Source organism: Nonomuraea zeae (assembly GCF_005889725.1).
GTDB lineage: Bacteria > Actinomycetota > Actinomycetes > Streptosporangiales > Streptosporangiaceae > Nonomuraea > Nonomuraea zeae.
Window position 1 is genome coordinate 1 of the sequence record NZ_VCKX01000022.1, and the last position, 56,434, is coordinate 56,434.

55 protein-coding genes (1 of these 55 cut by a window edge) are annotated in these 56,434 nt (G+C 72.8%); 32 read left to right on the forward strand and 23 right to left on the reverse strand.

The features are described 5' to 3' along the window. Positions 1-1,138: ATP-binding protein (locus ETD85_RS09840; protein ID WP_138689321.1), on the reverse strand; the 1,138-nt coding region annotated here is incomplete at its 3' end. Positions 1,139-1,412: 274 nt separating this feature from the next. Here ETD85_RS09840 and ETD85_RS09845 point away from each other — a divergent pair. Further along, complete coding sequence (locus ETD85_RS09845; RefSeq protein WP_138689322.1) at positions 1,413-2,186, forward strand: glucose 1-dehydrogenase; 774 nt, start codon at positions 1,413-1,415, stop codon at positions 2,184-2,186. Between the two features lie 58 nt (positions 2,187-2,244). On the opposite strand, the gene ETD85_RS66735 is transcribed toward ETD85_RS09845, so the two are convergent. From ETD85_RS66735 to ETD85_RS09895, 10 genes are all read right to left on the reverse strand, one after another. Further along, on the reverse strand, positions 2,245-2,487 hold the full coding sequence (locus tag ETD85_RS66735) for a transporter substrate-binding domain-containing protein (RefSeq protein ID WP_138689323.1): 243 nt from the start codon (positions 2,485-2,487) through the stop codon (positions 2,245-2,247). Beyond that, positions 2,451-3,011: a substrate-binding periplasmic protein gene (locus tag ETD85_RS66740; protein WP_138689324.1), complete on the reverse strand. Its 561-nt coding sequence runs from the start codon at positions 3,009-3,011 to the stop codon at positions 2,451-2,453. The genes ETD85_RS66735 and ETD85_RS66740 overlap by 37 nt, the downstream gene beginning before the upstream one ends. A gap of 167 nt (positions 3,012-3,178) precedes the next feature. Continuing rightward, positions 3,179-3,652, reverse strand: a complete 474-nt coding sequence (locus ETD85_RS09860; RefSeq protein WP_206058211.1) for a signal peptidase II — start codon at positions 3,650-3,652, stop codon at positions 3,179-3,181. A 178-nt stretch (positions 3,653-3,830) separates the two neighbouring features. Further along, positions 3,831-5,549 carry a carbohydrate binding domain-containing protein gene (locus ETD85_RS09865; protein WP_138689325.1) on the reverse strand — a complete coding sequence of 573 codons (1,719 nt, stop codon included), beginning with the start codon at positions 5,547-5,549 and terminating at the stop codon, positions 3,831-3,833. Positions 5,550-5,827: 278 nt separating this feature from the next. Next, complete coding sequence (locus ETD85_RS09870) at positions 5,828-6,049, reverse strand: hypothetical protein (RefSeq protein WP_206058212.1); 222 nt, start codon at positions 6,047-6,049, stop codon at positions 5,828-5,830. Next, positions 6,046-6,480, reverse strand: coding sequence for a hypothetical protein (locus tag ETD85_RS09875; protein ID WP_138689326.1), 435 nt, complete (start codon positions 6,478-6,480; stop codon positions 6,046-6,048). The genes ETD85_RS09870 and ETD85_RS09875 overlap by 4 nt, the downstream gene beginning before the upstream one ends. A gap of 133 nt (positions 6,481-6,613) precedes the next feature. Further along, the gene (locus ETD85_RS09880) at positions 6,614-7,807 is read right to left on the reverse strand and encodes an alpha/beta hydrolase family protein (protein ID WP_138689327.1); all 1,194 of its coding nucleotides are present in this window, start codon (positions 7,805-7,807) and stop codon (positions 6,614-6,616) included. Positions 7,808-7,828: 21 nt separating this feature from the next. Continuing rightward, the gene (locus tag ETD85_RS09885; RefSeq protein ID WP_138689328.1) at positions 7,829-8,884 is read right to left on the reverse strand and encodes a transporter; all 1,056 of its coding nucleotides are present in this window, start codon (positions 8,882-8,884) and stop codon (positions 7,829-7,831) included. Beyond that, positions 8,881-9,768, reverse strand: coding sequence for an ABC transporter ATP-binding protein (locus tag ETD85_RS09890; RefSeq protein ID WP_138689329.1), 888 nt, complete (start codon positions 9,766-9,768; stop codon positions 8,881-8,883). The genes ETD85_RS09885 and ETD85_RS09890 overlap by 4 nt, the downstream gene beginning before the upstream one ends. Beyond that, positions 9,765-10,157, reverse strand: coding sequence for a GntR family transcriptional regulator (locus ETD85_RS09895; RefSeq protein WP_138689330.1), 393 nt, complete (start codon positions 10,155-10,157; stop codon positions 9,765-9,767). Before ETD85_RS09895 ends, ETD85_RS09890 begins: the two co-directional genes overlap by 4 nt. Before the next feature lie 99 nt (positions 10,158-10,256). On the opposite strand from ETD85_RS09895, the gene ETD85_RS09900 reads away from it, so the two are divergent. Then, on the forward strand, positions 10,257-10,841 hold the full coding sequence (locus tag ETD85_RS09900; RefSeq protein WP_138689331.1) for a TetR/AcrR family transcriptional regulator: 585 nt from the start codon (positions 10,257-10,259) through the stop codon (positions 10,839-10,841). A 59-nt stretch (positions 10,842-10,900) separates the two neighbouring features. Continuing rightward, a complete protein-coding gene (locus ETD85_RS09905; RefSeq protein ID WP_138689332.1) occupies positions 10,901-11,311 on the forward strand; it encodes a tautomerase family protein in 411 nt (136 codons plus the stop codon). 38 nt (positions 11,312-11,349) lie between these two features. Here the strand turns inward: ETD85_RS09905 and ETD85_RS09910 are convergent, their stop codons facing one another. The 5 genes from ETD85_RS09910 to ETD85_RS63020 form a co-directional block, all read right to left on the reverse strand. Continuing rightward, positions 11,350-12,582: a cation:proton antiporter domain-containing protein gene (locus tag ETD85_RS09910; RefSeq protein WP_206058213.1), complete on the reverse strand. Its 1,233-nt coding sequence runs from the start codon at positions 12,580-12,582 to the stop codon at positions 11,350-11,352. Further along, positions 12,582-13,760: a methionine adenosyltransferase gene (metK, locus tag ETD85_RS09915; RefSeq protein WP_138689333.1), complete on the reverse strand. Its 1,179-nt coding sequence runs from the start codon at positions 13,758-13,760 to the stop codon at positions 12,582-12,584. The genes ETD85_RS09910 and metK overlap by 1 nt, the downstream gene beginning before the upstream one ends. A 93-nt stretch (positions 13,761-13,853) precedes the next feature. Then, positions 13,854-14,660, reverse strand: coding sequence for an AfsR/SARP family transcriptional regulator (locus ETD85_RS09920; RefSeq protein WP_138689334.1), 807 nt, complete (start codon positions 14,658-14,660; stop codon positions 13,854-13,856). A gap of 38 nt (positions 14,661-14,698) precedes the next feature. Further along, positions 14,699-15,010: a hypothetical protein gene (locus ETD85_RS09925; RefSeq protein ID WP_138689335.1), complete on the reverse strand. Its 312-nt coding sequence runs from the start codon at positions 15,008-15,010 to the stop codon at positions 14,699-14,701. Between the two features lie 38 nt (positions 15,011-15,048). Continuing rightward, on the reverse strand, positions 15,049-15,219 hold the full coding sequence (locus ETD85_RS63020; RefSeq protein WP_170246608.1) for a hypothetical protein: 171 nt from the start codon (positions 15,217-15,219) through the stop codon (positions 15,049-15,051). A 334-nt stretch (positions 15,220-15,553) separates the two neighbouring features. Here ETD85_RS63020 and ETD85_RS09930 point away from each other — a divergent pair, with 334 nt between their 5' ends. Then, a complete protein-coding gene (locus ETD85_RS09930; protein WP_138689336.1) occupies positions 15,554-16,534 on the forward strand; it encodes a helix-turn-helix domain-containing protein in 981 nt (326 codons plus the stop codon). 4 nt (positions 16,535-16,538) lie between these two features. Here ETD85_RS09930 and rfbB read toward each other — a convergent pair whose 3' ends face one another. The 5 genes from rfbB to ETD85_RS09955 are packed head-to-tail and all read right to left on the reverse strand — an operon-like array spanning position 16,539 to position 21,858. After that, on the reverse strand, positions 16,539-17,528 hold the full coding sequence (gene rfbB / locus ETD85_RS09935; RefSeq protein ID WP_138689337.1) for a dTDP-glucose 4,6-dehydratase: 990 nt from the start codon (positions 17,526-17,528) through the stop codon (positions 16,539-16,541). Then, positions 17,525-18,589 (reverse strand): glucose-1-phosphate thymidylyltransferase, encoded by a 1,065-nt coding sequence (locus ETD85_RS09940; protein ID WP_138689338.1) that lies wholly within the window; start codon positions 18,587-18,589, stop codon positions 17,525-17,527. The genes rfbB and ETD85_RS09940 overlap by 4 nt, the downstream gene beginning before the upstream one ends. A gap of 22 nt (positions 18,590-18,611) precedes the next feature. Beyond that, on the reverse strand, positions 18,612-19,358 hold the full coding sequence (locus tag ETD85_RS09945; RefSeq protein ID WP_138689339.1) for a 4'-phosphopantetheinyl transferase family protein: 747 nt from the start codon (positions 19,356-19,358) through the stop codon (positions 18,612-18,614). Next, the gene (locus ETD85_RS09950; protein WP_138689340.1) at positions 19,355-20,536 is read right to left on the reverse strand and encodes a glycosyltransferase; all 1,182 of its coding nucleotides are present in this window, start codon (positions 20,534-20,536) and stop codon (positions 19,355-19,357) included. The genes ETD85_RS09945 and ETD85_RS09950 overlap by 4 nt, the downstream gene beginning before the upstream one ends. After that, positions 20,536-21,858 carry a nucleotide disphospho-sugar-binding domain-containing protein gene (locus tag ETD85_RS09955; RefSeq protein WP_138689341.1) on the reverse strand — a complete coding sequence of 441 codons (1,323 nt, stop codon included), beginning with the start codon at positions 21,856-21,858 and terminating at the stop codon, positions 20,536-20,538. Before ETD85_RS09955 ends, ETD85_RS09950 begins: the two co-directional genes overlap by 1 nt. Positions 21,859-21,937: 79 nt before the next feature. Here ETD85_RS09955 and ETD85_RS09960 point away from each other — a divergent pair, with 79 nt between their 5' ends. From ETD85_RS09960 to ETD85_RS10080, 25 genes are all read left to right on the forward strand, one after another. Beyond that, positions 21,938-24,922 (forward strand): condensation domain-containing protein, encoded by a 2,985-nt coding sequence (locus tag ETD85_RS09960; RefSeq protein ID WP_138689342.1) that lies wholly within the window; start codon positions 21,938-21,940, stop codon positions 24,920-24,922. A 14-nt stretch (positions 24,923-24,936) separates the two neighbouring features. Then, positions 24,937-28,047: an AMP-binding protein gene (locus ETD85_RS09965; protein WP_138689343.1), complete on the forward strand. Its 3,111-nt coding sequence runs from the start codon at positions 24,937-24,939 to the stop codon at positions 28,045-28,047. Then, positions 28,044-28,892 (forward strand): alpha/beta fold hydrolase, encoded by an 849-nt coding sequence (locus tag ETD85_RS09970; RefSeq protein WP_138689344.1) that lies wholly within the window; start codon positions 28,044-28,046, stop codon positions 28,890-28,892. Before ETD85_RS09965 ends, ETD85_RS09970 begins: the two co-directional genes overlap by 4 nt. Positions 28,893-28,970: 78 nt before the next feature. Beyond that, a complete protein-coding gene (locus ETD85_RS09975) occupies positions 28,971-29,294 on the forward strand; it encodes a TcmI family type II polyketide cyclase (RefSeq protein WP_138689345.1) in 324 nt (107 codons plus the stop codon). A 23-nt stretch (positions 29,295-29,317) separates the two neighbouring features. After that, positions 29,318-29,737: a cupin domain-containing protein gene (locus tag ETD85_RS09980; RefSeq protein WP_138689346.1), complete on the forward strand. Its 420-nt coding sequence runs from the start codon at positions 29,318-29,320 to the stop codon at positions 29,735-29,737. Next, positions 29,737-31,008: a beta-ketoacyl-[acyl-carrier-protein] synthase family protein gene (locus tag ETD85_RS09985; RefSeq protein WP_170246614.1), complete on the forward strand. Its 1,272-nt coding sequence runs from the start codon at positions 29,737-29,739 to the stop codon at positions 31,006-31,008. The genes ETD85_RS09980 and ETD85_RS09985 overlap by 1 nt, the downstream gene beginning before the upstream one ends. Further along, positions 31,005-32,222 carry a ketosynthase chain-length factor gene (locus ETD85_RS09990; protein ID WP_138689348.1) on the forward strand — a complete coding sequence of 406 codons (1,218 nt, stop codon included), beginning with the start codon at positions 31,005-31,007 and terminating at the stop codon, positions 32,220-32,222. The genes ETD85_RS09985 and ETD85_RS09990 overlap by 4 nt, the downstream gene beginning before the upstream one ends. A 13-nt stretch (positions 32,223-32,235) precedes the next feature. Then, entirely contained in the window at positions 32,236-32,502 is a 267-nt protein-coding gene (locus ETD85_RS09995) for an acyl carrier protein (protein ID WP_138689349.1), read from the forward strand. Continuing rightward, the gene (locus ETD85_RS10000) at positions 32,499-32,966 is read left to right on the forward strand and encodes an SRPBCC family protein (RefSeq protein WP_138689350.1); all 468 of its coding nucleotides are present in this window, start codon (positions 32,499-32,501) and stop codon (positions 32,964-32,966) included. Before ETD85_RS09995 ends, ETD85_RS10000 begins: the two co-directional genes overlap by 4 nt. After that, positions 32,963-33,424 (forward strand): anthrone oxygenase family protein, encoded by a 462-nt coding sequence (locus tag ETD85_RS10005; protein ID WP_138689351.1) that lies wholly within the window; start codon positions 32,963-32,965, stop codon positions 33,422-33,424. The genes ETD85_RS10000 and ETD85_RS10005 overlap by 4 nt, the downstream gene beginning before the upstream one ends. Positions 33,425-33,439: 15 nt before the next feature. Beyond that, positions 33,440-34,168 (forward strand): SDR family NAD(P)-dependent oxidoreductase, encoded by a 729-nt coding sequence (locus ETD85_RS10010; protein ID WP_138689352.1) that lies wholly within the window; start codon positions 33,440-33,442, stop codon positions 34,166-34,168. Between the two features lies 1 nt (position 34,169). After that, on the forward strand, positions 34,170-34,478 hold the full coding sequence (locus ETD85_RS10015) for an antibiotic biosynthesis monooxygenase family protein (protein WP_138689353.1): 309 nt from the start codon (positions 34,170-34,172) through the stop codon (positions 34,476-34,478). After that, a complete protein-coding gene (locus ETD85_RS10020) occupies positions 34,475-34,795 on the forward strand; it encodes an antibiotic biosynthesis monooxygenase family protein (protein WP_138689354.1) in 321 nt (106 codons plus the stop codon). The genes ETD85_RS10015 and ETD85_RS10020 overlap by 4 nt, the downstream gene beginning before the upstream one ends. Before the next feature lie 3 nt (positions 34,796-34,798). Beyond that, positions 34,799-35,752: an NAD-dependent epimerase/dehydratase family protein gene (locus ETD85_RS10025; RefSeq protein WP_138689355.1), complete on the forward strand. Its 954-nt coding sequence runs from the start codon at positions 34,799-34,801 to the stop codon at positions 35,750-35,752. A gap of 52 nt (positions 35,753-35,804) precedes the next feature. Beyond that, the gene (rfbH, locus tag ETD85_RS10030; RefSeq protein WP_138689356.1) at positions 35,805-37,115 is read left to right on the forward strand and encodes a lipopolysaccharide biosynthesis protein RfbH; all 1,311 of its coding nucleotides are present in this window, start codon (positions 35,805-35,807) and stop codon (positions 37,113-37,115) included. A gap of 198 nt (positions 37,116-37,313) precedes the next feature. Further along, positions 37,314-38,513, forward strand: a complete 1,200-nt coding sequence (locus ETD85_RS10035; RefSeq protein WP_138689357.1) for an aminotransferase class I/II-fold pyridoxal phosphate-dependent enzyme — start codon at positions 37,314-37,316, stop codon at positions 38,511-38,513. Then, complete coding sequence (locus tag ETD85_RS10040) at positions 38,510-40,312, forward strand: AfsR/SARP family transcriptional regulator (protein WP_170246609.1); 1,803 nt, start codon at positions 38,510-38,512, stop codon at positions 40,310-40,312. The genes ETD85_RS10035 and ETD85_RS10040 overlap by 4 nt, the downstream gene beginning before the upstream one ends. Next, positions 40,309-41,511 carry a cytochrome P450 gene (locus tag ETD85_RS10045; RefSeq protein ID WP_206058214.1) on the forward strand — a complete coding sequence of 401 codons (1,203 nt, stop codon included), beginning with the start codon at positions 40,309-40,311 and terminating at the stop codon, positions 41,509-41,511. Before ETD85_RS10040 ends, ETD85_RS10045 begins: the two co-directional genes overlap by 4 nt. An 18-nt stretch (positions 41,512-41,529) precedes the next feature. After that, positions 41,530-41,727: a ferredoxin gene (locus ETD85_RS10050; RefSeq protein ID WP_138689359.1), complete on the forward strand. Its 198-nt coding sequence runs from the start codon at positions 41,530-41,532 to the stop codon at positions 41,725-41,727. A 97-nt stretch (positions 41,728-41,824) separates the two neighbouring features. Continuing rightward, on the forward strand, positions 41,825-44,245 hold the full coding sequence (locus ETD85_RS10055) for a PEP/pyruvate-binding domain-containing protein (protein WP_170246610.1): 2,421 nt from the start codon (positions 41,825-41,827) through the stop codon (positions 44,243-44,245). Beyond that, positions 44,242-45,183, forward strand: a complete 942-nt coding sequence (locus ETD85_RS10060; protein ID WP_138689361.1) for an amidohydrolase family protein — start codon at positions 44,242-44,244, stop codon at positions 45,181-45,183. The genes ETD85_RS10055 and ETD85_RS10060 overlap by 4 nt, the downstream gene beginning before the upstream one ends. Positions 45,184-45,199: 16 nt before the next feature. After that, on the forward strand, positions 45,200-46,408 hold the full coding sequence (locus ETD85_RS10065; RefSeq protein ID WP_138689362.1) for an FAD-dependent oxidoreductase: 1,209 nt from the start codon (positions 45,200-45,202) through the stop codon (positions 46,406-46,408). After that, positions 46,405-47,109: a VC0807 family protein gene (locus ETD85_RS10070; protein ID WP_138689363.1), complete on the forward strand. Its 705-nt coding sequence runs from the start codon at positions 46,405-46,407 to the stop codon at positions 47,107-47,109. Before ETD85_RS10065 ends, ETD85_RS10070 begins: the two co-directional genes overlap by 4 nt. Positions 47,110-47,114: 5 nt before the next feature. After that, a complete protein-coding gene (locus tag ETD85_RS10075) occupies positions 47,115-47,768 on the forward strand; it encodes a VC0807 family protein (RefSeq protein ID WP_206058215.1) in 654 nt (217 codons plus the stop codon). 17 nt (positions 47,769-47,785) lie between these two features. Then, positions 47,786-51,463, forward strand: a complete 3,678-nt coding sequence (locus tag ETD85_RS10080) for an ABC transporter ATP-binding protein (protein ID WP_206058216.1) — start codon at positions 47,786-47,788, stop codon at positions 51,461-51,463. Between the two features lie 130 nt (positions 51,464-51,593). On the opposite strand, the gene ETD85_RS10085 is transcribed toward ETD85_RS10080, so the two are convergent. Beyond that, the gene (locus ETD85_RS10085; protein ID WP_240779063.1) at positions 51,594-52,241 is read right to left on the reverse strand and encodes a dTDP-4-dehydrorhamnose 3,5-epimerase family protein; all 648 of its coding nucleotides are present in this window, start codon (positions 52,239-52,241) and stop codon (positions 51,594-51,596) included. A gap of 210 nt (positions 52,242-52,451) precedes the next feature. Here ETD85_RS10085 and ETD85_RS10090 point away from each other — a divergent pair, with 210 nt between their 5' ends. Genes ETD85_RS10090 through ETD85_RS10100 form a run of 3 tightly spaced genes read left to right on the forward strand, consistent with a single transcriptional unit; the run spans position 52,452 to position 55,775 of the window. Beyond that, positions 52,452-53,879: an NDP-hexose 2,3-dehydratase family protein gene (locus tag ETD85_RS10090; RefSeq protein ID WP_138689365.1), complete on the forward strand. Its 1,428-nt coding sequence runs from the start codon at positions 52,452-52,454 to the stop codon at positions 53,877-53,879. Beyond that, entirely contained in the window at positions 53,876-54,886 is a 1,011-nt protein-coding gene (locus ETD85_RS10095; protein ID WP_206058217.1) for a Gfo/Idh/MocA family protein, read from the forward strand. Before ETD85_RS10090 ends, ETD85_RS10095 begins: the two co-directional genes overlap by 4 nt. Positions 54,887-54,899: 13 nt before the next feature. Then, positions 54,900-55,775 (forward strand): NAD-dependent epimerase/dehydratase family protein, encoded by an 876-nt coding sequence (locus ETD85_RS10100; RefSeq protein WP_170246611.1) that lies wholly within the window; start codon positions 54,900-54,902, stop codon positions 55,773-55,775. A 123-nt stretch (positions 55,776-55,898) separates the two neighbouring features. On the opposite strand, the gene ETD85_RS10105 is transcribed toward ETD85_RS10100, so the two are convergent. Next, positions 55,899-56,434, reverse strand: the 3' end of a protein-coding gene (locus ETD85_RS10105; RefSeq protein ID WP_206058218.1) for an acyl-CoA carboxylase subunit beta. It continues 877 nt past the right edge of the window; only the last 536 of its 1,413 coding nucleotides appear in the window; its start codon lies beyond the right edge, outside the window; its stop codon occupies positions 55,899-55,901.

Here is a 56,434-nt window from a genome sequence, read left to right on the forward strand (position 1 = left end):
GCTGGACGGCGGGGGTGCGGGCGGGCGGCTGTGCCGCCTGCGGCGCCGGGACGTTCTGGCTGATGAGCTGCTGCGGGATCATGACCACCACGCCGGTTCCGCCACGGGAGGACGGGCGGAAGGAGACGATCAGCCCGTGCTTGCGGGCCAGGCAGCCGACGACCGCCAGCCCGAGCCGCGAACCGGACAGCGTCGTGAAGTCCAGCGGCTCGGCGGAGACGGCGCGTTCCGCGCGGGCCAGCGCGGCCGGGCTCATCACCAGGCCGCAGTCCTCGATCGTGATCACGATCCCGGCGCTGACCTCCTCGACGTATACGTGCACCTCTTCGGTGGGCGGGGAGAAGCTGGTGGCGTTGTCCATCAGCTCGGCCAGGGCGTGCATGACGCCCTCGGCCGCGTGGCCCGAGATCGCGAACGTGCTGGCCGAGTGCACCCGGACCCGCTGGTAGGCGCTGATCCTGCCGATCGCCCCGCGCAGGATGCTCTCCATCACGATCGGCTTGGTCCAGCGCCGGCCCGAACGCGCCCCGGTGAGCACGGCGATGCTGTCGGCCAGCCGGCCGGCCTGCGCGGTCGTGTGGTCCAGCTTCAGCAGGTCGCCGAGGGTGATCCGGTCGTGCGTGTCCTCCATCTTGCGCAGGTCGGCCAGCATGCTGGTGGCCAGCGCCTGCACCCGGCCGGCGGCGCTGGCGCACGCGGCGGTGGTGGCGGCCCGCTTGCGCTCTTCCCTGCTCACCTCGTTGACGAAGGTGTGCAGGATCTGCCGCTGGGCCTTGCCGGCCGGCCTCGGGGTCGCCATGAGCACGGACTCCGCCGAGGCTCCCTTGCGGATCAGCTCCACCGTTCCCGGCATGGTCTCCACGGCCAGCCGGGAGAGCTCCTCGTCGTTGGCCGCGAGCCGGCCGCGCAGCCGCCGGTTCTCCTGCCTGCCGTACGCCGCGAGCGTGACCGCGCCGCACACCAGGACGGCCGCGGCGCCGAGGGCCCAGGCCAGGAACACCTGGGTCGTCGCCGGGGCGGTGAGCACGGCCGTCAGCGCGGCTGCCCCGGTGACGACGACCGCGGTCGCCAGTACGACCAGGGGTTCGTCCAGCCGTGGGCCTGCCGCGCGGTGGCGAGTACGTACCGGTACTGACATCAAAAGGCTTCCTCGTCGGCGAGTCGATCACAGTCACCGCGAACGCGACGCGACGGGACCGAACGCGCAGCGACGGCCCTGTTTCGGCCGATCTCACATGATCGCGGAGCGAGTAACACCGGATCTTACGACATTTACTCACTGCGGTCACCTTGTTGCGAAATGTTCTCGCGGGTGCGGCCGGACGGCGTTTCCCGGATGTCGACACGTTGATCAACTGTCCAGTACGGTGCCACTTCCCACCCCCTCAAAGCAGAACCGGGAGTCGCTCTCAATGGCAGGTTCACTTCTTGACGGCAGAACAGCGCTGATCACGGGCGCCGGGTCGGGCATCGGAGCCGCGACGGCATCGGTGTTCGCCAGGCACGGCGCCAAGGTGGTGGTCGCCGACATCAACGAGGAAGGCGGCCGGCGCACGGTCGCCGAAGTGCGGGCCGAGGGTGGCGAGGCCGCATTCACGTGGGTGGACGTCCGGCGGGGCGACGCGGTCAAGGCCATGGTCGATTTCACGGTCGAGCGGTTCGGGCGCCTGGACTGCGCGGTCAACAACGCCGGGGTGGACACCGCGGGCGACGGCCGCTTCCACGAGGTGAGCGAGGAGTCCTGGGACACTTCGTTCGAGGTCAACCTCAAGGGCGTCTGGTGGTGCATGAAGCACGAGCTCGCCCAGATGCTGGAGCAGGGCTCGGGCACGATCGTCAACGTGGCCTCGGTGGCGGGTCTCGTCGGCATCGAGGCGCCCCTCGTCTCGCCGTACATCGCCGCGAAGCACGGCGTGGTGGGGCTGACCAAGGCGGCCGCCCTGGAATACGCCACCTCGGGCATCCGGGTCAACGCCATCTGCCCGGGGGCCGTGCGCACGCAGATGGTGGACGACCTGATCCAGCAGGGGATCATGACGCTGGAGCAGACGGCGGCCTACCACCCGATCGGGCGCTACGCGCTCCCGGCGGAGATCGGTGAGGCGATCGCCTGGCTCAGCTCCGACGCCTCGTCCTTCGTGACCGGCCTGCCGATGGCCGTCGACGGAGCCATGACGGCCCGCTGACCGCCGCCGGGCCGGAACGCCCGCGGCGAGAGCGGGAGCGGCAGGCGCGCGGCATGCGTCAGGGCACGCCCCACTTCCTGGCGAGCTCGGAATAGGAGCCGTCCCGCTTCAGCGCGGCCAGGGCCTGGTCGACGGCGGCCACGAGGCCGGGGTCGGCCTTGCTGAAACCGATGCCGAGCGGCTGCGGCGCGTCGGGGACCTGGGCCACGATCCGAAGGCCGGGAGCCTTCCGCGCGAGCCAGGCGGCCACGGGGAAGACCTTCATCACCGCGGTGATCCGGCCGGCGCCGAGGTCGCGCATGGCGTCCTCGATGCGGTCGAGGGATAGACCCCCACCTTGCCGATCTCGCCTTCGGCCCGCATCCGCAACGCGACGTCATAGTCGGTGGTCGCCGCCTGTACCCCGACCGAGGCGCCCTTCAGATCGCCGATGCCGCGGATCGCCGGGTTCCTCCGGGCGTCGGTGACGAGGCTCAGCGTCGTGGTCAGGTAAGGAGCGGACCAGGAGAGGATCTTCTCGCGGGCCGGTGTGATGGTGATGCCGCCCACGATGCAGTCGTAGCGGCCCTCCTGCGTCTCGCGAAGGATCCGCTCCCAGCGCGTGCCGACGAACTCGGGCCTGCGGCCCAGCCGGGCGGCGATCTCCTTCATCAGGTCGATCTCGAATCCGGCCTCGGCCCCGCCGGAGATGAACTCGAACGGCGGGTTGTCGAAATAGGTGCCGATGCGCAGCACCATGGGCGGCGAGGGCGCGGCGTGAAACAGGGGAGCGCAGGACACGAGCCCCAGCAACGCCAGCCCGACCGCGTATGCCCGCGGGTTCATGGCGCCACCTGCCTGCCTCGGAACGGTGTGGTGAAGCCGTCGCCGGAGGTGCGGCGCAGCCGCGCCAGGCCGGCGCGCCCGTGCGCGTTCAGTGATTGCTTCGTGGCAACAGGTTATCTCCGCAGGTGGGTGTCGCGATGGGCGGCCCTGTGGCGGGCGAGTTCGCCCTAGGAGAGCGAGGGCTCCTCGCCGGTTGGCGTCCCCCTCAGCGGGATGCCACGGAGGCTGAGCAGCACGAGCAGGGCGCAGCCCCCGGTGAGGGCGATGTCGGCGATGTTGCCGACGAACAGGCCGCCGTAGTCGATGAAGTCGACGACATGTCCCTGGGCGAAGGCGGGCGGGCGGAAGAGGCGGTCGAGCAGGTGGGTGGTGGCGCCGCCCAGCAGCGCGCCGAGCACGACGGCCCAGCCGGGCGAGCGCAACCCGCGGTTGGCGTACAGGAGGCCGGCGACCGCGACGGCGGCGGCGAGGGTGAACACCCACGTCATCCCCTCGCCGATCGAGAACGCGGCACCGGGGTTGAACACCAGCCGCAGCTGGATCAGCCCCGGGATCACCGCGATGCGCTCGCCGTCCGAGAGCGCCGAGATCGCCCAGAGCTTGGCGGCCTGGTCGGCGAGCAGCACCGCGGCGGCCAGCACGAGCGTCCACCCACCTGGCCGCAGGCCTCGTCTCGTCCCCTGCGAACCGCGTCCGACCGACACTCGTGCCCCGCAATCTGCGAATTTTTCAGCAAATCTAGCGAACCTGGGCCAGGCCCGTCATGCCCCGGGCGGGAAATCCGGCTGGGCGATCAGGCGCAGGTCGTGCCTCCCTTGTCTAGGCGCCGGTGAGCGCGGCCGGCGCGCACGGATCGGCCGCGCCCGCCCGTACGACGCCGTCCTGGACGGTGGTGCGGCCGGACCCGATGGTGTAGTCGGCGCCGTGGTTGTTGTCCCACGAGCCCGAGCCGTTGTTGAAGGTCACCTGGAACGTGGTCGCGGTGCCGAGGTCGACCGTCTTCTTCTTCCAGCCCGTGCAGGCGGCGTCCATGACGATCCCGGGCACGGCGGTCCAGGCTCCGTTGATGCCGTAGTGGATGTAGGCCGGGTTCCACCCCGTCCGGTAGAAGACCGTCGCCTGGTTGCCGGTCGGCGTGGGGGAGGGCGAGGCGGACGCGCCGGCGCGGACGGCGATCGCGCTCTTGGCCGGGACGGTGACGGTGGCCGTGCCGCCCGCGGCCACGGTCACCGAGCCGCTGCCCGCCACGTTCTGGTACGTCCCGGCGGCCAGGCCCGTGGTGAACGTGCGCGTCACGGCGGTGCCGCCGTTGTTGATCGCGACCCAGCCCTTGTCGCCCCGGCTGAAGGCGATCAGGTTGCCGCCGTCGTCGGCCCAGTTGGCGACCGAGGTGCCCGCCACCGCGTTGTGGAAGCCCACCATGCCGGTCATCTGCCGGTCGAAGCAGGTCCACCTGCCGTTGGCGCAGTCGGTGTCGGTGACGTACCCGCCGCCGGACGAGGGCGGGCCGGCCTCGCTGTCGCTCCAGGTGAAGCCCGCGTACACGCTCGGCGTGCCGTACGGCCAGGCCAGCATGAAGACGTTGGCCAGCCGGTAGGCGTCGCCGCTCTTGTAGCTGAGCGTCGAGCCGTTGCGCTCGGTGTCGTGGTTGTCGATGAACACCACGGCCTTGTCACTGGCCACCGACAGGCCCCAGCTCTGGCCGAAGCTCTGCAGGTACCTGATCTGGCCGGTGAACTGCTCGCGCAGCTTGCGGCCGTAGACGAACTCCTGCACGTCACCGATCCCGGTGTACTGGCTCGGCTGCACCGCCTCGCCCGCGCCGTAGATGACCTCCTGGTCGAAGTACGGCGAGCCGGGCAGCTTGGCCTTGATCGCGGCCAGGTCGGCGGGGCTGATGTGCTTGGCCGCGTCGATGCGGAAGCCGTCGACGCCAAGGCTGATCAGCTTGCTCAGGTACGCGGCGATCTTGGTGCGGACGGCGTCCGAGCCGGTGTCGAGGTCCGACAGCCCGACGAGCTCGCAGCCCTGCACGTTGGCGGCGTCGCCGTAGTTCGTGATCGAGCAGGTGGGCCGGTGGAAGTCGGTGGCCGAGTAGAGGCCGGGGTAGTCGTACTTGCCGAAGGTGTAGCCGCCGTAGCTGGTGCTGCCCTGGCCGGTCATGTGGTTGATGACCGCGTCCACGTGCACCTTGACGCCGGCCGCGTGGCAGGCGCGGACCATGCTCTCGAACGCGGCCTGGTCGCCGAACTTGCTGGTCAGCTCGTAGCGGGCGGGCTGGTAGACGTCCCACCAGACCGAGCCGCCCTTGGTCATCGAGTCCTCGGGCGGCGACACCTGCACCGCGCCGTACCCGGCGGGGCCGAGGACGTCGGTGCACTCCGTGGCCACCGACCGCCAGTTCCAGTTCCACAGGTTGGCGATCACGCCGACGCCGGTCGCGGCGTCGGCGGAGGTGCCGGTGAGCGCGGGGACCGTGATGGCGGCGCTCGCCAGCAGGCTTAACGCGGCCGTAATGATGGATTTGTACGGTTTCATGAGCAGGGGTCTCCAGGATGAGTGACGGGATCCCGTGGGACGGGCCGGGTGAGCCACCACCTGGCCCGTTCGTCTGTGCGGGGGCCTGTGCCGGGAGTCGGGGGTGCCGGGAGCTCGCGCGGCCTCGGCATGGTGAGCGCGTCGTCGATCGGGCGGCGTCGCCCGAGGGCGGTGCCCGTGGCCGTCGGCACCCCATGGGGGCCTCCATGGTGACGTTTCCGGGGTTGCCCCGGAAGCTACTGACTGGCGGCCCGATCTGCAATAGCTTGCAGCAATTTTCAGAAAGAATTGCAGGCGGACGCGAGCTCGACGAGGAGGAATGAACCGGCCTCTACCGTCGCCACGACCGTTACATGGTCACAGACGCTCGCATCGGAGATCCGCGCGTAGTCGCGGACGGCGGCGAACTCGGCCTCCAGGCAGCCGGACAAGAAGCCCAAGACGGTCAGCCGCGTCGGGTACTGGCTCGTCTCGTCGAGCGCGGGCGGCGGGCCGCTCATGACCGCGCCCGGCCTTCCTCCCAGGCGGCGACGGCCCAGAGGGCCGCGCCGCCCAGCACGGCTGACGCGAACGCGCCCTCGGCCTGCCCGAACGGGACGGCCGCCAGCCAGCCGGCGCCGAACGCGGCCGCCGGGACCAGCCGGCGCAGCACCCGCTCGGCGATCGTCCCGCCGGGCACGGCGCTGACCCCGCCCCGGCGCACCACCACCCCGTGCACGCACAGGAACGCCACCACGGCCACCACGCCCGCGATCAGGTAGGAGGCCTGATGGTTCCACGGGCCCTGCAGCAGGATCAGCGCCGTCGCGAAGAGCAGCCCGCGGGCCGGGGCGTACCAGGGCGGAGCCGGCGGCCGGGCCCTGGCCGCGTCGCGCGCATCGCCGGTCTGCCGCGGGGCCTCACGCGCGGCGGAGACGTCGTGGTCGGTCATCGGGCCGCCCTCTCGATCGCGAAAGTACTTCCCACTCGACATCTACTTTTGCCATCCAAAAGTAGATGAGCCGACGGAAGCGATCACTTTCGGGGGACGGAAGGCGGGCGGCCCGTTCGGCGACGACCGGCCGCTAGGCGCAGGTCTTGGTCTCCGGGGCGCAGAACTTGACCTCGGGATAGGACGCGGACGGCTTGTCCAGCAGCGGCTGGGGCTTCTTGCGTAGGTGCAGGTCGAAGAAGGAGGCGACGTACCGGCGGGTGATCTTCATGGCGCGTTCGCCGGGTATGTCGGCGCCGTCCTCGATGCCGAGCTGGTCGACCAGCACGCCGAGGTCGGTGAAGGACGTGTGCTCCGCCCCGGTCACCAGCAGCCAGCGCTTCCACCCGGTCAGCAGCTTCCAGTCACGCTCCCAGGTCGCGGCCGCGTCGCCCTGTCCCGGGGTGTAGGTGGCGGGCTTGCCCAGGAACAGGAACGGCCGCGCCAGCCCGGCCTCCGGGATCTCGACCTCCGTGGTGCCGTCGATGTCGATGCCGGCGCGGATGCGGGAGTCCGCGAGCAGCGCGGCGACGGCGCTCGCCCCTCCTGCGGAGTGGCCGGCCATCGCGATCCTGGACCGGTCGATCAGACCGGCGTGCTTCCACTTCGGCTGCGACCCGGTCAGCTCGTCGAGCACGAAGGAGACGTCGGCCGCCCGGCTCTTCGCGAGCGTCGCCCACCACGCCGGGTTCTTCTTGATCTCGCACGTGACGCAGGTGGTGACCCGCCCGTCGGGGAAGGTGGTCGCGACGTTCTCGTAGGTGTGGTCGATCGCGACGACCGCGTAGCCGCGGCTGGCGAGGTCCTCGCCCAGCGCCGTGAGCTCCGAGCGGGGCTTGCTGTGGCCGGGGGAGAGCACGACGAGGGGCAGGGAGCGCTTGCGGCCGGCCGGCTTGGCGTCGAGGAAGGCATGGGTACGCGTCTTGCTCAGGATGTCGGCCGGCACGCTGGTGATCTCGCCGTCCTTGAGGAGCAGCTCCGACTCCTTGGGCGTCATGTACGGCGCCCGCTTCCGGCCCGGCGCCTTCGCCGGATACCACAGGGAGACCATCAGCTCCCTGGCCTTCACCGAGGGAACCCAGGGGTCGGGGCGCGAGGTGTCCTTGAGATACAAGGACGTGGTGCCGACCGCCTGGGGCCCGGTCGGCTCCGGCAGGTACGGCACGGCCGCCCCGGCCGCCGAGCCTGCCGCCGCGCGGGATTGCGCGGCAGCCGGTACGGCGCAGACGGCGAGGGTGAGCAGGCCGGTCACGACCGCCAGGCCACGACGCACGATCACTCGATGCATGAGGGGTTTCCTTGTTCCTTTTCAGGTCAGCCGGTGGCGGGTCCACCGGAGGCAGAGCCAGGTCAGCAAAGCGGTGAGGAGGAGGAAGATCGCCGTCTCGATCCACTGCAGAGCCCAGAAGCGGCCGGCCGGCTGGTAGGTCACCTGCTGCCGGTAGCCCTGGGCGGCCAGCTTCGTGAAGCACTCCTCGCGGACCGTGGGGTGGAACGCCGGCTCCGCTCCCGGCCGGATCGTCAGCTCCCGTTGCGGCTGGAACATGCAGCCGGCCAGCCAGGAGGGCGGGCGGGTGACGTGCCCCGAGGCGTCGAGGGTCTCGTTGGCCAGCACCCACGCGCCGCGCGGCCCGGCCACGGCCAGGTCGGCCAGGTCGCCCGAGTCGTCGACCCCGAGCTTCGAGACGTTCGCCACCGTGATCGTGACCGTCTCCTGGGCCGCGGGGAGCACGTACGGGCGTACCGCGAAGGGCAGGGCCGCCTGGACGGCGGCATACACGACGAGGGTGGCGGCCATGGCCGGGACGGTGCGGCGCAGCAGGATCCCGGCGGCGACGCCGAGGACGAACGCGAAGGCGGCGTAGCCGACGGGCACGACCCCGCGCGCGCCGAACACCAGCGGCGAGAGCCGGGCGGCGAAGGACGCGGCGTCGGACGCCGCGCCAGGCGCGGTCAGGTCGACGAGGATGACGGCGGGCCGGCCGGCGGCGTCGACGGGACCGGCCCACCAGGTCACCGCGAGGCTGAGCAGCCCCGACGCGGCGACGGCGGCCAGGCCGGTGACGGCGAGTTTCACGGCCAGCCACCGGGTGCGGGTGACGCCCTGGTTCCACACCAGGCGATGGGTGCCGGTCTCCAGCTCTCGGGTGACCAGCGGGGCGCCCCAGAAGACGCCGATCAGCGCGGGCAGGCCGTACCCGGCGGCGAGGCAGGCGTCGTACAGGGTGTCGTCCGCGGTGGTCATCGGCCCGGCGGAGCCGAGCAGCGGCCGGCCGGCGAGCACGAGAAGGGCGGCGAGCACGGCGAGGAGGGCGAACACGGTCACGGCCTGGACGCGGAACTGCCGCCAGGTCAGCCAGATCATCGGAGCAGCTCCAAGGAGGGGCGGAGGCCGGCGGCGGGCCGGGCCAGGTACGCCAGGACGAGGTCTTCCAGGCCGATCGCGCCGACCGTCCAGGCCGGATCGAGGATCGGCCCCTCGGTCCGGACGACCAGCGTGGACTGCCGATCGGTGTGGCTGGCGGAGATGACCTCCTGGTCGGCGGGCAGCGAGGTCTCGTCGCGGCGCGGCCCGGTCAGGCGGTGGTGGGTGGCCAGGAGCTCGTCGACCTCTCCGGTCAGCCGTACCTGCGCGGCGACCAGCACGATGAGGTGGTCGCAGACGCGCTCGAGATCGGCGATCAGGTGGGAGGCCAGGACGACGCTGAGCCCGTGTTCGACGACGGTCTCCATGAGGTCGCGCAGGAACTCCCGCCGGGCGAGCGGGTCGAGGGCCGCGACCGGCTCGTCGAGGAGGAGCAGCTCGGGCCGCTTGGCGATGGCCAGCGTCAGGGCGAGCTGGGCGCGCTGCCCGCCGGACAGCTTTCCGGCCCGCCGGTCCGGGTCCAGGCCGAGGCGCTCGATCCGGTGCCGGGCCAGGGCGTCGTCCCAGCCCGCGTTGAGCCGGGCGCCGAGGCGCAGGTGCTCGGCGACGGTCAGCCCGGCGTACACGGGGGTGTCCTGGGCGACGAAGCCGACCTTCGCCAGCTGCTCCGCGCCGCTGCCGGGGACCCCGCCGCACACCTCGATCGTGCCGGACGTCGGTGCCAGCATCCCGGCGGCCAGGTTCAGCAGCGTCGACTTGCCGGCGCCGTTGGGGCCGACCAGCCCCGTCACGTGCCCGGCCGGGACGTCCAGCGTGCAGCCGGTCAGCACCCAGTCCCGGTGGTACTTCTTGCCAAGCCCCTGGGCCCGCAGAACCGAGGTCAAGCTATGTCCTCTTCTGCGGCGGCCCGAAAGGTGGTCATGAACAGCGCCTCGATGCTCTCGTCGTCGAGCCCAGCCAGGCGGGCCTTGCGCAGCCAGCGCCGCAGGTCCTGCCGCAACGGGCCGAGCGCGGACACGGACGCGCCGGTCAGCGTCGCCGTGACGAACGTGCCGACCCCGGGGCGGGCGGCGACGAGCCCGGAGTGCTCGAGCTCCCGGTAGGCCTTGAGCACGGTGTTGGGGTTGATCGCCAGCCCGGCCACCACGTCCTTCACCTTAGGGAGCTGGTCGCCCTCCGCCAGCAGGCCCAGCCGCAGCGCGTGCCGCACCTGCTGGACGAGCTGCTGGTACGGCGACAGACCTGACCTGCTGTCCAAGTGGAACTCGATCACCGACACTCCTCCATTTATCTATCTAGATAGCACTATAGAGGAATGCCCGAGCAGGCGGCAACGCGGGCCGTTGTACCTACTAGTATGTAAGATGCTGTCATGGACACGAGGGAACGTCTCATCGAGAGCACGCGCGAGCTGTTGTGGGAGCGCGGTTACGTGGGCACGAGCCCCAAGGCGATCCAGGCGCGCTCCGGGGCGGGCCAGGGCAGTATGTATCACCACTTCCACGGCAAACCCGACCTGGCGCTCGCCGCGATCAGCCGCAGTGCCGAGGAGCTGAGGGACCGGGCGGAGGCCGCGTTCACGAGCTCCGGCACCGTGTCCGAGCGGGTCGCCGCCTACCTGCGGCGGGAGCGGGAGGCGCTGAAAGGCTGCCCGGTCGGCCGCCTCACCCAGGACCCCGACGTGATGGCCGACCCGGACCTGCGCGCGCCGATCGAGGAGACCTTCGCCTGGCTCACCGGACGCCTGGCCGGGCTGCTCGCGGAGGGTCGTACGAGCGGGGAGCTCCACGCCGGGCTCGACCCCGCGGCCACGGCCACCGCGCTGGTGGCGGTGCTGCAGGGCGGCTACGTGCTGGCCCGCGCGGCCGGCTCGGCCGAGGTGTACGCCCAGGCCGTGGACGGCGCCCTCGGCCTGCTCGCCTGCCACGCCCGCCAGGAGCCGTCCCGGCCCGCATGACGATGATCACGGCCGGCGTGGCGACGCCCAGCCGGCCAGCCGCTTCCGATAGGAGAATCATGCCTTTCGTCCGCATCGACGCGTTGCGCGCCGGCCCCGACCGGCTCGACGCGCTCGGCCGGGCCGTCCACGACGCCCTGGTCGAGACCATCGGCATCCCGCCCGACGACCGCTTCCAGGTTCTGACCGGCCACGACGGCACCCGCAGCACGTTGCGTTACGACGGCTTCCCCGGCGTGCCGCGCGACGACGGCCTCGTGTACGTCGCGATCACGATGCGCTCGGGCCGCACGCCCGCGCAGAAGCAGGCCCTCTACCGGCGGATCGCGGAGCTGGCCCGCGACTACGCGGGGACCGAGCCGCGGAACGTGTTCGTCACCCTGACCGAGAACGAGCCGATCGACTGGTCGTTCGCCGACGGGGTGGCCCATTACGCCATCGCCGCGGCGCCTGATCGAATCGTTCGGTGATGCATGGCCGCGATCCGGCGCCGCGCCTCCGAGGGCCGTCAGCCCACCAGCGCGCGGTCCTGCCGGGGCGCTTCGGCGGCTCGCGTGCGCGAGCGGATGAGAGCGAGCAGCGGGCCCGCCATGGCCGTGGTGACCAGGGCCATCACCACCATCAGCGAGTACAGGTCGCGGTCGAGCACGCCCAGCCGCAGCCCGACGCTGAGGATGATCAGCTCGGTGAGCCCGCGCGTGTTCATCAGCGTGCCCAAGGTGGCCGACTCGCGGCCGTCCAGCCCGTGCAGCCGGGCCGCCGCGTACGCGCCGGTGAACTTGCCGCCCACCGCCACGAGCAGGATCAGCGCCAGCTCGACCAGTCCGGCCGTGCCCAGGGCGGACAGGTTGACGTTCAGGCCGCCCATGACGAAGAAGATGGGCAGCAGGAGCACGGCGCAGACCTGGCCCAGCCACTCGACGGTCAGGCCGCGCAGCCGCTCGGCGCCCTCGCGCGGCATGATCAGGCCGAAGAGGAACGCGCCGAAGAGGGAGTGCAGGCCGATCCACTCGGTCAGGTAGCCGGAGAGCATCAGGCCCGCCAGCACGATCGCGAACGCCTGCCCGGGCGCGGCGGTGGCCGCCAGCCGCCGCAGCAGCGGCCGTACCACCCAGAACATCACCATCAAGTACGGCACGGCCAGCGCCAGCCGCCACTGGTCCGGCGCCGCCCCGTTGATCGCCACCACCAGGGCCAGCAGCGACCAGGCGAGCACGTCGTCCACCGCAGCGCAGGTCAGCGCGAGGCCGCCGATCTTGGTGCGGTGCAGGCCGCGGTCGGTCAGGATGCGGGCGAGCACGGGGAAGGCGGTCACGGCCATCGCCGTCCCCATGAACAGCGCGAACCCCAGCCGCTGCGGGTGCGGGTGGCTCTGCAGGAGGTAGAGCGCCAGCAGCGCGCCGAGCCCCAGCGGCAGCAGCACCGAGGTGAGCGACACCGTGGTCGCCAGCCTGCCCTTGCCGCGCAGCAGCGCGTGGTCCACCTCCAGCCCGACCAGGAACATGAAGACCACGACGCCGACGTTCGCCAGGGTCTGCAGGAACGGGCGGATGTCGGTGGGGAACAGCAGCTCGGTCCCGGCCTGGCCAAGCAGGGTCGGGCCGAGCAGGATGCCGGCCAGGATCTCGCCGATCACGGGCGGCTGGCCGACCCGGGTGGCCAGCGCGCCGAACAGCCGGGTCACCACGATGATCACAGCGATCGCGAGCAGCAGGACCGCGGCCTGGTGTGAGCCCATCATCAGACCGCCTTCGTCAGCTCGGCGGCGCGGTCGATCGACTCCCAGGGGAAGCCGTCGCGGCCGAAGTGCCCGTAGGCGGCGGTCTCCGAGTAGATCGGGCGCAGCAGGTCGAGGTCGCGGATGATGGCCGCCGGGCGCAGGTCGAACACCTTCGTGATCGCCTCCTGGAGGACGGCCACGGGCACCTGCTCGGTGCCGAAGCACTCCGTGAACAGGCCGACCGGCTGGGCCTTGCCGATCGCGTACGCCACCTGCACCTCGCAGCGGTCGGCGAGCCCGGCCGCGACGACGTTCTTGGCGACCCAGCGCATGGCGTAGGCGGCCGAGCGGTCGACCTTGGACGGGTCCTTGCCCGAGAAGGCGCCGCCGCCGTGACGGGCCATGCCGCCGTAGGTGTCGATGATGATCTTGCGGCCGGTGAGGCCGGCGTCGCCCATCGGGCCGCCGATCTCGAAGCGGCCGGTCGGGTTGACCAGCAGGCGGCAGCCCTCGGTCGCGATGCCGAGGTCCGCGAGGATCGGGCCGGCGACGTGCTCGCGGATGTCGGGTGCCAGCAGGTCGTGCAGGTCGATCCCGGCGGCGTGCTGGGTGGAGACGACCACGGTGTCGAGGCGCACGGGCCGGTCGCCGTCGTACTCGATCGTGACCTGGGTCTTGCCGTCGGGGCGCAGGTACGGGACGGTGCCGTTCTTGCGCACCTCGGACAGGCGCCGCGCCAGCCGGTGCGCCAGCGCGATGGGCAGCGGCATCAGCTCGGGGGTCTCGCGGCAGGCGTAGCCGAACATCAGGCCCTGGTCGCCGGCGCCCTGCCGGTCGAGCTCGTCGCCGCCGCCCGCGCGATGCTCGACGGCGGCGGCCACGCCCTGGGCGATGTCCGGCGACTGCGCGCCGATCGACACCGACACCCCGCACGTGGCGCCGTCGAAACCCTTGTGCGAGGAGTCGTAGCCGATCTCCAGGATCTTCTGCCTGACCAGGCGCGGGACATCCACGCGGGCCTCGGTGGCGACCTCGCCCGCCACGTGCACCTGGCCGGTGGTGATCAGCGTCTCGACGGCGACGCGGCTCGCGGGGTCGGCCGCGAGCAGGGCGTCGAGCACCGCGTCGCTGATCTGGTCGGCGATCTTGTCGGGATGGCCTTCGGTGACGGACTCGGAGGTGAACAGTCGTCGTGACACGTCTTCTCCCTAGTGCTAGCGCGAACGAGGAGACCGACGGCCATCCTGCGCGTGTCGCTTCGCACCACGGTCGAGATCCGCACGAGACCCGGGTCAGCCGACGGCGCCCACCATCGAGCCGGGGAAGTCGTCGAGGTCTGAGCGGTTCTCGGTGATGGCCCGCACGATCCGCTGCGTCCGGGGACACGGCTGCACCTGCAGCTCCCGCCGCAGCGTCGCGCAGAGCGTGCGGTAGACGGTCAGCGCCTGCCACTGCCGCCCCGAGCGGTAGAGGGCCACCATGTAGCTGGTCTGCAGGCTCTCGTTCAGCGGCTGCTGCGCGCAGAGCACGGCCAGCTCGCCCAGCAGGCCCTGGTGGCGTCCGAGCCGTAGCTCGGTCTCGATCCACAGCTCGACCGCCACCATCCGGTGCTGCTCCAGCCGCATGACCTCCAGCTGCAACGGCGTCCCGGTGGGCACGTCCACGAGAGGCGCGCCCCGCCACAGTTTCAGCGCCGCCGAGAACAGCTCGGACGCCTTCTCGTCGTCGCGGCCGGCCGCCGCCTGACGGCCGGCCGCGACCAGGTGCTCGTGCTGGAAGGCGTCGACCCGGTCATCGGGGAGCAGGAGCTGGTAACCGGTGTGCCGGGTGACGAGCACGTCCTTGGCCGTGCGCTTCTGCGTGCGGCCTTGCGCCCGGTCGATGTTCCTGCGCAGCTGCAGGATGTAGGTCTGCAGCGTCGTGCTCGCCATCCGGGGCGGCCGGCCGCGCCACAACTCCTCGGCCAGGATCGCCGAGGTGACGATCTGCCCGCTGTTGAGCGCGAGCAAGGCCAGGATCTGCCTTGGCTTGCCTGCCGACGGAAGTATGGAGATGCCCGACTCGCTCGCTTCCATCGGCCCCAGAAGTTTGATTTCCATGCACGTTCCTCGTGTTTCAGGGAGTGGGCGCGAGCCTTTTACCCCTCGTCGGGCATGATGACATCGGTTTTTAATTCGAGTAATTCGACCGAGTGAATTTCCCAGCCCTTCAGATAAGGGGAGGAGGAAATCACCCGGTGGCAGAGGTTGCGGATGCCGGTGAGCGCCGCAGGCCCGTCCTGCGCTTGCAGGAAAGCGACGATCTCGATACGGGCCTGGGCGGCGAGGCGCAGGTGCTGCAGGACGCCGTCGGCCGGGGTGCTGAGCGACCAGAAGACGTCCGTGACGACGTCGACGTCCGGGAGCGCGGGATGGGGTGAGTCGGCCAGTGTGGCGGCGATCAGGAACATGGGGAGCTCCGCGGGTGCCGGGACGTCCGGGGACCCGGTCATCCCCAGTCGAAGCCGTCGTCGGTGACGCAGGGGATGCCCCAGTCGAAGCCGCAGGAGGCGATCGACGTGGTGGCGGTGGCGCCGGTCGTGGCCAGCGCGGCTTCGGCGCCGAAGATGACGCCGGCGGCGACGAGGACGACGAGAGCCTGGGTCCTGATGTTTTTCATGCCGCTCGCTCCTGTGAGGGGAAATTTTTCGCTGGAGGCCAAGGCGCCTTGGCAAATCTGATTATTAGCCGTGGGCGGCCCGGCGGCTATTGTTTGGAGACGGCACCAAGCGGCCTGGCACTATGGTGATGCGGCCGCAAAGGACAGTGGGCCGGATGACCAGTTCGGTTTCTCGGATGTCACCATCCGGCCTGGCACTTTGCTGCCACGGCGATTCGGGGCCGAGCGGCGGCAAAAGGAAGTTCGGCTTTCCCGGGTTGCCTTGCCGGGGCCGTGCATTTACTGTTTCATGGTTCTCGATAGTGGGCGGCATCCCGGGGGAAGGCGCAGGCCGATGCTGGAAGCACTAGGCTTGGAGTTGCTCACGCAGACCGTCTACCTCCTCATGCTGGACCGCCCTGACCTGGGCCTGGGGGAGCTGGCGACCGAGCTGAGCATGAGCGAGGGCCAGGTGCGCACCGCCCTGGACGAGCTCGCCGACAAGCACCTGCTGGCGCCGGTCGCCAATGCCAAGGGCAAGCTGCGCCCGGTCAGCCCGGAGGTCGGCCTGTCGGCGCTGCTGACCCGCAGCGAGCTGGAGCTGGCCGCCCGGCAGCGCCAGATCGAGGCCACCAGGGTCGCGGTCGCCACGCTGGCCGCCCGTTACGGCGGCAAGGGGAAGTACGCGCCGGAGCTCGTCCACCAGCTCATCGGCGTCGACGCGGTACGCAACCGCCTGACCGAGCTGGCGGAGTGCGCGCGCTCGGAGTGCCTGTCGTTCGTGCCCGCGGGGGCCCAGCGCCCGGACACGATCGAGTCCGGCAAACCGCTCAACGAGCAGGCGCTGGAGCGCGGCGTCCAGATCCGCACCATCTACCAGGAGAGCTTCCGCAACGACCCGGTGACGCTGCAGTACGTGCGGTGGCTGACCATGCTGGGCGCGCAGACCCGCATCGTGCCGGCGCTGCCGATGCTGATGATCATCGTGGACGCCGAGGTCGCGCTGGTCCCGCTGGACCCCAACGACGGCCGCCGCGGCGCGCTCGAACTGCGCTCCCAGGGGGCCGTGGCCGCCATGCGGGTGCTGTTCCAGCAGTTCTGGAGCGCGGCGACGCCGTGGGACGAGAAGCCCTCGGCCGACAGCCGAGGGCTATCCAGCCGGGACAGGGAGATCCTGCTGCTGCTGGCCGAGGGGCAGACCGACGAGATGATCAGCCGCAAGCTGGGGCTGTCGTTGCGGACGATCCGGCGGCTGGTGTCGGACCTGATGAAGCGCCTGAACGCGCGCAGCCGCTTCGAGCTGGGCCTCCTCGTCGCCCGCAACGGGTGGTTATAGGGGGTCAAGCGGTCGGCACCAGCGTGCTCGGCTCGCGCAGCGGCTGCCACCACTCCCTGTGGTCGGCGTACCAGGCCGCCGTCTGGGCCAGGCCATCCTCGAACGACACCTGCGGCGCCCAGCCCAGCCGGCTGCGCAGCCTGTCGTCGTTCAGGCTGTAGCGCAGGTCGTGGCCCGGCCGGTCGGCCACCGCGCGCACCCGCTCCCAGTCCAGCCCGAACAGGTCGAGCAGCGCCGAGGTCAGCTCCAGGTTCGTCAGCTCGTGCCCGCTGCCGATGTTGTAGATCTCACCGGCCGCGCCGTCGGTCAGCACCAGTTGCACCGCCCGGCAGTGGTCGTCCACGTGCAGCCACTCCCGGATGTTCCAGCCGTGCCCGTAGAGCGGCACCTGCTCGCCGCACAGCAGGTTCGTCAGGAAGCGCGGGATCAGCTTCTCGACATGCTGGTAGGGGCCGTAGTTGTTGCAGCACCGGGTGATCCGCACGTCCATGCCGTAGGTGCGCCAGAACGAGCGCGCGATCAGGTCCGCACCGGCCTTGCTGGCCGCGTACGGGGAGTTCGGCAGGAGCGGGAAATCCTCCGTCCACGACCCGGTCGCGATCGAGCCGTACACCTCGTCGGTGGACACGCACACCACGCGCGGCACGCCCGTGTGCCGCGCCGCCTCCAGGACGTTGTGCGTGCCGCCCACGTTCGTGCGCACGAACTCGGCGGCCCCGTCGACCGAGCGGTCCACGTGCGACTCGGCGGCGAAGTGCACCACCGCGTCGTGGCCGGGCAGCAGGTCGCGCATGAGCTGCTGATCGCAGATGTCGCCCGTCACGAACGTCATCCGCGGATGCGAGTCCGGCAGGTTGGCCCGGTTCCCCGCGTAGGTGAGGGCGTCCACGACGGTCACGTCCGCCCCGTCGAAGCCGGGGTAGCCGCCGGTCAGCATCGTTCTGACGTAGTGGGAGCCGATGAAGCCGGCCCCGCCGGTTACCAGGATTCTCATGCCACCTCCACGGTGGAGTGGTCGCCGATGACCAGGCGACGGTGACCGTCGTCCACGGCCGAGCACACGGCGGCCTCGCGCCCGATGAGCGAGCCGTAGATGCCGCGGACGTTCTGCACCGAGACCCCGTCGAGGACGATGGAGTGCTCGATGCCGGCGTCCACGAGGGTGCACCCGCTGCCGAGGGCCGTGTAGGGCCCGATGCGCGAGCCGCGCACGACCGAGCCCGCGCCGATGACGGCGGGGCCGGTGACGATGGATTCGATGATCTGGGCGCCGGGCTCGACCACCACGTCGCCGGAGACCAGGCTGACGGCGTCCACGCTGCCGCGGACGTCGCCGCGCCGGTGTCCCATGAGCACGCGGTGGCACTCCAGCAGGTCGTCGATCTTGCCGGTGTCCTTCCAGTAGCCGTGGAACTGGGTGGCGCGGATGCGCTGCCCGTCGGCCAGCAGCCAGGCGATGGCGTCGGTGATCTCCAGCTCGCCGCGGGCGCTGGGGGAGATCGCGCGCACGGCCTGGTGGATGGCGCGGGTGAAGAAGTAGACGCCGGTCAGCGCCAGGTCGCTGCGCGGCTGGGCGGGCTTCTCGGCCAGCGCGACCACCCGGCCGTGCCCGTCGAGCTCGGCGACGCCGTACTCGCGGGGGTTGGCGACCTTGGTGAGCAGGATGTGGGCGGCCGGGCGGTATTCGGCGAACTCGGCGGCGATGCCGCTGATGCCGTCCCCGGCCAGGATGTTGTCGCCCAGGTACATGACGAAGTCGTCGTCGCCGAGGAAGTCCTGCGCGAGCTGAACGCAGTGGGCCAGGCCCAGCGGCGCGAGCTGGCGGATGTAGGTGATGCGCAGCCCCAGCGCGGAGCCGTCGCCGAGCACCGCCCGCATCTCGTCGCCGCGGTCGCCGACGATGATGCCGACCTCGGTGACGCCGATCGCGGCGATGTTCTCCAGGCAGTGGACGAGGACCGGCTTGCCGGCCACGGGGATGAGTTGTTTGGGGATGGCGTGGCTCAGTGGACGTAACCGCGTCCCTGAGCCGCCGGCCAGAACCAGAGCCTTCACGTGCGTACCTTCCGTTAGATCGTCACCAGGAGCGCAGGAGCCCCCGCGCGTCGTAGTGGGTCACCTCCGCCGGCGGCGGCGTGAGTACGGCGAGGGCGGCCCGGTAGCCCTCCTCGCGTGGTTTGAGGTCGATCACATGGGCGTTGCCGGTGAGCTCCGGCCGCCCGGGGTAGGCCAGCACCTGGCCTCTGTCGTCGAACTCCACGGCGTTCATCGGCATGCGCAGCCCGTCTCCGGTCGATTTCAGCACCGCCTCCTTGCGCGTCCAGGCCTGGAAGAACACCTGGGTCTGCTCGTCGTGCGTGAGTGTTCGGAAACCGTCCAGCTCGCGGGCGCTGAGCACCCGGCGGGCCAGCTTGTGCGAGCGGGCCGGGTCGACGCGCTCCACGTCCACCCCCATGGGCGTGGACGTGGACAGCCCGATCATGACCAGGTCCGCCGAGTGCGAGACCGCCACCTCCAGGTCGTGCTGGCGCAGCCGGGGCCTCCCGTGCGGCAGGTGGCAGTCCGGGCAGTCGCGGTTGAAGCGCAGCTCGCCCGGGCTGCAACTGAGCGTGCGGGCGGCGGCCAGCCGCATCAGCGCGGCGCCCACGGTGAAACGGGCCCGGTCCTCCGGCCGCCGGTAGCCGGAACGCCGTTGCAGCTCCACGTCCTCCAGCAGGCTGAGCAGGCCCGCGTGCTGATCGCTGGGCCGCGCCCACCAGATCTCGCACCGCGCGGGGCCCGCGTGGTCGGCTGGAGCGGTGTTGACCGGCACGATGGCGCTCAACTTTCGATAGCGGTGAGGAGGGATTCCAGGTCGTCGAGGAGCCGGTCTACGGGGGGCAGAGCGTGCATGCGACGCTGGATGCCCCGGGCCGCCGCCCGGTAGGACGGCGTGGTCAGCACCTCGTGCACGGCGGCGCCGAGCCCGTCGGCCGCGGCCAGCGGGACGGTGCGCGACAGGCCGAGCCGTTCGCAGCGCTCCGCGTTGTGCCGGTGGTCGTCGAGCACCGGCAGCGCGACCATGGGCACGCCCGCGTGCAGGGCCTCCTTGATGCTGTTCAGCCCGCCGTGGGTGATGAACAGGTCGCAACTCTCCAGCATGAGCGCCTGGTCGACGAAGTCCACCAGGAGCACGTTGTCCGGGGCGGCGTACTGGCCGGGGTCGGCGCCCGCGCCCACGGCCAGCACCGTGGTGCGGCCGAGCGAGCCGAGCGCCTCGATGGCCCGGTCCACGAACCCCCGCGAGCCGGGCAGGCTGTAGACCACCGTGCCGAAGCCGGCGAAGATCACCGGCTCGGCCGGGTCCAGCTCGGCGAACCAGGCCGGCAGCGCGCTGCCGCGCGGCTGGGTGTTGACGTGCCGGTAGCAGCGGGTCCGGGGCAGGATCAGCTCCGAGGCGCCGAACGCGGGCGGCAGGAAGCTCGCGGTGAAGTGCCGGTACAGCGCGTCGCCATCCGGGTCGGGCGGCAGGCCCAGCTCCGCGCGGCCCTGCTCCAGGATCGGGCCCAGCCGCGCGCCGGTGACGCCGTCGAGGCCGCCGAAGGAGATGATCGGCACGTGCGGGACGCCGAGCGCCTCGGCGGCCAGGTAGCCGCCCAGCTCGTCGAGCTCGCGGACGACGAGGTCGGGCTTCCAGCCGGAAGACAGGATGTCGGCGGCCGTCCCGCGGGCCACGTGCCCGGCGTAGGCCCGGGTCAGCGGCTCGCCCAGCGCGCGGAACGTCTCGGCCGCTTCGGCGAAGCCCTGATCGGCGTAGCCGTCCGGGAGCATGCGGTAGACCTCGTAGCGCCAGTCGTAGCCGCCGGTCAGATGGTCCAGGCCGAAGCTGCGGAGCTCGGCCGCCATGCAGGCGGGGGCGCAGACGGCCACCGTGTGGCCGCGGTGCTTCGCCGCCTGGGCGACGGGGACGAGCGGGCGCAGGTGCCCGCTGGCCGGGTGCGTGGTGAACAGGATGCGGGCCATCAGGCACCCGCCAGTTCGGCCAGCCGGTCCACGACCTCGGCGGCCGGCGGCTGGTCGGCCATCTCCTGCGCCAGCTTGGCGGCCGCGTCCCGGTAGCCGGGGTCGTCCAGGAGCAGCCGGGCCTCGGCGCCGAGCCGGTCCGGCGGGCAGTCGCCGGCGAACACCTGCCGTGCCGCGCCCGCGTCGGCGACCCGGCGGGCGTTGAAGACGTGATCGCTGAATCTGGGCACCATGAGCTGGGGCACGCCGGCCGCCAGCGCGCTCATCACCGCTCCGCCGCCGCCCTGGTGGATCAGCAGGTCGCAGGTCGGCAGGACGAGGTGCAGCGCCAGCCGGTCAACGACGCGCAGGCGGCCACCGGCGTCACCCGCGCCCGGCTCGCCGATCGCGATGATCTCCACGTCGGGGTCGTCGAGCGTTCGCAGCACGCCCGGCAGCAGGCGGTCCTGCCCGCCGCCCCAGCTCGCCACCGCGCTGCTGCCCAGCACGCACACCCGCCTGCGCCCGTGCGCCCCCATTCCCGATGGAGGCTGCCCTGGTGGGTGCTGCCCCGGTGGGCGCTGCTCCGGTGGGCGGGCCAGCCAGTCCGGCACCAGGGCGGGCCCGTTGTACGGCACGTGCCGCATGGTCAGCCGCCGCACCGGCGCGGGCACCTGCAAGGACGGCGGGCACGGGTCCACGGTGACCGCGCCCAGCGTCTCCACGCCGTCGAGACCCAGCTCGGCGCAGAACCCGGCCAGCGCCTCGTCCTCGAACTCCCGGGTGCGGAAGGTGTAGTCCATGCCCCAGATGTGGCGCACGGCCGGCACGCCCAGCACGGCGGCGGTCAGCGGGCCCGCGTACGTGGTCGGGTCGAAGACCACCAGGTCGGGCCGCCAGCCGCGGGCGAACCGCAGCGTGTCGGCGGTCATCGCCTCGGCGAGCTTCTTGTAGGTGATGACGTTGCCCACGCCCCAGGCCCGGGTCTCCTCCCATTCGACCGGCCGGTTCTGCCGTACCAGCCAGGAGAAGTACCGCGCGGCCAGGGCCCCGACGTCCAGGTCGTGGCCCACGCTGACGGACGGCAGCCCGGCCGCGGCGACGACGTCCGCCAAGGCCGGCTGGCTGGCCACCACCACCTCATGACCGCTCGCGCGCATCGCCCAGCCCAGCTGGACGCATGGATAGAAGTGCGACGGCCAAGCCCAAGTGACGAACAGGACGCGCATCTGCCACTTCCCCTCGCGGTTGTAGTCCTCTGCCGCGGCCCCGCCGCCACGGGGGCAGGACGGCGGGGCCGGACACCTGGCCACGTTCACCCGGTCGCTTCGAGGAGTGGTCAAGGGACACTGATGGCGGCTCGAGTTGTACTCGAGTCAGGTGGCCCACGATCGATCCCGTGCATGACAACGGAGGGCTGCCATGAACACCGACAACGCCGCCGACGCGCTGCTACACGTGATCGCATCCGTCCTGGAGCGCCCGGCCGAGGAGATCGCCGCGCGTCTCGACGAGAGCTTCGTGGGGCTGGGCGCCACGTCGCTCGATGCCATGGAGGTCGTCGACCGTGCGGAGGAAGAGCTCCGTCTCAGCATAGAGATGGGGCAGCTGCTGGGGCTCGCGCCGCTGTCCAACGTCCTGGCGGCCTGCCTTCCGGTGGCGCCGCCCGCGCCCGCCGCGCCCGGGGGACGGCAGGGTGTGCTGCCCGAGCAGGAGGGCTTTCTCAGCGCGGAACGGCTGCTCGGCACGGCCATCAACCAGGTGAGCAGCGCCGAGCTGATCGGGCCGGTGTCGCTCGAGCGGCTGGCCGCGTCGGTACGGTGGCTCGTCGCCCGGCACGAGGCCCTGCGCAGCGTGTTCACCGAGACCCCGGAGGGCTACGTCAGGCACGTCCTGCCCGCCGACGCCGCGCAGGACGCGGCGATCGTCCATCTCGACGCGCCCGCCGCGAGCGACGGCGACCCGATCCGGGCCGTGCACGCCCGGCTGACCGGCGGAACCGGCGGGCCGCTGGAGGCCGGCCGGCCTCCGGTCGCGTTCGTGCTGACCAGGCTGGCCGAACAGCGCCACCTGCTCTCGCTCGTGATCAGTCGCGCGCTCGCCGACGGCTGGTCGGCCGGCCTGCTCTGGCAGGAGCTGATCGCCCACTACCAGGGCGACGCCGACCCCAGGCCCGCGCCCGGCCTCGACGGGCTCACGCGGCGCTGGCAGGACCTGCTCGGCAGCGGCCGGCTCGACGAGCTGACCAGGGCCAGGGTGGGACAGCTCGCGGACTACCCGACGATCGTCGAGCTGCCCGCCGACCGGCCCCGGCCGGCGGACTTCGACTTCCGCGGCGACCGGCTGGAGTTCGCCCTCGACGAGGAGACGCGCGCCGGGGTCGAGCGGATCGCCACCCGCGCCAGGATCACCCACACCGGCGTGCTGCTGGCCGCCTGGCAACTCGTCGTCGCCAGGCGCTGCGGGCTGAGCAAGTTCATGATCGGCGTCGGGGTCTCCCGCCGCGCGCAGGCGTCCGGGCTGCAGGTCATCGCGCCCTGCGTCAGCCTCGTGCCCGTACGGTGCGAGATCACCGACGAGGAGCCGGTCGAACGCTACCTGGAGCGCACCGCCGCCGCCGTCGCCGAGGGCGCCACCTACGTGGACGTGCCCATCAGCGACATCAGCAGAGGCATCCCCGGCGGGCGGGCCATGGCCGACCGGCGGCGCACGCCGCTCATGCAGGTCACCTTCCTGTCGCAGGAGGTGTTCCTGCCCGACGAGCAGCAGGCCGGCGAGGTGCTGGTGCGCTACCACGACGCGTTCTCGGGCATGATCGCCGCCGACGCCGGGCTGAGCGTGCTGCGCTGGGGGGAGACGCCCCGGCTGGCCCTGGACTACGCGACGTCCGTGTTCGGCGCGGACGAGGCGCGCGGGCTGGCCGAGTCGTTCCACGCCACGCTGCGCGAGCTGAGCAGGGAGTACTACCGGCCGCTCGCCGGGGTGCGGACCGTCTCGGGCGGGCAGCGGCGGCAGCTCAGCCGGTGGCGCGAGGGCGGGCCGGTGGACTCCCACGGCGGGCTCTGGCAGCTCTTCGAGCAGCGGGCCCGCACGCAGCCGGACTCGGCCGCCGTGCGCGACGGGGATCGCGAGCTCTCGTACGGGCGGCTGCTGCTGGACGCCGAGACCTGCTCGGCCCGGCTGGCGGCGCGCGGCGTGCGGGCGAACGATCTCGTGCTGGTCGCGCTGCCCCGTCCCGTGGACGAGATCGTGGCGGTGCTGGCCGTGGTGCGGCTGGGCGCGGCGTTCGTCCTCACCGCCCCCTCGTCGGCCGCCCTGCTCGCCACCGACCTCCGCCCGGCGGCGGTCGTCAGCACCCCGTCCGGCCTCCCCGCGCCGGACGGCCACCGGCAGCCGTCCGGCGCCGTCCCCACGCCCGCGCCCGCCGATCCTGAGCGGGTGGCCTGCGCGATCGTCACCGATGAGGCGCACAACGGCGTGCGCCTGCCGCATCGGGCGATCATCGCGCTCGTGCGCGGGGACGGCGCCGTCCGGCGGAACGACCGCGTCGCCCGCCGGTCCCCGCCCGGCAGCGCCGCCGCGGTCTGGGAGATCTTCGCCCCGCTGGCGGCGGGTGCGACGATCCAGCTGGCCGGCGACCCGGGTCCCACCTGCATGGTGGTGACGGCACCGGCGTTCGCCGAGCCGGCGGCGTTCGACGGGGTGCGTCAGGTCGTGGTCGCGGGGGAGCCGCCCGCGCCCGCCGCCGTACGGGCCGTGCTCGGACGCCACCCCAAGCTCGCCATCTCCACCTGGTACGGCCCCCACGGCCACCCCGTCGTCACCCTCGGCCCCGAGCCCGCCCCGCTGGGCCGCCCCGTCCGGGGCAGCGGGATCGTGCTGCTCGACGAGAGCGGCGGCCTGGTGCCGCCCGGCGCGGTGGGCGAGCTGTGCTCCGTGGGCGACGGAGTCCCCGTGGACTGCCTCGGCGGCGCGGTCGCGACCAAGGCCGCCTTCGGCCGCCACCAGGGCCTGCGCTACCACCGCTCAGGAACGCTGGCCCGCTGGGCCGCCTCAGGGCGGCTGCACCTGCTCGGCCCGCGCGAGGAGCAGGTCGTGGTGCACGGACACCGGATCGATCTCGGCGAGATCCGCGACCGCCTGCGCGCCTGCCCCGGGGTCGCCGAGGCGGTCGTGGGCGCGGTGGACGGAGACCGGCTGATGGCCGCCGTCATCCTGGCCGACCCGCACGCGACCGGCCCGTCCGACCCGATCGACGTCCTGGCCGGCTTCGCCGCCACCGGGCTGCCTCGCTACATGCTGCCCTCGCTGTGGGCGATCGTCCCGGCGATTCCCATGACCCCGTCCGGCCGGTACGACCTGCGCACCCTGGCGCCGCTGGCCGTCTCCCGTGACCAAATCCGCTGACCAAGGGTAGGACCATGAGCTCGATGCTGCGGGGGCCGGATCCGGCCCGTGACGACGTCCGGCGTCTCGACCAGTGGGTCGGCCACTGGGCCGGGCACACACCCGAGGCGACCGCGCTGATCTGGCGCGGCGCCGCCATCACCTATCAGGAGCTGGACCGGGAGGCCGCCGCGGTGGCCGCCGGGCTGGCCGCGGCCGGGGTCGGCGGCGGGGACATCGTGGTCGTGCGGATCCCGCGCGGGCCACGCCTGGTCCAGGCGCTGCTGGCCGTGCTGAAGTGCGGGGCCGCCTACGCGGCGGTCGACCCCGAATGGCCGGCCGCCCGGATCGCGCAGCTCCTGGCGCGGACGCGGGCCCGCTGGCTCCTCCACGACGACGGCGAGGCCCTGCCGCAGGACGCCGTCCCGCTGGACCTGGAAGAGCTGCGCGCGAAGGGGACCGGCCACCCGGTCCCGGACCCGGGCGGCGACGCCGGCGACCCGTGCTGCGTGTTCCTCACCTCCGGCAGCACGGGCACGCCCAAGGCGTCGATGGCCGCGCACCAGGCGATCGTCCGGATCGCGCTCGACCCGATGCTCGCCTTCGACCAGGCCAGCACGATGCTGCAGACCGCGCCCTGCCCCTGGGACGCCTTCGCCATGGAGCTGTGGTGCCCGCTCGTACGGGGCGGCACGTCGGTGCTGTTCGACGGCCGGCACGTCTCGCCGCAGGACGTGCGCGAGGCGGTCACGGCCGGGGTGGACACGCTGTTCCTGACCACCGCGCTGTTCAACGTCGTGGTCGACAACGACCCCGGGGCCTTCGCCGGGCTCCGCCTGCTGATGGTGGGCGGCGAGCGGGCCACCCCCGAGTACTTCACCCGCTGCCGGGCCGCCAACCCCGGGCTCCGGCTGCTGCACGTGTACGGGCCGGTCGAGAGCTGCGTCTACACGACCGGTTACCCCGTGGAGTCCGTCGTGGACGACGTCCCGATCGGATGGCCGATGGCGGGCACCACCGTCCACCTGCTCGACGACGAGCTGCGCCCGGTGCCGCCCGGCGGCACGGGCGAGATCGCGGTGGCCGGGCAGGGCCTGTCCAGCGGCTACGTCAACGACGCGGAGGCCACCGCCGCCGCCTTCCCCGTGCTGGACCTGGACGGCGGCCCGGTGCGGGTCTACCTCACCGGAGACCGCGGGCGGCTGGACCCCGAGCACGGGCTGATCTTCGCCGGCCGCAAGGACCGGCAGGTCAAGATCCGCGGGGTGCGGGTGGAGCCGGCCGAGGTGGAGGCGGTCATCAGCCGGCTGACCGGGTCCGGGCAGGTGGCGGTCGCGCCGCTGCCGCACGGGGAGCCGGTCAAGACGCACCTGCTGGCCTGCTTCGTGGACGGCCGCCTGTCGGCGGAGGAGCTCAAGCGGGAGCTGCGCGACGCCCTGCCGGCGGGGATGCTGCCCGACCAGGTGCTCAAGCTCGCCGAGCTGCCGCTGAACGCCAACGGCAAGGTGGACCACGCGGAGCTGGCCCGCATCGCCGAACGGCACCGCGCCGAGCAGGTCGCCGGCCTGGAACGGCGCGATCCCCAGGAGCCCGCGCCCGGCCGCCCGGCCGCCGCGGAGCCGGACCTGGCGCTGGTGCACGACGTCGTCGCGCTCGCCCAGGAGCTCCTGGAGGTACGCCTCGGCCCCGGCGACAACATCTTCGACCTGGGCGCGACCTCGATCACCGCCATCCAGCTCGCCTACCGGGTCAGCCGCCGCCACTCCGTCAAGCTCAACGCCATGGAGGTCATGCAGGCCGGCACCCCGCTGGCCGTGGCCGCCGCCGTCCAGGCCGCGACCGCGGGCACGGTCGAGCGGGCCGGCCAGCCCTCGGCCGAACGCTGGCTGGCCGGGCTGCCGGTGCCGCAGTGGCGGTTCTGGTACCTGGAGATGATGAACCCGGGCTCCGACGACACCCGGTGCCCCCTGGAGTTCCGGCTGCGGGGGCCCGTCAACGTCGAGGCGCTGGCCGGCGCGCTGCGCGCGGTGGTCGGATGGCACGAGGCGCTGCGCACCCGGCTGGTGCGGGTGGGGGCGCGGGACGTGCGGGCCGACGTGGTGGCCGCCAAGCACGTGCCCGACCTGCTGACCGTCAGCCCGCCCTGCCCGGAGCACGTGGCCGGGCCGAAGGTGCTGGAGTTCCTGTCGCGGCCGTTCGACCTCCAGGCGGACCTGCCCATCCGGGCCCTGCTGATGCCGGTGTCGGCCGAGGAGCGCATCCTGGCCATCTCGGTGCACCACACGGCCTTCGACGGCTGGTCGGCCGGGCTGCTCTGCCGGGACCTGTCGAACGCCTACCGCGCGCTGGCGGCCGGGCGGCTGCTGCCGTATCGGAGCCCGTCCAGGTTCGCCGACAGCTGGCTCGACCAGGACCTGAACGAGACCGAGCGGGACCGCGCCGACCTCGCGGCCTGGGGGCGGCAGCTCGTCGGCGTGCCCGACCTGCCACTGGTCCCGGCGGGGGAGCTGGCGGCGCTGGGTCCCGTGCGCGAGGTGTGGATCGACGTGCCGCAGGCGTTGCGGTCGGCGGCCGAACAGGCGGCGGCGCCGTACGGCGGGACGGTGCAGCCGGTGCTGCTCGCGGCCTGGGCGCGGGCGCTGCGCCGCTTCTCCGGCGCGGCGGACTTCGCCATCGGCATCCCCGTCACCGGCCGCACCACCCCGGCGGCGCAGGAGGTGATCGGCTGCTTCGCCTCGGCCGTGGCGATCCGCTTCGGCGAGGGCTACGGCTGCGACCTCGCCGACGACCTGGCGCTGGCCGCCGCCCAGATGACCCAGGCGATGCGCTTCCAGTTCACGCCGATGGAACGGCTGCTGCGCGAGGACACGCCCCGGGACCGCACCCGCAACCCGTTCTGCCAGGCCGGGTTCGTGGTCCAGAACAACCTCCTGCCCGTGCTGGACCTCGGCGGCGTGGAGTGCGCCGAGCGGCGGCACCAGCGCACCCAGTCGGCCTTCGAGGTCACGCTGGAGCTGTGGTACGGGTCCACGCTCGACGTGCGGCTGTGGTACCGGGACGACGTGATCTCGGCGGCTGGCGCGCAGGAGCTGGCCGCGCTGTGGCGCGCCGAGCTGGAGACGCTGATCACGGTGGGCGCGCGATGAACACTCAGGACCGCGCGCAGCAGGACCACGCGAAGAAGGGCCAGGACCGCGCGACGCAGGCCCGGGAGCTCGCGTACGAGGTGCACGGCCGGCCCGGCGGGCCCCGTGTCGCGCTGGTGCCCGGGCAGGGCATGCAGCGCGTGATGTGGGAGCTGACTGTGGTGCCCGCGCTGGTGGAGGCCGGACTCCAGGTGCTCTGCTACGACCAGCGCGGCGTCGGCGACTCGCCCGCGCCGGACGGGCCGTACTCGGTGCCGGAGCTGGCCGGGGATCTGGCCGGGCTGCTGGACCGGCTCGGCTGGGAGCGGGTCGCGCTGGCCGGGGTGTCGCTGGGCGGGATGGTCATCGAACACCTGGCCGTCAACCGGCCCGACCTCGTCGGCCGGGCCGCGCTGGTCGCCTCGACCTCCGTCCCGACCTCGTTCCAGCAGGCCTACGCCGAGGCCAGGTCGTCGGTGCGCAACGACCCGGTCAGCCTGCTGCTCGAACTCCTCATCACCGTCCCGCCCGCCGACCTGCTGGCCGACACCCCGGCCGCGCGGACGAGCCTGTCGTTCATGCGCAGGCGGGGCCCGTACACCGCGGGCTTCCACGGCCAGGGCCAGGCAGGCGACGACTGGCTGCTGCGCCGGGACCGTGAGGAGCAGTGGCGCCGCATCGCGGCCCCCTGCCTGCTGGTGGCCTTCGAGCACGACCTGCTGTTCCCGCCTCACGCCGTACGGGAGGCCGCCGGGCGGATCCCGGACGCCCGCTTCCACCTCGTGCCCGGCGTCGCCCACGCCGACGCCCTCGTCAGGGCCGCCGACGAGATCGGCGCGCTGCTGCGGGACTTCCTGCGCGCATAGCCCCGGACCAGGCATCTTCGATCGACTCCCGACCAGCTGAGGTCACCATTCAGGTGCAGGCCAGAGGAGGCCACAGGAATGTCCCATCGCAAGCTCATCGTCGCCCGACTGAACGCCGAGCGAACCGAGCCCGTCGCTCGACTGTTCGCCGAGTCCGACCGCAGCGACCTGCCTGCCATGCTCGGCGTGACCCGGCGCACCCTGTTCACCTTCCACGACCTGTACTTCCACCTGGTGGAGACCGAGCAGGACGTGGCGGGCCCGCTCTCCGAGGTCCGCAACCACCCCCTGTACCGCTCGATCGACGAGGGCCTGGCCGCGTACGTGCGTCCCTACCACCCGAGCTGGCGGGGGCCCGCCGACGCCATGGCCACCCCCTTCTACGAGTGGCGGCGGCCGTGAACCGACCCACCCAAGGAGCACACATGACCAAGCCCGCCAAGGTACGGCTGCGCGACGTCGCGCCCAACCGCCGCCGCGGTGGCGACATCAGGGTCGTGCTCGGCCCGAAGACCAGCGCGGCCACCACCGGTTTCCTCGGCGTCCTGACACTGGAGCCCGGCGAGCACGTCTCGGAGCACTACCACCCGTACTCGGAGGAGTTCCTGTACGTCGTCAGCGGCCACGTCTCGGTCGCGGTGGACGGCGAGACGGTCCCGGTCTCGTCCGGTGAGGGCCTGCTGGTGCCGATCAACGCCCGCCACCGCGTCGTCAACGCCGGTGACGAGCCGGCGCAGGTGGTCTTCCACCTGTGCCCGCTGGCGCCCGAGCCGCACCTGGGCCACGTCGACACCGAGGAGCTGCCCAACCCGGAGGCGCCGCACCCCGAGATCGTGGGGGCGTGATGGGCGCCCGCAAGGCCGTCATCACCGGCATCGGCGTGGTCGCGCCCGGCGGCATCGGCCGGGTCGCCTTCTGGGACCTGCTCACCGCGGGCCGCACCGCCACCCGCCCGCTGACGCTGTTCGACGCCACCCGGTTCCGCTCCAGGATCGCCGCCGAGTGCGAGTTCGACCCGATCGCGGCCGGCCTGACCGCGGAGGAAGCCGAGACCAAGGACCGCGCCTGCCAGTTCGCGCTGGTCAGCGCGGACGAGGCGATGGCCGACAGCGGCCTGGACTTCCAGGCGCTGGCCCCGGAGCGCCTCGGCGTGGTGGTGGGCAGCGCGGTCGGCTGCACCATGCGCCTGGAAGAGGGGTACCTGGTGGTCAGCCAGGGCGGCGAGCAGTGGCTGGTGGACGAGTCGCAGGCTCCCCCCGGCCTCTACGACTACCTCGTGCCCAGCAGCATCGCCAGGGACGTGGCCTGGCGCTGCGGCGCCGAGGGCCCGGTCTCGATGATCTCGACCGGCTGCACCTCCGGCCTGGACGCCGTGGGCCACGCCGCCCAGCTCATCGAGGACGGCAGCGCCGACGTCATCGTCGCGGGCGCCACCGACGCCCCCATCTCGCCGATCAGCGTGGCCTGCTTCGACGCCATCAAGGCCACCTCGCCCAACAACGGCGATCCCGAGCACGCCTCGCGCCCGTTCGACCGGCGCCGTGACGGGTTCGTCATCGGCGAAGGGGCGGCGATCTTCGTCCTGGAGGAGGCGGAGGCGGCCGCCAGGCGCGGCGCGCACGTCTACAGCGAGATCGCCGGCTTCGCCAGCCGCGGCAACGCCTTCCACATGACCGGGCTGCGCCCGGACGGCCGCGAGATGGCCGAGGCGATCACGGTCGCGCTGCGCCGGGCCGGGCTCGCCCCCGAGGACGTGGACTACATCAACGCGCACGGCTCCGGCACCAAGCAGAACGACCGGCACGAGACGGCCGCTTTCAAGGCCGGCCTCGGGCAGCGCGCCCACGAGGTGCCGGTCAGCTCCATCAAGTCGATGGTCGGCCACTCGCTGGGCGCGATCGGCTCCATAGAGATCGCCGCCTGCGCCCTGGCGGTCGAGCACGGCATGGTCCCGCCCACCGCCAACCTCGAACAGGACGACGCCGCCTGCGATCTCGACTACGTCCCGAAGAAGGCCAGGAAGCACCAGGTGGACGTGGCCCTCACGGTCGGCAGCGGCTTCGGCGGCTTCCAGAGCGCGATGGTGCTGCGGCGAGCGGAGCGGCAGGAGACATGAGCACACGAGCCCTGATCACCGGTCTCGGCATCGTGGCGCCCACGGGCGTCGGCACGGAGACCTACTGGCACGCCACACTCAACGGGAAGAGCGGCATCGACCGCATCCGCGCCTTCGACGCCTCGGCCTACTCGACCACGCTGGCCGGCAACGTCGACTCCTTCGCCGCGGCCGAGTACGTGCCGGGCCGCCTCATCGTGCAGACCGACCGCTGGACCCAGCTCGGCCTGGCCGCCGCGGCCATGGCGCTGCGCGACGCCGGCGTGGACCCGAAGGCGCTGCCCGAGTACGGCCTCGGCGTGATCACCGCGGCCTCCTCCGGGGGCAACGAGTTCGGCCAGCGCGAGATCGAGCAGCTGTGGACCCGGGGCCCGGGCGCGGTCGGCGTGTACCAGTCGATCGCCTGGTTCTACGCCGCGTCCACCGGCCAGATCTCGATCCACGAGCGGGCCAAGGGCCGCTGCGGCGTCATCGTCGCTGAGCAGGCGGGCGGGCTGGACGTGCTCGGGCACAGCCGCCGGGTGCTGCGCGAGGACGGCGGCGTGCTGATCTCCGGCGGCACCGAGGCGCCGCTGTCGCCGTACGCGCTGGTCTGCCAGACGCGCAGCGGCCGGCTGTCGACCGCGGGCAACCCCGAGGAGTGCTACCTGCCCTTCGACCGGCGCGCCGCGGGCTTCGTGCCAGGTGAGGGCGGCGCGATGCTGATCGTGGAGAGCGCGGAGTCGGCCCGCGAGCGCGGGGCGCGCACACCGTACGGGGAGATCGCCGGCTACGCGGCCACCTTCGACCCGCGCCCCGGCAGCGGCCGGCCGCCCGCGCTGTGCCGCGCCATCACGCTGGCGCTGGCCGACGCCAGGCTCGGCCCGGAGGACGTGGACGTGGTGTTCGCCGACGCCGCCGCCGACCCCGAGCTGGACCGCATCGAGGCCGACGCGCTGGCCTCGGTGTTCGGCCCGCACGGCGTGCCGGTCACCGCGCCCAAGACCATGACCGGCCGCCTGTACGCCGGCGGCGCCGCCCTCGACGCGGCCACCGCGCTGCTCTCCATGCGCGACTCGGTCATCCCGCCCACCGTCGGCACCGCCAGGCCGGACCCGGCCTACGGGCTCGACCTGGTGTGCGGCACGCCGCGGCAGGCCCGCGTGCGCACCGCGCTGGTCCTGGCGCGCGGCGCAGGCGGGTTCAACGCCGCCCTGGTCCTGACGGCTCCGTGAGGAGGAGAGGAAAATGACGCAGTTCACGCTGGCGGACCTCAAGGAGTGCATGCTCCTGGCGGTCGGCTACGACGACTCGGTCGACCTGGACCGCGAGATCCTGGACGAGCCGATGGGCGAGCTCGGGTTCGACTCGCTGGCCGTGATGAACGTGGCCAGGGAGATCGAGCGCAAGTACGGCATCACCGTGCCCGACGACTCGCTCGACGAGACCATGGCGACCCCGCGCAAGACCCTCGCCTACGTCGAGGGGCTGCTGTCCGAGGAGGTCTCGGCATGAGCGGGCACACCGACAACCGGATCGTCATCGACGCCCCGATCGACCTGGTCTGGGAGCTGACGAACGACGTGGCGAACTGGCCGCGGCTGTTCACCGAGTACGCCTCCGCGGAGATCCTGCACCGCGAGGGCCACACCGTGCGCTTCCGGCTCACCATGCACCCGGACGAGCAGGGCCAGGTGTGGAGCTGGGTGTCGGAGCGCACCGCGGACCCGGCCACCCGCACGGTCCGGGCGCGCCGGGTGGAGACCGGGCCGTTCGAGTACATGCTGATCCGCTGGGAGTACACGCAGGTGGCCGGCGGGGTGCAGATGCGCTGGATCCAGAACTTCGGCATGAAGCCGAGCGCCCCGGTCGACGACGAGCAGATGACCGCGCGCATCAACCGCAACAGCGTGCGGGAGATGGGCCGCATCAAGAGCCTCGTCGAGCAGGAGGCCGCCGCGCGGAGCCTGGTGCGATGAGCGTCGTCGCCGTCCTGGCGGCGGTGCTCAACGGGATCGCCGCCGGGATCATGCTGTCCACCGTGATCGGCATCGCGCCGATGATGCTGGCCCTGCCGTACGGCCGCTACGTCCAGCTCGTGCAGTTCCTGTGGCCGCGCTACGACCCGATCATGCCCGTCACCAACGGCGCCACCCTGGTGCTGGACGTGCTGCTGGCCACGGCGCTGGCCGAGCCCGGCCCGGCGCGGCTGGGCTACGGAGCGGCGGCGGTGCTCCAGGCGGCCGTCATGGGCATCTCGATCACCCGCAACGTGCCGGTGAACCGCATGGTCAAGGGCCTGGACCCGGAGCAGCGGCCCGGCGACTGGGCGGACATCGACCCGCGCCGCCGCTGGCGGGCCTGGAACACCGTGCGGACCTCGCTCGCGCTGCTGGCCTTCGTCGTCAACGTGATCACCACCGCGCAAGCGGCCTGAGTAAGGAAGCTCACCATGATCTCACTGTCAGGCAAGAAAGTCCTGGTCACCGGGGGCTCCCGGGGCATCGGGCGGGGCATCACGCTGGCCCTGGCCCGGGCCGGGGCCGACGTGCTGGCCTGCTACCGCAGCACGGGAGAGCACGTCGACTCGCTGGCCAGGGAGCTCAAGACGGTGCCCGGCGACCACCACCTGGTCAGGGCCGACGTGAGCAGCGCCGAGGAGATCGGCCGGCTCATCGAGGAGTGCCGCACCCGGCTCGGCCGCCTGGACGTGGTCGTGCACAACGCGGGCGTCATCAGCCACATCCCGTTCGGCGAGCTGCCGGCGGAGGAGTGGCACCGGGTGCTGGACACCAACCTGACCGCGGCGTACCTGATCACGCAGGGGGCGCTGCCGCTGTTCGGCGAGAGCGCCTCGGTGATCACCATCGGGTCGCGGTCGGCCGGCGTGGGCATCCCGCTGCGCGCCCACTACACCGCCGCCAAGGCCGGGCTGGTCGGCCTGTGCCGGTCCCTGGCCAAGGAGCTGGGGCCGCGCGGCGTCCGGGTGAACGTGATCGCGCCCGGCGTGATCGCCACCGAGGCCGAGCTGCCGCCCGAGGTCGTGGCGCGCTACGAGGGCCTGACCGCCGTGCGCAGGCTCGGCCGGGTCGAGGAGATCGCGGGCGCGGTGCTGTTCCTGGCCAGCGACCTGTCCTCCTACGTCACCGGCGAGACGCTCAACGTGGACGGGGGGATCTGAGATGGCGTTCCGCGTGCTGCTCAGGATGGAGCTGGTGCCGGGCCGGGAGGCGGAGTTCGAGCGGGCGTGGCTGGCGGGCGCCGACGTGATCACCGGCCAGCCCGCCAACCTCGGGCAGTGGCTGTCCAGGAGCGAGGACGAGCAGGGCGTCTACTACATCGTCAGCGACTGGACCGACGAGGCCCGCTTCCGCGAGTACGAGCTGAGCGACCAGCACCTGGAGCACCGCAAGAAGCTGCACCCCTACCGGGTCGCGGGCTCCATGACCACGATGACCGTGCTGCACTCGCTCGCCGGGGCGGCACGATGACCGGCGAGGTCCGCGTCCTGCTCTACGCCACCGCGCCGGCCGGCCGGGCGGACACCGTCGAGCGCGCCTACCACGAGATCAGCGGGCGGCTCGACGGCACGCCGGGCCTGCTCGGCAACGAGCTGCTCGGCGACGTGCGCCGCCCCGGCGACTTCGTGGTGCTGAGCAGGTGGACGAGCCTGGGCGCCTTCCGCCGCTGGGAGGAGGGCGACCAGCACCGGGGCGCCACCTCGCCGCTGCGCCCGCTGCAGGATCGCGGGCGCGGGGAGACGTTCGGCGTCTACGAGGTGCTCGCCTCCTACGGCCGGCAGGAGTGAGCCATGGGCGAGGTGAGGGCACCCGCCCGCCCGGTGGCGCTGGTCGCCGGCGGCACCGGGTATCTGGGCAGGTTCGTCTGCGTCGGGCTGCGTGAGGCGGGCTTCGACGTGATCGCCGTGGCGCGGCGGCCCGCCGCCGCCCCGGCCGGCTGCCGCCTCTACCTGGCCGACCTGGCCGCCAACTCCGCGGGCGAGCTGGCCGGATTCCTGGCCCGGGTACGGCCCCGCGTCGTGGTCAACGCGGCCGGCGCGTTGTGGGAGGTCTCCGAGACGGAGATGACCCACTCCAACCAGGAACTGGTCGCCCGGCTGGTGGCCGGGGTCGGCGCGGTGGGCGGCCGGGTCCGGCTGGTCCAGCTCGGCTCCGTCTACGAGTACGGCGCCCAGCCGGGCGGTTACGCGCTGCTCGACGAGACGACCGCCGAGCTCCCGATCACCCCGTACGCCCGCTCCAAGCTGGCGGGCAGCCGGCTCGTCGTGGGCGCGATCGAGGCGCGGCAGCTCGACGGCGTGGTGCTGCGGGTCAGCACCGTGCTCGGGCCGAACGCGCCGGTCGCCAGCTTCTTCGGCGGCCTGGCCGCGCAGCTCGCCCGGCGTCCGGCGACGGTGGAGCTGCCGGAGCTGAGCGACGAGCGCGACTTCGTGGACGTGCGGGACGTGGTCTCCGCGGTGGTCAAGGCCGCCCGCATCTCGGCCACGCCACCCGTGCTGAACATCGCCAACGGCCGGCTGACGCCGGTCAAGACCCTGGTCGACGAGCTGATCAAGGTCAGCGGGGTGCCCGTGCGGCGGGTGACGCGGCCGTACCGGGGGCTGCGCCGCGACGCCGACGCGGGGCGGCAGTACGTCGACATCGGCGCCGCGCGCCGGGCCCTGCGCTGGATCCCGCAGCACAAACCGATCGACTCGATCCGCGGGCTCTGGCGAAGCGTGAGTGAGACACCAGTGCTTCACTGACGCCGCCCGGCACAGTTCACCCTGAATCCACTCGGAATGGAGGGCATCGGCCGTGGCTGATCAGGTCAAGCAGATCCTCATGGAGCACGTCCGCAAACTCCATCTTGAGCGGGCGGCGGCGGAACCGGGCTTCGTGCCCGGCACGACACTCATCCAGACCTCCGGCGCGGTCCTCGACGAGGACGACCGCGCCGCGCTGGTCGAGCAGGCCGTGGAGATGCGCATCGCCTCGGGAGCGACCGCGCTGCGCTTCGAGCGGCTGTTCGCCAGGACACTCGGGCTGCGCAAGGCGCACCTGACCAACTCGGGCTCCTCGGCCAACCTGCTGGCCGTCGCCACGCTCAGCGCGCCGGAGCTGGAGGACCGGCGGCTGCGGCCGGGCGACGAGGTGATCACCGTGGCGGCCAGCTTCCCGACCACGGTCAACCCGATCCTGCAGCACGGGCTGGTGCCCGTCTTCGTGGACGTGGAGCTGGGGACGTACAACACCACGCTGGAGCGGGTCGAGGCGGCGCTGACGCCCAGAACCCGGGCGATCATGATCGCGCACACGCTCGGCAACCCCTTCCCCGTGGCGGAGATCGCCGACTTCGCCGACGCGCACGGCCTGTTCCTGGTCGAGGACAACTGCGACGCCGTCCTGTCGACCTACCAGGGCAGGAACACCGGCACCTTCGGCGACCTGGCGACCGTCAGCTTCTACCCGGCGCACCACATCACGATGGGGGAGGGCGGGTGCCTGCTGACCGACAACCTGGCGCTGGCCCGCATCGCCGAGTCGATGCGCGACTGGGGCCGCGACTGCTGGTGCGAGCCCGGCGAGGACAACCGGTGCCTCAAGCGCTTCAGCCACGACATGGGCGCGCTGCCGGTCGGCTACGACCACAAGTACATCTTCTCCCACGTCGGCTACAACTTGAAGACCACCGACATCCAGGCCGGACTCGGGCTGACCCAGCTCGGCAAGCTGCCCGCGTTCGTGGCGGCGCGGCGGCGCAACTGGCAGCGGCTGCGTGACGGCCTCGACGGGCTGCCCGGCCTGCTGCTGCCGCACGCCACGCCGGGGAGCGAGCCGAGCTGGTTCGGCTTCGTCGTCACCGTCGAGCCGGAAGCGCCGTTCACCAGGCGGCAGCTCGTGGACTTCCTGGAGTCGCGGCGGATCGCCACCCGGCTGCTGTTCGCGGGCAACCTCACCCGGCAGCCGGCCTACCAGGGGCAGCCGCATCGGGTGGTGGGCGAGCTGACCAACAGCGACGTCATCACCGAGCAGACGTTCTGGATCGGGGTGTACCCGGGGATCACGGCCGAGATGATCGACTACGTGATCGCCTCGTTCAAGGAGTTCGTGCAGGGCAAGGGCTGATCTTCCCGGAGTGGAAGCAAGGGGAAGGCCGCGGGAGGTCCGCGGCCTTTCCCCTTTTTTTTGCCGCTTTTCCCATCTTTTTCTGCTTTTTTCAGGACTTGAGCGTGACTTGAGTTCGATTCGAGTGGCACGCGAGTTGCGTATTGGAGCATTCGTGTATCAACCCAAACGGTCTCCATTGATGCTGGCGGTGGGCCTGTGAAACGCATTTTGGAGGATCTGGCCGGATTCGGCGGGGCGCCGGCCTTCGAAAGCCCTCTCAAGGTGGGAGCGCCGAACATCGGCGACCGCCGGCGGTTCTCCGCCCGCCTCGACGCCGCCTTCGACCGGGGCTGGCTGTCCAACGGCGGGCCGCTGGTGGAGGAGTTCGAACGGCGCGTCGCCAGGACGGCCGGGACCCCGTACGCGATGGCGACCTGCAACGCGACCGCCGCCCTGCAGCTCGTGCTGCGCGCGGCCGGGCTGACCGGCGAGGTGATCGTGCCCTCGCTGACGTTCGCCGCCACCGCGCACGCGGTCAGCTGGGTGGGCCTGACCCCGGTCTTCTGCGACGTGGACCCCGGCACCGGGCAGATCGCCCCCGACCACGTCGAGTCCCTGATCGGGCCGCGCACCAGCGGCATCCTCGCCGTCCACCTGTGGGGGCGGGCCGCGCCGGCCGAGCGCCTGGAGGCCATCGCCAGGCGGCACGGGCTCGCGCTGTTCTTCGACGCCTCCCACGCCTTCGCCTGCACCGCCGCCGGCGGCCGGCCGGTGGGCAGCCTGGGCGACGCCGAGGTGTTCAGCTTCCACTCCACCAAGTTCGTCAACGCCTTCGAGGGCGGCGCGATCACGACCGGCAGCGAGGCGCTCGCCCGCCGCCTGGGCGCGCTCAGGAACTTCGGCCTCACCGGCGAGAACGACGTGTCCTGGGTCGGCATCAACGCCAAGATGAGCGAGGCGTCGGGCGCGATGGGCCTGACCTCGCTCGACAGCGTCGGGGAGTTCGTCGCCCGCAACCTGGCCAACTACCGCCACTACCAGGCGTGGCTGGCCGACGTGGACGGGATCCGGCTGATCCCGTTCGACGAGCGCGAGCGCAACAACTACCAGTACGTCATCGTCGAGGTCGACGAGGAGCGGGCCGGCGTCGGCAGGGACAGCCTGCGTCACCTGCTGCACCAGGAGAACGTGCTGGCCCAGCGCTACTTCACACCGGGCTGCCACCAGATGGCGCCCTACCGCGGAACGGCCGGGCTGCCCGGCACCGAGCACCTGTCCGCGCGGGTGCTCGCGCTGCCCACGGGGATGGGCGTCACCCAGGAGCAGGTCGCCGAGATCTGCCAGATCATCCGGCTGGTGGTGGTCAACAGCCAGGCCATCTCCGCGCGCGAGCCGGTGGAGGCCGGTGCGCGGTGAAGGTCTCGGTACTGGGGGCATTGAAGGCGACGTACAAGGGCGTGGACGTGACACCGAGCGCGCCCAAGCTGCGGATCGTCCTGGCACTGCTGGCGCTGCGCCGCGGCCGGGTGGTCACGACCGGCACGCTCATCGAGGAGCTGTGGGGCGCCAATCCGCCCGTCAGCGCCCTCGCCACCCTGCAGACGTACATCTACCAGATCCGGCGCACGCTGACCGCGGTCGACCGCTGCGGCGACGTCGTGCTGGAGACCAAGCCGCTCGGCTACGTCCTGCACCTCGACACGCACGCCCTGGACAAGGACGTCTTCGACGAGCTGGCCGACCGGGCCAGGGTGCAGCTCGCCGCGGGGGAGACCCGGCCCGCGCTGGAGCTGCTCAACCAGGCGCTGGACATGTGCGCCGCCGGCCCGCTGGTGGACGTGGACCTGGGCTCGGTGCTCAGCGCCCAGGTCAACCAGGTGGCCGAGGACATCCTGCAGACGCTGGAGATGCGGGTCGAGGCCCGGCTCCAGCTCCGGCTGCACCGCGAGCTGATCTCCGAGCTGAAGATGCTCATCGCCGAGCACCCCTTCCACGAGGGTTTCCACGCCAAGCTGATGATCAGCCTCCAGCGCTCGGGGCGCCGCTCCGAGGCGCTGGAGGTCTACCAGACGCTGCGCCGCAACCTGCGCGAGGAGCTGGGCATCGAGCCCTCGCCGGGGCTGCGCAACCTGCAACGCGACCTGCTCAACGCCGAGCTGGCCCCGTCCTCCGAGTCGCCGGCGCCGGCCAAGCGGGCCTCCTTCGTCACCCCGGCCCAGCTCCCGCCGGACATCGCGGACTTCGTCGGCCGGGACGACCTGGTCAAGACCCTGTCCACGATGCTCACCGACACCCCGCAGAACACCGCGCTGCGATTACTGTCCGTCACCGGCGTGACCGGGGTGGGCAAGACGACCCTGGCCACGCGGGTGGCACACCGCATCAGGGTGCACTTCCCCGACGGGCAGCTCTTCGCCGACCTGGGCGGCAGCAGGACCACCGCGAGCGACCCGTTCGACGTGCTCGGCGCGTTCCTCCAGGCCATCGGGCTGGACACGCGACAGCTCCCGGCCACGCAGGAGGAACGCACCCAGCTCTTCCGCAGCCGCACCGCCGAGTGCAAGCTGTTCATCCTGCTCGACGACGCGCTGTCGGCGGCCCAGGTGCGGCCCATCCTGCCGGGCGGCGCCCGGTGCGCGGTGCTCGTCACCGGCTCCAACGGGCTGTCCTCGCTGGCCGGCGCCCGCATGGAGGCGGAGACGCTCAGCCTCGACGAGAGCCTGCGCATGCTCGGCTCCATCGTCGGCCGGAGCCGGGTGGAGGCCGAGACGGACGCGGCCCGCGCCATCGTCCGGGCCTGCGGACGGCTGCCGCTGGCCATCCGCACGGCCGGCGCCAAGCTCGGCACCAACCCCAAGTACCCGCTGCGCAAGCTCGCCGAGCGGCTGACCGACCGGCGCAGGCTGCTGACCGAGCTGCGGTTCGGCGGGTTCGACATCGCGGCCCGGCTGGCGCCCGGCTACCTGCGCCTGGACCCCCGTGGCCGGCAGGCCCTGGGCCTGCTGGCCGCCCGCCAGAGCGTGGGGCTGACCGCCCCCCAGATCGCCGGCCTGATCGGCGCGCAGCTGACGGAGGCGGAAGCGCTCATCGAGCAGCTGGTCGAGCTGCGCTTCCTGCGTCCCGTGTGGTCGCAGGACGGCCAGGAGGAGAGCGCGTTCGAGCTGCCCGAGCTGGTCGTCTCCTACGTGCTCACCCAGTCGGGAGACCTGTCGTGACCGCGGCCGGCCTGCCTGACTTCCCCATGCGGCGCTCCTGCCCGCTCCACCCGCCCCCGGACTACGCCCGGCTGCGGCGCGAGGAGCCGGTCTCCCGCGTCCGGCTGCCCGGCGGCGCGAGCGCCTGGGTGGTGGCCCGCTACGCCGACGTGCGCCGCATCCTCACCGATCCCCGGATCAGCGCCGACCGGGCCAAGCCCGGTTACCCGTTCCTGACCGCCGACGCCGAGTTCCTCCGCCAGGTCAGGGTGTTCGTCGGCATGGACCCGCCGGAGCACGGGCCGTACCGGCGCATGTTCATCCCCGAGTTCACCACCAGGCGGGTACGCGGGCTGGCCCCCGACATCCGCAAGAGCGTGCACGAGTGCCTGGACGCGATGGCCGCGGGGCCCAGACCCGCCGACCTGGTCACCGCGCTGGCCCTGCCGGTGCCGACCCTGGCGATCAGCAAGCTGCTCGGCGTCCCCGACGCGGACTACCCCCGCTTCGCCACGCTGACCGCCACGCTCATGGCCGAGCCGGACCCGGAGCTGCGCCCCCAGGGCGAGGCCGGCTTCCGCGAGCTGGTCGGCTACCTGAGCGGGCTCGTCGCCACCGCCCGCAGGAGCCCGGGCGACGACCTGATCGGGCGCGTGGCCTCGACCCACGTCGAGTCCGGCGCGCTGAGCGAGTTCCAGCTCGTGTTCATCGCCCTGCTGCTGCTGTTCGCCGGCTACGAGACCACCGCGAACATGATCACGCTGGGCGTGGTCACGCTGCTGGCGCATCCCGACCAGCTCGCCCTGCTGCACGCCGACCTGTCGCTGGTGCCGCAGGCCGTCGAGGAGCTGCTGCGCTACCTGTCGGTCGCCGAGCTGGCGACCTGCCGGACCGCCGTGGCCGATCTGGAGATCGGCGGCGTGCGGATCAGGGCGGGGGAAGGCGTGATCCCGCTGGCCGCCTCGGCTGACCGCGACGAGAGCGCGTTCGCCCACCCCGACCGTTTCGACATTCTCCGCACAGAGAGCCGGCACCTGGCCTTCGGCCACGGTCCGCACCAGTGCCTGGGCGCCAACCTGGCCCGCCTGGAGCTGACCGTCGTCTTCACCGAGCTGCTGCGCCGCTTCCCCACGCTGCGGCTGGCGGCGCCGATGGCGGAGATCCCGTTCAAGTACGACGCCAACCTGTTCGGGGCCTACCGGCTGCCGGTGACCTGGTGAGATCGCGAGGAGGCAGGAATGCGGGTGCGCGTGGATCAGCAACGCTGCATCGGATCCGGGCAGTGCGTCCTGGTCGAGCCCGGCGTGTTCGACCAGTGCGAGGACGAGGGGTACGTGCTGCTGCTGGCCGAGCGGCCGGACGAGGTGCGGCGGGCCGCGGTCCGGCGGGCCGCCACCGGATGCCCGGTCGGCGCGATCAGCGTGCTGGACGACTGACCCTTGCCCGAATCCACCCCTTGAGTGATCCTCTAGCCATTCTCGAGTGCTCGTTGATGGGCTGGCCGGATCGGCGTTGTCGACAGGAGAGCTGGACGTGAGCTACGTAGTGGCGTTGTCGAAGATCGGGCTCGGCGAGGTGCCGCTGGTGGGCCGCAAGGCGGCCGTGCTCGGCGAGCTGCTCGCGGCCGGTTTCCCGGTGCCCGACGGCTTCGCGGTGACCACGGGCGCGCTGGCCGCCGCGATCGGCGACGGCGCGTGGACGCCGGAGACCCCGTTGCCCCCCGGCCTGGCCGGGGAGCTGGCGGGCGCGCTGGAGCGGATCGGCGGCGGCCCCGTCGCGGTGCGCTCTTCGGGCGTGGCGGAGGACCTGGCCGGCATGTCGTACGCAGGGCAGTACGAGTCGGTGCTCGGCGTACGCGGGCCCGAGGCGGTCGGCGCGGCGGTGCGCACCTGCTGGGCCTCCGGCTTCTCCGAGCGGGTCAGGGCCTACCACGGCGAGGCCGGCCCGGCCCAGGTCGGCGTGCTGGTGCAGCGGATGGTGGACGCCCGCGCGGCCGGCGCCGCCTTCAGCGTCAACCCGGTGAGCGGCGCGGACGAGATCGTGATCAGCGCCGTCCGCGGGCTGGGCGAGCGGCTCATGTCGGGCGAGGTCACCGCCGACGAGTGGGTGGTGCGCGACCTGCGCGAGCCCGGCGGCGAGCGGCAGAGCTCGGGCGGCCAGCAGGCGATCACGGCCGGCGAGGCCCGCGAGATCGCCTCCCTGGCCGCGCGGGTGGCCGCGCACGCCGGCGGCCCCCAGGACATCGAGTGGGTGATCGACCAGGACGACCGGCTCTGGCTGGTGCAGGCGCGCCCGATCACCGGGCTGCCCGACCGTCCGGTCCCGCAGGTCCCCATCGCCATCGACGTCCCGCCCGGCTTCTCCACCCGCGACCGCAACAGCGACCGGCCCTGGGTGCCGCTCCAGCAGTCGATCTTCATGCCGATCTTCAGTGACTGCGCCAGGCACGTGTTCGCCTTCAACACCGGCGTCGTGCCCTCCGCCCACGCGATCGGCGGCTGGACGTACGTCACCACGCCACCCGACACCATCGAGGAGCTGGTGGGCCGGGTCGAGAAGATCGCGGTGGCCGTCGAGCAGGGCGAGCCCGAACGGCTGATCCACCGGTGGAACGACGAGATCAAGCCGGCCGCCGCGGCCGCGCTGGCGGAGCTGCGCCAGGTCGAGCTGCGCACGCTGACGGACGCGCAGCTGACCGCGCACCTGCGCCGCCTGCTGACGATCTTCACCGAGCTGCACGAGGTGTACTTCCGGCTCACCGGCGCGGCCGTCTACCTGTTCGGACGGCTCGGCGTGGCCTGCGCCGAGCTGCTGGGCTGGGACGCCGCCCAGACCCTGCGCCTGCGCGGCGGCCTGAGCGGCGACCACGTGCCGGCCCACACCGGGCTGGGCGCGCTGGCCCGGTTGGCCGCCGCCGACCCCGGCGCCCGGGCGCGGGTCGAGGCCGGGGAGATCCCCGGCGGCCCGTTCGCCGCCGCCTTCGCGGACTACGTGCAGGGGTACGGGCACCGCACGATCGGGTTCACGCTGACCGACCCGACCCTGGCCGAGCAGCCCGACATGCTGCTCAACCTGGTCCGCGCCCAGCTCGACGACCCCTACGACCTCGACGCCGAACGCGCCAGGCTGGCCGGGCGACGCGCGGGCGCGCTGGAGGAGGCCAGGGCCGCGCTGAGCGGGGCCGGCCGCGAGCGGTTCGAGCACGCCCTGGCCGGCAGCGACCTGGGCAGCCCGGTACGCGACGAGAAGGTGTTCTACGCCGTCTCCGCCTGGGCGCTGCTGCGCTACGTCGCGCTCGACCTGGGCGCCAGGCTGGTCGCGGCCGGCGTGGTCAGGCAGGCCGACGACGTGTTCTACCTCGGTCACGACGACGCGCTGGCCGCCCTGGGCGACCGCCGCCCCCGGCACGAGCAGGTGCTGCGCGGCCGGGGCGAGCACGCCTGGGCGCTGGCCCACCCCGGCCCGCCCAGCTACGGCCCGCCGCCCGCGCCCATGGCGCCCAAGCCCGGCATGACCCCGCCGTCCGCGCAGGCCGAGCACGTGATGCAGGTCATGCAGTGGTCGATGCGGCTGTTCGGCGGCCCGGGCGGCCCCTCGGGCCCCGACGCCGCCCCCGGGGAGCTGCGCGGCGTGGCCGCTTCGGCGGGCCGCTACACCGGCCCCGCCCGCGTGATCACCTCCGTGACCGAGTTCGGCAAGCTCCGCCGCGGCGACGTCCTGGTGTGCCCCGAGACGACCGCCCAGTGGGCGGTGCTGTTCCCCAGCGTGGGCGCGCTGGTCACCGACCGCGGCAGCCTGCTGTCGCATCCGGCGATCATCGCCCGCGAGTACGGCGTGCCCGCCGTCGTGGCGACCGGCAGCGCCACCACCACCTTCACCGACGACCAGTTGCTCACCGTCGACGGCAGCACCGGTCTGGTGCGGGCGGCCGATGCGAAAGGACCCGGCTCATGAGCGACCCACGCCGGATCGACGTGCACCACCACGCGATCCCGCCCAAGAAGGCCAAGCTGATGCGCGAGGCGGGCGCGCCCTTCGCCATTCCCTGGTCCCTGGAGGAGACGCAGGAGGTGATGGGGGTCAACGGCATCGAGTTCGCGCTGATCTCCAACGCCATCCCCGACTTCTCGCCCACCTCGGGCGCGGCCGCCCGGCTCAACCGCGGCTCCAACGAGTCCATCGCCGAGCTGGTCGCCGACCACCCGGACCGGTTCGGGCTGCTGGCCGCGCTGCCGATGCCGTACGTGGACCTGGCCCTGGCCGAGCTGGCGCACGCCTACGACGTGCTGGGCGCCGACGGCGTGGTCCTGGTGCCGCACGCCGGCTCGCAGTACCTGGGCGACCCGCTCTACGACGTGCTGTTCGAGGAGCTGAACCGGCGGCGCGCGGTCGTGCTCGTGCACCCGATGGCGCTGCCGGCCGTGGAGCACGTCTCGGTGCCGTACGTGCTGGCCGACTTCCTCCTTGACACCACGCGCGGCGCGCTTAACCTGATCATGTCGGGCGCGCTCGACCGCTACCCGGACATCTCGTTCATCCTGTCCCACGGTGGCGGGTTTCTGCCATACGCGGCCTTCCGCGCCGAAGTGCTCGGCGCGGCGTTCTTCGGGCTGGACCGGGCCCGGGTTCGCGACGGGCTGCGCCGCTTCTACTACGACACCGCGCTGACCGGCTCCTCCGCGTTGCCCAGCCTCCTGGAGACCGTGACGCCCGACCGCATCGTGTTCGGCACCGACTGGTCGGCCATCCCGGCCGGCCTGGTCGCCGAGTGCGTGCAGGACCTCGAATCCCCGCGCCTGGGCCTGGCCGGCGCCGACCGGGCGCTGATCGACCGGGGCAACGCGCTCGGGCTGTTCCCGGGCGTGGCCCAGCGTCTGGCCGTCCGCGTTTGACGACTTGGAGAGCACAGTGGGTCTCAGCGTGATCATCGCCGGCGCCGGAATCGGCGGGCTCAGCCTGGCCCAAGGGCTGCGCAAGCGCGGCGTCGGCGTCACCGTCTTCGAGCGCGACAACGACCTCGGGCCCTGGTGGCAGGGGTTCAGGCTGCGCATCGACCGCCACGGCCGGGGCGCGCTGGCCTCCTGCCTGCCCGCCGACCTGTACGACCTGACCCAGGCCACCGCGAACAAGCTCTACACCCCGCGCGGCGTCACCTACGACTACCTGCTCAACGAGACCGCCTCGGTGCGGCCGGCCGGCGTGCCGCTCGACCCGGCCGCCGCGGCCACCGTGGCCGACCGGCGCACGCTGCGCGAGATCCTCTTCACCGGCCTGGGCGACGCCGTCCGGTTCGGCGAGCCGGTCGTCGGCTACGAGCACGTCGGAGACCAGGTGCAGGTGGAGCTGGCCGACGGCGGCACCGCCACCGCGGACGTGCTGGTCGCGGCCGACGGCGTGGAGTCGGCCGTACGCCGGCGGCGGCTCCCGGACGCCGAGCTGCTCGACCTCGGGACCCGCGCCATCTACGGCCACATGCTGCTGACCGAGGAGGTGCTGGAGTGGCTGCCGCCCGGCCTGATCGGCGGCGCCCGCCCGGTGCTCGGCCCGGAGAGCCGGACCCTGGTGGTCGGCTCGTTCCAGCCGCAGATGCCCGCCGCCGAGGCGGTCGCCCAGTTCGCCCCGCACGCCGCGCTGCAGAGCGTGCCCGACTACCTCAAGTGGACGCTGGTCGTCCCCGCCGCGTCCCGCGTCGCGCCGCGCAACGGCGACCCGGAGAAGCTGCACGCCACCGCGCTCAAGCTGCTCGACGGCTGGCATCCGGTGCTGCGCCGGGTGGTGGCCGAGTCGCGGGTCGAGGCCACGTTCGCGCTGTCCATCCGGGCCATGTCGCCCACCCCCGAATGGCCGTCCGACAACGTCACCGTGCTGGGCGACTGCATCCACGCCATGACCCCGGTCGGCGGGTTCGGCGCGAACACCGCGCTGCGCGACGCCGCCGCGCTGGCCGCCGCCCTGGCCGAGGCGGACGCCGGCCGCCGGGAGCTGGTCGAGGCGATCAACCGCTACGAGAACGAGATGCGCGACTACGCCTACGAAGCCATCAGCCGCTCACTGTGGGGTGCGGAATTGATGTTCCGCATCCCGTCCCGCTCGGATCCTGAAGGGGCTCGCGCATGAACGACGGAATCGGGGCACGGATTCGCCCCTTACTCCCGCTGGCCATCGACGTGGTGGTGCCGGTCGTCCTGTACCTCCTGCTCAAACGGGCCGGCCTGAACGACTTCTGGGCGCTGACCCTGGCCGGCCTGGCCACCGGCGTCGCCGTCGCGGTCAACACGATCCGCCGCCGCAAGATGGACTGGATCGGCCTCCTGGTCGTGCTGGAGATCATCCTGTCCGTGGTGCTGCTGTTCGTCTCCGACGACCCGCGCGTCGTGGCGATCAAACCGTCCTTCTACACGGCGCTGGCCGGGATCTTCCTCGGCGTGACCTGCTTCGTCGGCAAGCCGGTGATCTACCAGACCGCCCGTCCGCTGGCCACCAGGGGCGACCCGCGGCGCGAGGCCGCCTACGAGCGGGCCTGGGAGACCTCGCTCTCCTTCCGCCGCCGCCAGCGCCTGATGACCGGCACGTTCGCCGCCTTCCTGCTGATCGAGTCGGTGCTGCGGGTGATCGTCGTCTACTCCTTCACGCCCGCCGAGATCGAGGAGTCGTTCCTGATCTCGCAGCTGCCCGGCATCGTCCTGTTCGCGGCCGTGCTGGTGTCGTTCCGGCTGCAGGTGCCGGTGCTGCGCCGGATCGTCAACGGCATCCAGGAGCAGCTGCCGCCGGACGCCGCGCCGGAGAACGGCACGCCGTCGGCCACCGGGAAACGGTGAGCCCGGTGTCCCCGCGCCTGCGTGCCGCGCTGCCGCTGCTGCTCGACATGGCGGCCCCGGTGATCAGCTTCTTCCTGCTGCACTTCCTGCTGGGCTTCAGCCCCGTGCTCGCCCTGACGGTCGGCGCCGTGGTCGCCGGGCTGCGGACGGTCTACCGCAGCGTGCGGGAGCGCCGCATCAGCGCGTTCCCGCTGATGATGCTGCTGGTGCTGGCCGCCACGCTGGCGCTGGTGTTCGTGACCGGTGACGCCCGGCTGCTGCTGGCCAAGGGCGCGGTCATCCCGGCGCTCGGCGGCGCGTACGGGATCGCCACCACGTTCTTCGGCCGGACCGTGCTGAACGACGTGGTCGCCCCCTTCGTCACCAAGGGCGACGAGCGGCTCGGCGCGGGCTGGGAGGAGTGCTGGCGCGAGGACGCCGCCTTCGCCCGGCGGCTGCGGCTGCTCAACCTGCTGTGGGGGATCGGCTTCCTGACCAGCGCGGTCGTGCGGGTCGTGGTCATCTACAACGTGCCGCTCGACGTGGCCGTGGTGGCCGGGCAGGCGCCGACGCTGGCCGCCCTGGCGATCCTCGTCCTGATCACCCGGCCGCTCAGCGCGCCCCTGCTCGCGGCGCTGCGGCGGCGGGCCGCGCCCGTCCCGGAGGCCGTCCCGACATGACGTCGCCCACGGGAACGATGAGCGAGGCGGAACGGGAGGTCGTCGCCGACCGGGCGGCGGGCGGCGGGGGCTGGGTGCGGCGGCTGTGGCCGTACGTGCGCGACCAGCGCCGCCTGCTGGCCCTGGCCTTCGGCGCGGCGGCGCTGAGCGCGGTGCTCTCGTCGGCCGTGCCCCTGCTCCAGCAGCGGCTGCTCGACCAGGCGATCTCCGCCCGCGACGCGCCTCCGGGGCCGTGGCTGGCCCTGTTCCTCGGCCTGTCCGTCACCGCCTTCGCGGCGCGCCGGCTCTGCCTGGTGCTCCAGGCCAAGGTCATCACCCGCGTGCAGTACCGGCTGCGCGACGCCGTCCACGACCGGGCGCAGCGGCTCGGCCCGCGCTCCCGCGGCGGCCTGTCGACCGGGCAGATCATCTCGCGGGTGAACTCCGACACCGGATCGCTGGTGCGCGTGCTCGGGATGGCGCCGCAGATCTCCGGGGCGGTGCTGTTCACCGTGTTCGGGTTCGCGATGATGCTGACGATCTCGCCACTGCTGGCGCTCTGCGCCGCGCTGGCCGTGCCCGGCATGATCCTCGTCACCCGGTGGATGCGCGGCGACCTCACCCGCGCCACCGCGCTGGCCCAGCAATGTGCCGGCGAGCTCACCCACGCCGTGGACCAGGCGCTGACCGGCGTACGCGTGATCAAGGCGTTCGGGCAGGAGGCGCAGGAGCTGGCCCGGGTCGGGGCCGGCTCCGGCGAGCTGTACGAGGCGCGGATGCGGGCCGTGCGGCTCCAGGCGCGCGGGCAGGCCCTGCTGGCCGCGATCCCGGTGTTCGGCCAGGGCGCGATGCTGCTGCTCGGCGGCTGGCTGGCGATCCGGCACGAGATCACCGTGGGCGGGTTCCTGGCGTTCACGTCCTATCTGGCGATGCTGGTCAGCCCGGCGAACCTGATCGCCGGCGCGGTCATCCTCGCCCACCGCGCGCGGGCCTCCGCCGGCCGGATCTTCGAGGTGCTGGACGCGGTGCCCGCCGTCGTCGACCGCCCCGGCGCCCGGCCGCTGCCCGCGGGGCCCGGGGAGCTGGTCTTCGACCGGGTGGTCTTCGGCTACCCCGGGTCGGCGCCGCTGCTCGACGGGTTCAGCCTGCGGCTGGCCCCGGGAGAGACGGTGGCGCTGGTGGGCGGGTCCGGCTCCGGCAAGTCCACCGCCGGGCTGCTGCCCGCGCGCTTCCACGACGTCCTGAGCGGTGCCGTACGCCTGGACGGGCACGACGTCGCCGAGGTCGCCCTGGCCTCGCTGCGGTCCCGGATCGGCATGGCCTTCGAGGACCCCTTCCTGTTCTCCGGCACGATCCGCGAGAACATCACCTACGGCCGCCCGGACGCGACCGCCGCCGAGCTGGCCGCCGCCTCGGCCGCGGCCGGCCTGCACGACTTCGTGGCGGAGCTCCCCGGCGGGTACGACACGCCGGTCGGCGAGCACGGGACCGGGCTGTCCGGCGGGCAGCGGCAGCGGGTGGCGCTGGCCCGCGCCCTGCTGACCCGGCCGCGGGTGCTCGTCCTCGACGACGTCACCAGCGCGCTGGACCCGGTGCTCGAACGCGACCTCGTGACCGCCCTGCGGGAGGCGACGCGAGGGCGTACGACGCTGCTCATCACCCGCCGGCTGGCGGCGCTGGCGCTGGCGGACCGCGTCGCGCTGCTGGAGGGCGGCCGGGTGGTGGAGGAGGGGCGGCACGAGGAGCTGTGGGCGAGATCGGAGCGCTACCGCGCCGTCCTGTCCGAGGACTCCCCGTCCACCGGCCCGGCCCTCGCGTATCCGGCCGGCTCGGCTCCTGCGCATTCGGCTGTCTCGGCCGCCGTCGACTCGGGCCAGTTCCTCCCCACGGACGCGCAGACCCCGCAGCTCATGCCTTCGCTGGACGCGGGCGCGCCGCAGCTCGTGCCTCCGGCCGACGGGGGAGCCCCGCAGCGTGTGCCTCCGCCTGGCAGGGGCAGGCCGGTGGCAGACCCGCCGGGCCTTCCTCCTCTCCACCCCGGCAGATTCAGGGCGCGGGAACTGCTGACGGGGCAGTGGCGCGGGCTGCTGGCCGTGCTCGGGCTGGTGGCGCTGGGCGCCGTCACCGGGTCGGCCGGCCCGTACCTGGCCAAGGACGGCATCGACGAGGGCATGCTCAGCGGCTCGGCCACCGCGCTGTTCACCGCGTGCGCCGCGTTCGTCGCCGTCGCCACCGCCGGATACCTCGTCACCTGGGCGGTGCTGGTGGTCGCGGGACGGGTCGGGCAACGGCTGGTCCACACGCTCAGGATGCGCGTGTGGCGGCACGTGCAGGGCCTGCCCCTGGACGCCTACGAGCGCCGCCGCGGCGCCGACCTGCTCACCACCGTCGTCACCGACGTGGACACCCTCTCCGAGGTGTTCTCCACCGGCCTGGCCAGCATGGTGGTCGCCGGGTTCACCTCGGTGGCCGCGCTCGGCGTCATGGCCACGCTGGACGTACGGCTGGCCGGCGTGGCGCTCGCCGTGCTCGTCCCGCTGCTCGTGGTCGTGCTCCTGTGCGGGCGGCTGTCCACCGTCCACTACCGGCGGGCCCGCGAGCACACCGCGGACGTGGCCGCGCACCTGGAGCAGAGCCTGGCCGGGGTCAGGGAGTCGCAGGCCTTCGGCCAGCAGGACCGCAGGCAGGCCGCCTTCAGCCAGGCCGCCGGCGACTACGCCAGGGCGCGCCTGGCCACCCAGAGGCTGATCGCCACCTACTTCCCGCTGCTCGACCTGCTCGCCGAGGCGGGCACCGCGCTCCTGCTGGTGATCGGCGCGCCGCTGGTGGCGGCGGGGGAGCTGGCGCCGGGCGAGCTGGTGGCGTTCGTGCTCTACCTGGCGCTGCTGTTCGCGCCGATCCAGCAGGCGTTCGGCTTCTTCGACTCCTGGCAGCAGGCCCGGGTCTCGCTCGACCGCATCGGCGCCCTGCTGGCCGAGCCGGCGAGCGCCGCCGGGACCCGTGCCCTGCCGGGCCCGCGCGAGTGCCTGGAGCTGGCCGGGGTCGGCTTCCGGTACCAGAACGCGCCGCAAGACGTGCTGACCGGCGTCGACCTGACCGTGCGCGCCGGCGAGACGGTGGCGCTGGTCGGGGCCTCGGGCGCGGGCAAGTCGACGCTGGTGAAGCTGATCGCCGGGTTCCACCGGCCCACGTCGGGCTCGATCCGGCTCGACGGCCGCGACCTGCCGGCCGGGCACCGGGCCCATCTCGGGTACGTCCCCCAGGAGCCGTTCCTGTTCGCCAGGACCGTACGCGAGAACATCGCCTACGGCCGGCCGGAGGCCACCGACGCCGAGGTGACCCGGGCCGCCACCGAGGCAGGCGTGCACGAGACGATCCTGCGGCTGCCCGGCGGCTACGACCACCTGCTTCCCGGCTCGCTGTCCACCGGGCAGCGCCAGCTCGTCTGCCTGGCCAGGGCACTGCTGGTCGAGCCCGCCCTGCTCGTCCTGGACGAGGCGGCCGCCAACGCCGACCCGGAGGCGGCCGAGGCGATCCGGCGCGCCGCCGACCGGCACACCACCGTCATGATCACCCACCGCCTGTCCGGGGCGCAGGACGCCGACCGGGTGGCGGTGCTGGCGGGGGGACGGCTCGTGGAGGTGGGCACGCACGCCGACCTGCTGGCCGCGGAGGGACAGTACGCGGCGATGTGGCGCACGACCAGGGAAGACTGACCGGCTCAGGGCACGAGCAAGGTCCAGGCGGGCTGGCCGCTCCAGCGAGCGCAGTGGAACACGGCAACTGGCACCCGCCCGGAAGCGCCGAGGAGTCCCCGGAAGAACTGGGGGACGGGAGCCGCCCGGATCAGAGGTGGGTGGCGGCGGCGGTGCGCAGGGAGTCGTGGTAGTCCACGCACGACTGGTAGCTGGGGAGCAGGCCGCGTTCCAGCGCCTCCTGCAGCGTCGGCGCGGCGGCGTCGTGGCCCGACACGATCGGCGGCTCCGGCAGCGCGAACGGCAGTCCCAGCTCCGGGTCCAGCGGATGCACGGTGATCACGTCCTGCGGCCGGTACGGCTGCGAGCACTGGTACTGCACGCACGTGTCGTCCGTCAGCGCCATAAAGGCGTGCCCGAGCCCTTCGCCCAGGTACACGCTGGCCCGGGCGCGCTGGTCGAGCACGGTCAGCGCGTGCTGCCCGAAGGTGGGCGAGCCGACCCGCAGGTCCACCACGGCGTCGAGCACCGTGCCCCGAACGCAGGTGACGATCTTCGCCAGCCCCGGCGGGACCGCCGCGCCGTGGACGCCGCGCACCACCCGCCGCCGCGAGACCGAGAAGTTGCTCTGTACGACCCGCAGCGGATGCCCCAGCGCCTCCGCCAGGACCTCCTCCCGGTACGCCTCGTAGAACAGGCCGCGCTCGTCGTCGAACCGCTCCGCGGTGATCAGCAGGGCGTCAGGGATCGCGAGCCGGCGTACGTGCATGCTGCGGGTGGAAACCTCTCGAACGGCCATGCCCGCGAGGTTAGGCGGCCCGGCTAGAGACCGGTTCGAGTCCCGGTCGGAGCGGCCGTCCTCAAGGCGGGAACCAGTGCCCGTCCTCAAGGCGGGAACCGGAGGGCGGCAGGAGCGGGCTGCCATGGATCCGCGAGCGGTTCTCGACCGGCCGGGCCGACGATCGCACTGTCGTCCCGCCCGCCACCGGCATGGATGGATGGAACCGTCATGAGCCACGCCACCTTGACCCGGCACCTCCCGTCCTCCCTGGAGGCCGCCCGCCGGTTCGCCCGCTCCGCGCAGGTCACCGAGAGCTGGGTGACCAGCAACGCCCAGGTCGACGCCTGGCTGGCCGAGCAGCACCGGTCGAACCCCTTCCACGTGGCCAGGATCCCGTTCTCCCGGCTGCGCGGCTGGCGCTTCCGCCCGGACACCGGCAACCTGGCCCACGACAGCGGACGCTTCTTCAGCGTCGAGGGCCTGCACGTACGCACCGACTTCGAGACCGGCGGCAGCTGGTCGCAGCCCATCATCAACCAGCCCGAGATCGGCATCCTCGGCATCCTGGCCAAGGAGTTCGACGGCGTCCTGCACCTGCTCATGCAGGCCAAGATGGAGCCCGGCAACATCAACGGGATCCAGCTCTCCCCGACCGTGCAGGCCACCAGGAGCAACTACATCGGCGTGCACGGCGGCCGGCCGATCGACTACCTCGAGTTCTTCACCGACCGCTCCCGCGCCGAGGTCGTCGTGGACGTGCTGCAGTCGGAGCAGGGCTCCTGGTTCCTGCGCAAGCGCAACAGGAACATGGTCGTGGAGGTCACCGGCGACGTTCCCGAGCACCCGGACTTCCGCTGGCTGACGCTCGGCCAGGTCGACCGCCTGATGCGGGTGGACAACATGATCAACATGGACGCCCGGTCCGTGCTGTCCTGCCTGCCCCGCGTGCCCGAGACCGGCGGCGCCGCCGACGACCACCAGGCCATGCTGCGGGCCTCGTTCGCGCCCGACGCCTGGTCGCTGCACCCCGACGCGGTGATCCTGCAGTGGCTGACCGAGCTGAAGGCCCGCCACGAGCTGGTGCAGCACCAGGACGGGCTGAACACCGTCAAGGGCTGGTACCGCGACGAGCACCGCATCGCGCACGAGAGCGGCAAGTACTTCACCGTGATGGCCGCCGAGGTGCAGGCCGGCAACCGGGAGGTGCCCGCCTGGACGCAGCCGCTGGTCGAGCCGGTCGAGCGGGGCGTCACCGCGTTCTTCACCCGGCCCATCGGCGGCGTGCTGCACCTGCTGGTCCACGCCCGCGCCGAGGCCGGGTCCCGTGACGTGGTCGAGCTGGCCCCCACCGTGCAGTTCGAGCCGGTCAACTACGCCGACCTGCCGCCCGGCCAGGGCCCCCGCTTCCGGGCCGAGGCGCTGTCCGCGCCCGCCGCCCAGATCAGGTACGACGTGATCCAGTCGGAGGAGGGCGGCCGCTTCCACTGCGCGGAGACCCGCAACCTGATCGTCGACGTCGGCGGGAGCTTCCCGCTGGAGGTGCCGCCCGAGTTCGTCTGGATGACGCCGCGGCAGATCACGTCACTGCTGCGGCACAGCTACTACCTCGGCATCCAGGCACGCAGCCTCTTCGCCGGCCTCCAGTCGATCTCATGAGGACCGCGCTGCTGCGGACGCCGGCGGTGGGCGTGCGGCCGATCCGGATGGCCGTGCTGGGCGCGGCCGACATCGCCCGCCGCCGCATGCTCCCCGCCATGGCGAGCGTCCCCGAGATCGAGCCGGTCGTCGTGGCCAGCCGCGACCCGGACCGGGCCGCCGCACTGGCCGGCGAGTACGGGCTGGGCGCCGAGCGGAGCTACGAGGCCGTCCTGCGGCGCGACGACCTGGACGCCGTCTACCTCCCGCTGCCCAACGCCCTGCACTTCCCCTGGGCCGAACGCGCACTCGAAGCGGGCCTGCACGTGCTGGTGGAGAAGCCGCTCACCACGTCCCGCGACCACACCGCCCGCCTCCAGCTCCTGGCGGGCGGACGCGGCCTGGTGCTGATGGAGGCGATGATGTTCGTCTGCCACCGCCAGCACGAGCAGGTGCGCGCGCTGATGGCCGGGCTCGGCACGCCGCTGGCGTTCGCCGCGGCCTTCACCGTCCCGCCCCGCCCCGGTGCGGACATCCGCTACCGGCCCGACCTCGGCGGCGGCGCGCTGCTGGACACGGGGGTCTACCCGCTCAGGGCCGCCCAGCACCTGCTGGGGCCCGACCTGCGGGTGGCGGCCGCCGTGTTGCGGCACGACCGGGCCCTCGGCGTGGACGTGGGCGGCGAGGCCCTGCTGCTCTCCCCGGACGGGGTGACCGCCCACCTGGAGTTCGGGCTGGACCGGCCGTACCGGTGCAGGTACGAGATCAGCGGCACGGCCGGCCGGCTGCTGCTCGACCGCGCGTTCACCCCGCCGCCCGGCCTGGCTCCGACGGCCCTGCTGACCGACCCGGCAGGGGCGGTCACAAAGTTGCCGCTGGCGGCCGACGACCAGTTCGCCGCCCTGCTGCGCCGCTTCGCCCGCGCGGTGCGCGCGGGCCGGGCCCCGGCCGAGGACGTCGAGGCGTCGCTGGCCCAGGCCCGGCTCCTGCACGATCTCCGCGAAGCGGCCCGCCGGGTCACGGTATGAGAGGAGAGATCCTGTGAAACGGGCTGTCATCCTTGGCGGGACCGGGTTCGTGGGCCGGCACGTGAGCCGGGCCTTCACCGACGCGGGCTGGGAAACCGTCACCGTCGGCAGGTCCGCCGCCGCGGACCTCCGGCTCGATCTCGTCGCCGCCGCCCTTGACACCGTCGCCGGGGCCTTCGCGGGCGCGGAGGTCGTGGTCAACGCGGCCGGCAGCTACTGGGGGCTGGGGGAGGAGCAGATGCGGGTCTCGCTCGTCACGCTGACCGAGCGGGTGCTCGCCGCCCGGCCGCCGCGCCTGGTCCAGCTGGGCACCGTGCTGGAGTACGGGCCGCTGCCGCCCGGCCGCTGCGTGACCGAGAACGACCCGATCGACCCGGTTGGCGGCTACGGCCGCACCAAGTACGCCGCCACCAAGGCCGTGCTCGACTCCGGCGTGGAGGCCGTGGTGCTGCGGGTGACCAACTCGGTGGGGCCTGGCGCGCATCCTTCCAGCCTGCTGGGAAAGGTGGCGTACGCGCTGCTCGAAGCCGTCAGGGCCGGCCGGCCCGCCCGGCTGGAGCTGGCGCCGCTGCGCGCGGTGCGGGACTACCTGGACGTTCGGGATCTGGCCGAGGCGGTGGTGGCCGCCGCCGGCGCCGCGCCCGGCGTGGTCAACATCGGCACCGGGCGGGCCGTGCCGATCCGGTCGCTGGTGAACGGGCTGATCGAGGTCAGCGGGGTCGCGGCGGAGATCGTCGAGCGGGAGCCACCGGCGACCTCGCAGGTCTCGCCGGGCGCGATCGCCGAGTGGCTCCAGGTCGATCCGTCCACGGCTCGCGACGTCCTGGGCTGGACGGCCCGCCGCGACCTGGAGCAGGCCCTGGGCGACTTCTGGCGTTCGCTCAACTGAGCACCTGGATCCCTGTCTCCGGCCGGGCGCACAACCGGGCGCACAACCGGGCGCACAACCAGGCACGCAACCGGGCGCACAAAGGTGATCCCCCGCCGCGGCGGGGGATCACCCTTTCGTGCGTCACAGCGGGATGTTGCCGTGCAGCCCCCGCCGCCCCGGGGCCGCGGCCAGCGCGCGGGCCAGCATCAGCCGGGTACGGGCCGGATCGATGATCTCGTCCACCACCCCGATCTCCCGGGCCTTCCCCACGCCGCCGGCCAGCTCCACGTGCTCGGCCACCAGCCGCGCCCGCAACTCCTCGCGTTCCGCGTCGAGCGCGGCGGCCAGCTTGCGGCGGTGCAGCAGGTTGACCGCCGCCTCCGCGCCCATCACCGCCACCTCGGCGGTCGGCCAGGCGTACACGGCCGTGGCGCCCAGGGCCCGGGAGTTCATCGCGATGTACGCGCCCCCGTACGACTTCCTGATGACCAGCGTCACCCGCGGCACCGTGGCCTCGGCGAAGGCGTGCAGGAGCTTGGCCCCCCGGCGCACCACGCCGCCCCACTCCTGGCTGACCCCCGGCAGGTAGCCGGGCACGTCCACCAGCACCGCCAGCGGCACGCCCAGCGCATCGCACATGCGCACGAACCGGGCGGTCTTCTCGGCCGAATGGGAGT

Coding starts and splice junctions, on each gene's coding strand:
- ETD85_RS10080 (WP_206058216.1), top strand. CDS start 47,786: ATGAGCGAGGCGGAACGGGAGGTCGTCGCCGACCGGGCGGCGGGCGGC.
- ETD85_RS09975 (WP_138689345.1), top strand. CDS start 28,971: ATGTCCCATCGCAAGCTCATCGTCGCCCGACTGAACGCCGAGCGAACC.
- ETD85_RS63020 (WP_170246608.1), bottom strand. CDS start 15,219: ATGAAAAACATCAGGACCCAGGCTCTCGTCGTCCTCGTCGCCGCCGGC.
- ETD85_RS09980 (WP_138689346.1), top strand. CDS start 29,318: ATGACCAAGCCCGCCAAGGTACGGCTGCGCGACGTCGCGCCCAACCGC.
- ETD85_RS10050 (WP_138689359.1), top strand. CDS start 41,530: ATGCGGGTGCGCGTGGATCAGCAACGCTGCATCGGATCCGGGCAGTGC.
- ETD85_RS09990 (WP_138689348.1), top strand. CDS start 31,005: ATGAGCACACGAGCCCTGATCACCGGTCTCGGCATCGTGGCGCCCACG.
- ETD85_RS10010 (WP_138689352.1), top strand. CDS start 33,440: ATGATCTCACTGTCAGGCAAGAAAGTCCTGGTCACCGGGGGCTCCCGG.
- ETD85_RS09865 (WP_138689325.1), bottom strand. CDS start 5,549: ATGAAACCGTACAAATCCATCATTACGGCCGCGTTAAGCCTGCTGGCG.
- ETD85_RS10020 (WP_138689354.1), top strand. CDS start 34,475: ATGACCGGCGAGGTCCGCGTCCTGCTCTACGCCACCGCGCCGGCCGGC.
- ETD85_RS09870 (WP_206058212.1), bottom strand. CDS start 6,049: ATGAGCGGCCCGCCGCCCGCGCTCGACGAGACGAGCCAGTACCCGACG.
- ETD85_RS10005 (WP_138689351.1), top strand. CDS start 32,963: ATGAGCGTCGTCGCCGTCCTGGCGGCGGTGCTCAACGGGATCGCCGCC.
- ETD85_RS09885 (WP_138689328.1), bottom strand. CDS start 8,884: ATGATCTGGCTGACCTGGCGGCAGTTCCGCGTCCAGGCCGTGACCGTG.
- rfbB (WP_138689337.1), bottom strand. CDS start 17,528: ATGAGAATCCTGGTAACCGGCGGGGCCGGCTTCATCGGCTCCCACTAC.
- ETD85_RS09910 (WP_206058213.1), bottom strand. CDS start 12,582: ATGATGGGCTCACACCAGGCCGCGGTCCTGCTGCTCGCGATCGCTGTG.
- ETD85_RS09930 (WP_138689336.1), top strand. CDS start 15,554: ATGCTGGAAGCACTAGGCTTGGAGTTGCTCACGCAGACCGTCTACCTC.
- ETD85_RS09920 (WP_138689334.1), bottom strand. CDS start 14,660: ATGGAAATCAAACTTCTGGGGCCGATGGAAGCGAGCGAGTCGGGCATC.
- ETD85_RS10070 (WP_138689363.1), top strand. CDS start 46,405: ATGAACGACGGAATCGGGGCACGGATTCGCCCCTTACTCCCGCTGGCC.
- ETD85_RS10015 (WP_138689353.1), top strand. CDS start 34,170: ATGGCGTTCCGCGTGCTGCTCAGGATGGAGCTGGTGCCGGGCCGGGAG.
- ETD85_RS10000 (WP_138689350.1), top strand. CDS start 32,499: ATGAGCGGGCACACCGACAACCGGATCGTCATCGACGCCCCGATCGAC.
- ETD85_RS10090 (WP_138689365.1), top strand. CDS start 52,452: ATGAGCCACGCCACCTTGACCCGGCACCTCCCGTCCTCCCTGGAGGCC.
- ETD85_RS66740 (WP_138689324.1), bottom strand. CDS start 3,011: ATGAACCCGCGGGCATACGCGGTCGGGCTGGCGTTGCTGGGGCTCGTG.
- ETD85_RS10060 (WP_138689361.1), top strand. CDS start 44,242: ATGAGCGACCCACGCCGGATCGACGTGCACCACCACGCGATCCCGCCC.
- ETD85_RS09900 (WP_138689331.1), top strand. CDS start 10,257: ATGGACACGAGGGAACGTCTCATCGAGAGCACGCGCGAGCTGTTGTGG.
- ETD85_RS10085 (WP_240779063.1), bottom strand. CDS start 52,241: ATGGCCGTTCGAGAGGTTTCCACCCGCAGCATGCACGTACGCCGGCTC.
- ETD85_RS09880 (WP_138689327.1), bottom strand. CDS start 7,807: ATGCATCGAGTGATCGTGCGTCGTGGCCTGGCGGTCGTGACCGGCCTG.
- ETD85_RS09905 (WP_138689332.1), top strand. CDS start 10,901: ATGCCTTTCGTCCGCATCGACGCGTTGCGCGCCGGCCCCGACCGGCTC.
- ETD85_RS10025 (WP_138689355.1), top strand. CDS start 34,799: ATGGGCGAGGTGAGGGCACCCGCCCGCCCGGTGGCGCTGGTCGCCGGC.
- ETD85_RS09950 (WP_138689340.1), bottom strand. CDS start 20,536: ATGGCCCGCATCCTGTTCACCACGCACCCGGCCAGCGGGCACCTGCGC.
- ETD85_RS09925 (WP_138689335.1), bottom strand. CDS start 15,010: ATGTTCCTGATCGCCGCCACACTGGCCGACTCACCCCATCCCGCGCTC.
- ETD85_RS09845 (WP_138689322.1), top strand. CDS start 1,413: ATGGCAGGTTCACTTCTTGACGGCAGAACAGCGCTGATCACGGGCGCC.
- ETD85_RS09960 (WP_138689342.1), top strand. CDS start 21,938: ATGAACACCGACAACGCCGCCGACGCGCTGCTACACGTGATCGCATCC.
- ETD85_RS66735 (WP_138689323.1), bottom strand. CDS start 2,487: ATGCGCGACCTCGGCGCCGGCCGGATCACCGCGGTGATGAAGGTCTTC.
- ETD85_RS09985 (WP_170246614.1), top strand. CDS start 29,737: ATGGGCGCCCGCAAGGCCGTCATCACCGGCATCGGCGTGGTCGCGCCC.
- ETD85_RS09970 (WP_138689344.1), top strand. CDS start 28,044: ATGAACACTCAGGACCGCGCGCAGCAGGACCACGCGAAGAAGGGCCAG.
- ETD85_RS09875 (WP_138689326.1), bottom strand. CDS start 6,480: ATGACCGACCACGACGTCTCCGCCGCGCGTGAGGCCCCGCGGCAGACC.
- ETD85_RS10095 (WP_206058217.1), top strand. CDS start 53,876: ATGAGGACCGCGCTGCTGCGGACGCCGGCGGTGGGCGTGCGGCCGATC.
- ETD85_RS09995 (WP_138689349.1), top strand. CDS start 32,236: ATGACGCAGTTCACGCTGGCGGACCTCAAGGAGTGCATGCTCCTGGCG.
- ETD85_RS09965 (WP_138689343.1), top strand. CDS start 24,937: ATGAGCTCGATGCTGCGGGGGCCGGATCCGGCCCGTGACGACGTCCGG.